The sequence below is a fragment of the Nitrobacter sp. genome, assembly GCF_051535215.1.
GTDB lineage: Bacteria > Pseudomonadota > Alphaproteobacteria > Rhizobiales > Xanthobacteraceae > Nitrobacter.
On record NZ_JBPPLY010000001.1, the window covers coordinates 1 to 56211 of the forward strand.

At 63.6% G+C, this 56211-nt stretch carries 50 protein-coding genes, 1 tRNA gene, 1 pseudogene and 2 riboswitches (1 of these 54 only partly in view); of the genes and pseudogenes, 34 read left to right on the forward strand and 18 right to left on the reverse strand.

Going from position 1 to position 56211, the window contains the following annotated elements:
• The 3 genes and pseudogenes from ACS3WB_RS00005 to ACS3WB_RS00015 form a co-directional block, all read left to right on the forward strand.
• Positions 1-476: pseudogene (locus ACS3WB_RS00005) on the forward strand (hypothetical protein); the annotation flags it as partial.
• A 194-nt stretch (positions 477-670) separates the two neighbouring features.
• Positions 671-1597: a sulfite exporter TauE/SafE family protein gene (locus tag ACS3WB_RS00010; RefSeq protein WP_438273578.1), complete on the forward strand. Its 927-nt coding sequence runs from the start codon at positions 671-673 to the stop codon at positions 1595-1597.
• Positions 1594-2385, forward strand: coding sequence for a TIGR02186 family protein (locus tag ACS3WB_RS00015; RefSeq protein WP_438273579.1), 792 nt, complete (start codon positions 1594-1596; stop codon positions 2383-2385). The genes ACS3WB_RS00010 and ACS3WB_RS00015 overlap by 4 nt, the downstream gene beginning before the upstream one ends.
• A gap of 18 nt (positions 2386-2403) precedes the next feature.
• On the opposite strand, the gene ACS3WB_RS00020 is transcribed toward ACS3WB_RS00015, so the two are convergent.
• Together ACS3WB_RS00020 and ACS3WB_RS00025 are read right to left on the reverse strand one after the other, a co-directional pair.
• Positions 2404-3744: an NRAMP family divalent metal transporter gene (locus ACS3WB_RS00020; protein WP_438273580.1), complete on the reverse strand. Its 1341-nt coding sequence runs from the start codon at positions 3742-3744 to the stop codon at positions 2404-2406.
• Between the two features lie 63 nt (positions 3745-3807).
• A complete protein-coding gene (locus tag ACS3WB_RS00025; RefSeq protein ID WP_438273581.1) occupies positions 3808-4743 on the reverse strand; it encodes a DMT family transporter in 936 nt (311 codons plus the stop codon).
• 97 nt (positions 4744-4840) lie between these two features.
• On the opposite strand from ACS3WB_RS00025, the gene ACS3WB_RS00030 reads away from it, so the two are divergent.
• Positions 4841-5701: a LysR family transcriptional regulator gene (locus ACS3WB_RS00030; RefSeq protein WP_438273582.1), complete on the forward strand. Its 861-nt coding sequence runs from the start codon at positions 4841-4843 to the stop codon at positions 5699-5701.
• Positions 5702-5815: 114 nt separating this feature from the next.
• Here the strand turns inward: ACS3WB_RS00030 and pdeM are convergent, their stop codons facing one another.
• Entirely contained in the window at positions 5816-6556 is a 741-nt protein-coding gene (gene pdeM, locus ACS3WB_RS00035) for a ligase-associated DNA damage response endonuclease PdeM (RefSeq protein ID WP_438273583.1), read from the reverse strand.
• Positions 6557-6619: 63 nt separating this feature from the next.
• Complete coding sequence (locus tag ACS3WB_RS00040) at positions 6620-9151, reverse strand: ligase-associated DNA damage response DEXH box helicase (protein WP_438274003.1); 2532 nt, start codon at positions 9149-9151, stop codon at positions 6620-6622.
• A gap of 271 nt (positions 9152-9422) precedes the next feature.
• Between ACS3WB_RS00040 and ACS3WB_RS00045 the strand changes: the two genes are divergently transcribed.
• The 6 genes from ACS3WB_RS00045 (at position 9423) to ACS3WB_RS00070 (ending at position 17518) form a co-directional block, all read left to right on the forward strand.
• Entirely contained in the window at positions 9423-10766 is a 1344-nt protein-coding gene (locus ACS3WB_RS00045; RefSeq protein WP_438273584.1) for an outer membrane protein, read from the forward strand.
• Positions 10767-10937: 171 nt separating this feature from the next.
• Complete coding sequence (locus ACS3WB_RS00050; protein WP_438273585.1) at positions 10938-11489, forward strand: N-acetyltransferase family protein; 552 nt, start codon at positions 10938-10940, stop codon at positions 11487-11489.
• A gap of 142 nt (positions 11490-11631) precedes the next feature.
• Entirely contained in the window at positions 11632-12567 is a 936-nt protein-coding gene (gene htpX / locus ACS3WB_RS00055; protein ID WP_438273586.1) for a zinc metalloprotease HtpX, read from the forward strand.
• A gap of 163 nt (positions 12568-12730) precedes the next feature.
• Positions 12731-13816 (forward strand): DUF4892 domain-containing protein, encoded by a 1086-nt coding sequence (locus ACS3WB_RS00060; RefSeq protein ID WP_438273587.1) that lies wholly within the window; start codon positions 12731-12733, stop codon positions 13814-13816.
• A gap of 271 nt (positions 13817-14087) precedes the next feature.
• Positions 14088-16913, forward strand: a complete 2826-nt coding sequence (locus ACS3WB_RS00065; protein WP_438273588.1) for a PAS domain-containing protein — start codon at positions 14088-14090, stop codon at positions 16911-16913.
• A 188-nt stretch (positions 16914-17101) separates the two neighbouring features.
• The gene (locus ACS3WB_RS00070) at positions 17102-17518 is read left to right on the forward strand and encodes a DUF1236 domain-containing protein (RefSeq protein WP_438273589.1); all 417 of its coding nucleotides are present in this window, start codon (positions 17102-17104) and stop codon (positions 17516-17518) included.
• 69 nt (positions 17519-17587) lie between these two features.
• On the opposite strand, the gene ACS3WB_RS00075 is transcribed toward ACS3WB_RS00070, so the two are convergent.
• Positions 17588-18268: an MBL fold metallo-hydrolase gene (locus ACS3WB_RS00075; protein WP_438273590.1), complete on the reverse strand. Its 681-nt coding sequence runs from the start codon at positions 18266-18268 to the stop codon at positions 17588-17590.
• Between the two features lie 221 nt (positions 18269-18489).
• Here ACS3WB_RS00075 and ACS3WB_RS00080 point away from each other — a divergent pair, with 221 nt between their 5' ends.
• A complete protein-coding gene (locus ACS3WB_RS00080) occupies positions 18490-18981 on the forward strand; it encodes an MmcB family DNA repair protein (RefSeq protein ID WP_438273591.1) in 492 nt (163 codons plus the stop codon).
• A 134-nt stretch (positions 18982-19115) separates the two neighbouring features.
• Here ACS3WB_RS00080 and ACS3WB_RS00085 read toward each other — a convergent pair whose 3' ends face one another.
• Both ACS3WB_RS00085 and ACS3WB_RS00090 read right to left on the reverse strand, forming a co-directional pair.
• A complete protein-coding gene (locus tag ACS3WB_RS00085) occupies positions 19116-19670 on the reverse strand; it encodes an ActR/PrrA/RegA family redox response regulator transcription factor (RefSeq protein ID WP_438274004.1) in 555 nt (184 codons plus the stop codon).
• A gap of 92 nt (positions 19671-19762) precedes the next feature.
• Positions 19763-21103, reverse strand: coding sequence for an ActS/PrrB/RegB family redox-sensitive histidine kinase (locus ACS3WB_RS00090; RefSeq protein ID WP_438273592.1), 1341 nt, complete (start codon positions 21101-21103; stop codon positions 19763-19765).
• 318 nt (positions 21104-21421) lie between these two features.
• Here ACS3WB_RS00090 and ACS3WB_RS00095 point away from each other — a divergent pair, with 318 nt between their 5' ends.
• Positions 21422-22756 carry a polyhydroxyalkanoate depolymerase gene (locus ACS3WB_RS00095; RefSeq protein WP_438273593.1) on the forward strand — a complete coding sequence of 445 codons (1335 nt, stop codon included), beginning with the start codon at positions 21422-21424 and terminating at the stop codon, positions 22754-22756.
• A 213-nt stretch (positions 22757-22969) separates the two neighbouring features.
• The gene (locus ACS3WB_RS00100) at positions 22970-23806 is read left to right on the forward strand and encodes a M48 family metallopeptidase (RefSeq protein WP_438273594.1); all 837 of its coding nucleotides are present in this window, start codon (positions 22970-22972) and stop codon (positions 23804-23806) included.
• Between the two features lie 263 nt (positions 23807-24069).
• On the opposite strand, the gene ACS3WB_RS00105 is transcribed toward ACS3WB_RS00100, so the two are convergent.
• The 3 genes from ACS3WB_RS00105 to ACS3WB_RS00115 form a co-directional block, all read right to left on the reverse strand.
• A complete protein-coding gene (locus ACS3WB_RS00105) occupies positions 24070-26262 on the reverse strand; it encodes a transglycosylase domain-containing protein (protein ID WP_438274005.1) in 2193 nt (730 codons plus the stop codon).
• Positions 26263-26471: 209 nt separating this feature from the next.
• Entirely contained in the window at positions 26472-27695 is a 1224-nt protein-coding gene (locus ACS3WB_RS00110) for an ABC transporter substrate-binding protein (protein ID WP_438273595.1), read from the reverse strand.
• A gap of 127 nt (positions 27696-27822) precedes the next feature.
• Positions 27823-30618, reverse strand: a complete 2796-nt coding sequence (locus tag ACS3WB_RS00115; protein WP_438273596.1) for a [protein-PII] uridylyltransferase — start codon at positions 30616-30618, stop codon at positions 27823-27825.
• A 224-nt stretch (positions 30619-30842) separates the two neighbouring features.
• Between ACS3WB_RS00115 and ACS3WB_RS00120 the strand changes: the two genes are divergently transcribed.
• The 5 genes from ACS3WB_RS00120 (at position 30843) to ACS3WB_RS00140 (ending at position 35330) form a co-directional block, all read left to right on the forward strand.
• On the forward strand, positions 30843-31817 hold the full coding sequence (locus ACS3WB_RS00120; RefSeq protein ID WP_438273597.1) for an aliphatic sulfonate ABC transporter substrate-binding protein: 975 nt from the start codon (positions 30843-30845) through the stop codon (positions 31815-31817).
• Between the two features lie 95 nt (positions 31818-31912).
• Positions 31913-32752 (forward strand): ABC transporter permease, encoded by an 840-nt coding sequence (locus ACS3WB_RS00125; protein ID WP_438274006.1) that lies wholly within the window; start codon positions 31913-31915, stop codon positions 32750-32752.
• Positions 32752-33537, forward strand: coding sequence for an ABC transporter ATP-binding protein (locus ACS3WB_RS00130; RefSeq protein ID WP_438273598.1), 786 nt, complete (start codon positions 32752-32754; stop codon positions 33535-33537). The genes ACS3WB_RS00125 and ACS3WB_RS00130 overlap by 1 nt, the downstream gene beginning before the upstream one ends.
• A gap of 58 nt (positions 33538-33595) precedes the next feature.
• Entirely contained in the window at positions 33596-34105 is a 510-nt protein-coding gene (locus ACS3WB_RS00135; protein ID WP_438273599.1) for an OsmC family protein, read from the forward strand.
• 220 nt (positions 34106-34325) lie between these two features.
• The gene (locus tag ACS3WB_RS00140) at positions 34326-35330 is read left to right on the forward strand and encodes an Hsp33 family molecular chaperone (RefSeq protein ID WP_438273600.1); all 1005 of its coding nucleotides are present in this window, start codon (positions 34326-34328) and stop codon (positions 35328-35330) included.
• A gap of 113 nt (positions 35331-35443) precedes the next feature.
• On the opposite strand, the gene apaG is transcribed toward ACS3WB_RS00140, so the two are convergent.
• Complete coding sequence (gene apaG / locus ACS3WB_RS00145) at positions 35444-35839, reverse strand: Co2+/Mg2+ efflux protein ApaG (protein ID WP_438273601.1); 396 nt, start codon at positions 35837-35839, stop codon at positions 35444-35446.
• A 384-nt stretch (positions 35840-36223) separates the two neighbouring features.
• Here apaG and ACS3WB_RS00150 point away from each other — a divergent pair, with 384 nt between their 5' ends.
• The 3 genes from ACS3WB_RS00150 to ACS3WB_RS00160 are packed head-to-tail and all read left to right on the forward strand — an operon-like array spanning position 36224 to position 39206.
• Positions 36224-37471 carry an OpgC family protein gene (locus ACS3WB_RS00150; protein ID WP_438273602.1) on the forward strand — a complete coding sequence of 416 codons (1248 nt, stop codon included), beginning with the start codon at positions 36224-36226 and terminating at the stop codon, positions 37469-37471.
• On the forward strand, positions 37468-38229 hold the full coding sequence (locus tag ACS3WB_RS00155; protein WP_438273603.1) for an SGNH/GDSL hydrolase family protein: 762 nt from the start codon (positions 37468-37470) through the stop codon (positions 38227-38229). Before ACS3WB_RS00150 ends, ACS3WB_RS00155 begins: the two co-directional genes overlap by 4 nt.
• On the forward strand, positions 38226-39206 hold the full coding sequence (locus ACS3WB_RS00160; RefSeq protein WP_438273604.1) for an SGNH/GDSL hydrolase family protein: 981 nt from the start codon (positions 38226-38228) through the stop codon (positions 39204-39206). Before ACS3WB_RS00155 ends, ACS3WB_RS00160 begins: the two co-directional genes overlap by 4 nt.
• Positions 39207-39356: 150 nt before the next feature.
• Here ACS3WB_RS00160 and ACS3WB_RS00165 read toward each other — a convergent pair whose 3' ends face one another.
• A complete protein-coding gene (locus tag ACS3WB_RS00165) occupies positions 39357-40550 on the reverse strand; it encodes an O-succinylhomoserine sulfhydrylase (RefSeq protein ID WP_438273605.1) in 1194 nt (397 codons plus the stop codon).
• Positions 40551-40620: 70 nt separating this feature from the next.
• A riboswitch (SAM riboswitch) is annotated at positions 40621-40700 on the reverse strand.
• A gap of 121 nt (positions 40701-40821) precedes the next feature.
• Here ACS3WB_RS00165 and ACS3WB_RS00170 point away from each other — a divergent pair.
• From ACS3WB_RS00170 to ACS3WB_RS00190, 5 genes are all read left to right on the forward strand, one after another.
• On the forward strand, positions 40822-41928 hold the full coding sequence (locus ACS3WB_RS00170) for a 2'-deoxycytidine 5'-triphosphate deaminase (protein WP_438273606.1): 1107 nt from the start codon (positions 40822-40824) through the stop codon (positions 41926-41928).
• A gap of 48 nt (positions 41929-41976) precedes the next feature.
• Positions 41977-42037, forward strand: a riboswitch (Fluoride riboswitch).
• Positions 42038-42093: 56 nt separating this feature from the next.
• A complete protein-coding gene (locus ACS3WB_RS00175; RefSeq protein WP_438273607.1) occupies positions 42094-42300 on the forward strand; it encodes a hypothetical protein in 207 nt (68 codons plus the stop codon).
• Positions 42301-42394: 94 nt separating this feature from the next.
• Positions 42395-42775 (forward strand): fluoride efflux transporter CrcB, encoded by a 381-nt coding sequence (crcB, locus tag ACS3WB_RS00180; protein WP_438273608.1) that lies wholly within the window; start codon positions 42395-42397, stop codon positions 42773-42775.
• Between the two features lie 99 nt (positions 42776-42874).
• Positions 42875-42948 (forward strand) — tRNA-Gly (locus tag ACS3WB_RS00185).
• Positions 42949-42988: 40 nt separating this feature from the next.
• Complete coding sequence (locus ACS3WB_RS00190) at positions 42989-43555, forward strand: hypothetical protein (RefSeq protein ID WP_438273609.1); 567 nt, start codon at positions 42989-42991, stop codon at positions 43553-43555.
• 26 nt (positions 43556-43581) lie between these two features.
• Here ACS3WB_RS00190 and ACS3WB_RS00195 read toward each other — a convergent pair whose 3' ends face one another.
• From ACS3WB_RS00195 to ACS3WB_RS00205, 3 genes are all read right to left on the reverse strand, one after another.
• A complete protein-coding gene (locus tag ACS3WB_RS00195) occupies positions 43582-43899 on the reverse strand; it encodes a cupredoxin domain-containing protein (RefSeq protein ID WP_438274007.1) in 318 nt (105 codons plus the stop codon).
• A gap of 34 nt (positions 43900-43933) precedes the next feature.
• A complete protein-coding gene (locus ACS3WB_RS00200; protein ID WP_438273610.1) occupies positions 43934-44455 on the reverse strand; it encodes a DUF4142 domain-containing protein in 522 nt (173 codons plus the stop codon).
• A gap of 91 nt (positions 44456-44546) precedes the next feature.
• Positions 44547-45239, reverse strand: a complete 693-nt coding sequence (locus tag ACS3WB_RS00205; protein WP_438273611.1) for an RNA polymerase sigma factor — start codon at positions 45237-45239, stop codon at positions 44547-44549.
• A gap of 327 nt (positions 45240-45566) precedes the next feature.
• Between ACS3WB_RS00205 and ACS3WB_RS00210 the strand changes: the two genes are divergently transcribed.
• The 3 genes from ACS3WB_RS00210 (at position 45567) to ACS3WB_RS00220 (ending at position 47077) form a co-directional block, all read left to right on the forward strand.
• Positions 45567-46025, forward strand: coding sequence for a hypothetical protein (locus ACS3WB_RS00210; RefSeq protein WP_438273612.1), 459 nt, complete (start codon positions 45567-45569; stop codon positions 46023-46025).
• Positions 46026-46177: 152 nt separating this feature from the next.
• Entirely contained in the window at positions 46178-46351 is a 174-nt protein-coding gene (locus ACS3WB_RS00215) for a hypothetical protein (RefSeq protein WP_438273613.1), read from the forward strand.
• Positions 46352-46465: 114 nt separating this feature from the next.
• Positions 46466-47077, forward strand: a complete 612-nt coding sequence (locus ACS3WB_RS00220; RefSeq protein WP_438273614.1) for an SCO family protein — start codon at positions 46466-46468, stop codon at positions 47075-47077.
• Here ACS3WB_RS00220 and ACS3WB_RS00225 read toward each other — a convergent pair.
• Positions 47068-49128, reverse strand: coding sequence for a glycosyltransferase family 2 protein (locus ACS3WB_RS00225; RefSeq protein ID WP_438273615.1), 2061 nt, complete (start codon positions 49126-49128; stop codon positions 47068-47070). The genes ACS3WB_RS00220 and ACS3WB_RS00225 overlap by 10 nt on opposite strands.
• 80 nt (positions 49129-49208) lie before the next feature.
• Between ACS3WB_RS00225 and ACS3WB_RS00230 the strand changes: the two genes are divergently transcribed.
• From ACS3WB_RS00230 to ACS3WB_RS00240, 3 genes are all read left to right on the forward strand, one after another.
• A complete protein-coding gene (locus ACS3WB_RS00230) occupies positions 49209-50144 on the forward strand; it encodes a transporter substrate-binding domain-containing protein (protein WP_438273616.1) in 936 nt (311 codons plus the stop codon).
• A 148-nt stretch (positions 50145-50292) separates the two neighbouring features.
• Positions 50293-51924, forward strand: coding sequence for a lysine--tRNA ligase (locus tag ACS3WB_RS00235; RefSeq protein ID WP_438274008.1), 1632 nt, complete (start codon positions 50293-50295; stop codon positions 51922-51924).
• A gap of 406 nt (positions 51925-52330) precedes the next feature.
• On the forward strand, positions 52331-52849 hold the full coding sequence (locus ACS3WB_RS00240; RefSeq protein WP_438273617.1) for a L,D-transpeptidase: 519 nt from the start codon (positions 52331-52333) through the stop codon (positions 52847-52849).
• 31 nt (positions 52850-52880) lie between these two features.
• Here the strand turns inward: ACS3WB_RS00240 and ACS3WB_RS00245 are convergent, their stop codons facing one another.
• Both ACS3WB_RS00245 and ACS3WB_RS00250 read right to left on the reverse strand, forming a co-directional pair.
• On the reverse strand, positions 52881-53465 hold the full coding sequence (locus tag ACS3WB_RS00245; protein ID WP_438273618.1) for a thermonuclease family protein: 585 nt from the start codon (positions 53463-53465) through the stop codon (positions 52881-52883).
• A 68-nt stretch (positions 53466-53533) separates the two neighbouring features.
• Positions 53534-53758 (reverse strand): DUF1674 domain-containing protein, encoded by a 225-nt coding sequence (locus ACS3WB_RS00250; protein WP_438274009.1) that lies wholly within the window; start codon positions 53756-53758, stop codon positions 53534-53536.
• Between the two features lie 212 nt (positions 53759-53970).
• On the opposite strand from ACS3WB_RS00250, the gene ACS3WB_RS00255 reads away from it, so the two are divergent.
• Together ACS3WB_RS00255 and ACS3WB_RS00260 are read left to right on the forward strand one after the other, a co-directional pair.
• Entirely contained in the window at positions 53971-55323 is a 1353-nt protein-coding gene (locus ACS3WB_RS00255) for an RsmB/NOP family class I SAM-dependent RNA methyltransferase (protein WP_438273619.1), read from the forward strand.
• A 136-nt stretch (positions 55324-55459) separates the two neighbouring features.
• On the forward strand, positions 55460-56211 hold the start of the coding sequence (locus tag ACS3WB_RS00260; protein WP_438273620.1) for a heparinase II/III family protein. It continues 1003 nt past the right edge of the window; the window shows 752 of its 1755 coding nt (coding positions 1-752); the start codon lies at positions 55460-55462; the stop codon falls past the right edge of the window.

A 56211-nucleotide genomic window follows, 5' to 3' on the forward strand; every position in this document is an offset into this window, starting at 1 on the left:
CCATGCACAATCTCGCGGTGCTCGACGCCGATGGCGGCGGCAAGGGCGCCAACTACACGAGCGCGGCGCAATGGTTCCGCAAGGCGGCCGAGCGCGGCGTCGCCGACAGCCAGTTCAACCTCGGCATCCTCTATGCCCGCGGCATCGGCATCGAACAAAATCTCGCCGAATCCTACAAGTGGTTCAGTCTCGCCGCCGCCCAGGGCGACGTTGATTCCGGGCGCAAGCGTGACGAGATCGCCAAGCGGCTCGATCCGCAGACGCTTGCCGCGGCCAAGCAGGCGGTTCAAACCTTCGTACCCAAGCCTCAGCCGGACGATGCGGTCGGTGTCGCGAGCCCCGCCGGCGGATGGGACGGCGCGGCCGCGCAGCCCGACGCAAAACCCTTCGCCACGACCAAGCCCCTGGCCAAAACCACGGCAGCCCGCTCCGCACCGGGCAAGCAATCGATGGCTACCAGACAGGCTACGCGTTAATCCCGTTAGTCACCGAACGCTGGGACCTGAGCGGGAGCCGGGCGAAAAAGCCGGGCCGTGCCGAATTCTTTAACCCCGGCCGCTGATGATTTCGGTTATGCAAGTGATGCGGCCTGCAACCTCGCCGCTCACCGAAGGTCCATGCTGCGGAAAGGCGCCGGCCGGTCCGCGGCCAAATCCGAAACCGAACGCGCGTGCAACTCTATCTCCCGATCGCCGATCTTCCGGTCAACGTATTCCTCATCCTGGCGATGGGCGCGGCGGTGGGTTTCGTATCGGGCATGTTCGGCATCGGCGGCGGCTTCCTGATGACGCCGCTGCTGATCTTTGTCGGCATCACGCCTGCGGTCGCGGTCGCGACGGTCGCGAGCCACATCGCGGCTTCCTCTTTCTCCGGCGCGCTGTCCTACTGGCGAAAACGCGCGATCGATCCGATGCTCGCGCTGATCCTGTTGGGCGGCGCTACGGCCGGAACCATGCTCGGCGTCTGGACCTTCACGCAGTTGCGCGCGCTGGGTCAGCTCGATCTTTTGATCGCACTGTCCTATGTGGTGCTGCTGTCCGGCGTCGGCGGAGCGATGTTCTGGGAGGGATTGCGCGCCATGCGGCGTGCCCGGCATGGTCAGGTCGTGCCGCCGCGGCGCTCCGGCGGTCACGGCTGGATCCACGGTCTGCCGCTGAAAGTCCGTTTCAAGCGTTCCAAAATCTATCTGTCTGCGATCCCGGTCGTCGCTATCGGACTTGCCATCGGCTTCATCGGCGCGATCATGGGCATCGGCGGCGGCTTCATCCTGGTGCCGACGCTGATCTACCTGCTGCGCATACCGACATCGACGGTGATCGGCACCTCCATGCTGCTCACCCTCGTCACCATGACGTTCGCCACCGTACTGCACGCCGCCACCAACCATCTTGTCGACGTCGTGCTCGCATTGATCCTAATGACCGGCGGCGTGACAGGCGCGCAATTCGGCGCACGCGCCGGCCAGCGCATCCGCGGCGAACACCTGCGCCTGCTGCTCGGGCTGTTGATCCTGGCGGTCGGAATCCGCTTTGCGGTCGAATTGGGTATTCGCCCCAACGACCTTTACACGGTCCGCGAAATAACGGGCGGCCCATGAGGAGGCGCGCAACATGCGCGGCGATGGGCCTGGCGCTGCTGCTCAGCGCTGCCTACGTTGCGGACGATGCGCGCGCCGAGCACCTGATCGTCTCGGTGTCGAACCATCGCGTTACCGTGACGTCGAACTATTCAGGCGAGGAGCTGGTGCTGTTCGGCTCCATCGAGCGCGACGGCAATGCGGCCGTTCCGCGCAGCGGCTACGATCTCGTCGTGACCGTCAGCGGCCCCCGCGCCGATATGGTCACGCGCCGCAAGGAGCGCCGGTTCGGCATCTGGGTAAATGCCGATTCCCGGGAATTTCTCCAGGTCCCATCCTATCTTGCGGCGTTCGCCAACCGGCCGCTAGACAAGATCGCCGCGCCGGACGTCCTGCGGCGGCAGCAGCTCGGATTGAACAACGTGCTGCTGAGGCAGCGCGTCGGCCCCGATTATGCAGACGTCGTCACGAGCGACCCGTTCCGCCGCGCCTTCATAAGGCTGCGCGCCGAACAGGGGCTGTATCGCGAGAACACATCGGCCGTGACCTTCCTGACGCCGACCTTGTTCCGCACCAGTATTCCGCTTCCGGCGGAAGTGCCGATCGGCACCTACACCGTCGGCATCAAGCTTCTCGCAGATGGTGCACTGATCACAAAGACCGACACGGCATTCGAAATCGTCAAGGTCGGTTTCGAACAGTTCGTCGCCACCGCCGCACGGCAGCACGGCCTCCTCTACGGCGTGGCGACGGCATGTATAGGGCTGATGGCGGGCTGGATGGCGTCGATCGTCTTCCGCAGAGACTGACGATCAATCCCTGGCGCGCTACAACGCCCATGCGACGCCCATCGCAACGACTCCGGCGGCCATCACGGCGGTGGCGAGCCAGCCCAGCCAATACAGCTTGCCGGTGACGACAAACCTGCCCATGACCTCGCGGCGACGCACCATCGCCATCAGCAGCACCATCACGGGCACCGCAAGCACGCCGTTGATGACCGCGCTCCAATACAACGCCTGAATGGGGTCGACGGGCGTGAAATTGAGAGCGATCCCGATCACCGCCGACAGCGCCAGCACAGCATAGAACGCGGCCGCCTCCTTCGGCTTGCGCGCCAGTCCCACCGGCCATCGCCGCCCCTCGCCAACGGCGTAGGCGGCCGAACCCGCCAGCACCGGAATCGCCAGCAACCCGGTGCCGACGATGCCGAGCGCGAAGATCACTTCCGCGAATCGGCCCGCAATCGGCCGCAACGCTTCCGCGGCTTGCGCCGACGTCTCGATGTCGGTCTTGCCGGCAGCATGAAACGTCGCGGCGGCGGTGAGGATGATCGCGATCGCGATCAGGCTGGAGAACGCCATCCCGACGATAGTGTCGGCGCGGATGCGGTTGAACTCCTGCCGCGCGCCATGATGCCGGTGGACCAGCGGCTGTTTCGCGGCATCGACACGCTGATCTTCGGCCTCCTGCGAAGCCTGCCAGAAGAACAGATAGGGCGAGATCGTCGTGCCCAAAATGGCGACGACGGTGGTGAGAAACGCCGCGTTGAATTCCACGCGCGGGATCAGCAGACCCGCGACCGCCTCGCCCCAGGACACATGCGCAACCGCCAGCGCGCCGACATAGGCGAACAGGCTCAGCGTCAGCCATTTCAGGACTGCGACATAGCGGGCGTAATCGAGAAAGATCTGCGCCACCACCGATGTGATGCCGAACAGCAGCACATAGGCAAAGGCAGGCCCGCCGAACAGCAGCTTGAACGCATCCGCCATGGCGCCGAGATCGGCGGCGACGTTGATGGTGTTGGCGATAAACAGAAGCGCGACGATGCCGTTCAGCAGGCCCGCGGGATAGTGTCGGCAGACATTGCCGGCGATGCCGTGCCCGGTGACACGCCCGACCCGCGCGGAAATTTCCTGGATCGCCGCCATCAGGGGAAACGTCAGCACCATGGTCCAGCTCGCGGCGTAGCCGAGCTGCGCGCCGGTCTGGCTGTAGGTGCCGATGCCGGAGGGATCGTCGTCGGCCGCGCCGGTGATGAGGCCCGGACCCAGTGTTTTGAAAATGGCACGCCACCGAAACGGCTCCCGACCCTCGCCTTTCAAAGACGGGTTGGATGTGCCCAGCGCCTCATTTTTTTCGCGTACCGCTTTTGAACGTTCCATTCCCGCTCCAGCCGCGCCAGACAACGCGGCCGGCCGGTGCCAGTTCCGGAAAACAGCGGCTTGCTAACGGGCAGGCCGTACCGAATCGGCAGCGGGACGGGTGACGAGATAGATGCCGAGCGCCACAGGCAAGATCCCGAGCAGGTCGCGGAGCGCGAGGTGCTCACCGAGCACCAGCCAGGCGAACAACATGGCGAGCGGCGGCATCAGGAAGTGATAGGCGCTTGCCGCGGTCGCGCCGCAGACCTTGAGCAGATGAAACCACAGCACATAGGCGAGGATCGAGCCGCACAACACGAGATAGGCAAACGCCGCCAGCAGTCGCCAGCTCGGCACGATGTCGCCGACATCAGACAGCGTTGAAGCGAACGGCAGCAGCGCGACGCCGCCAGCCAGATTCTGGATGCCGTTGCCGAGCCACAGATCGCCTTTCGGCGCAAAGACCTTGAACAAGATGGTGCCGGCCACGATCGAGGCCAGCGAAGCCAGCGTGAACGCAACGCCGTGCAGGCTGTCGGCGCCGACCGATATGCGATCCCAGACGATGAAGGCCACGCCGGCGATGCCAAGCATCAGGCCCGCGATCTTGCGCCAGGTCAGGCTTTCGCCAAGAAAGACAGCGGCCAGCACAGCGGTGAAAACCGGGTTGGCGCTGACGATCAGGCCGCCGAGACCGGCCGAGACGGTCTGCAGGCCGATATAGCCAAGACCGAGATACAGCGCATTGTTGGCGATGCCGAGCAGCGCAAAGATCGCGACGTCGCGGCGGGAGAGTGACCAGCCCTCGCCGCGCAGCATGGCGATCCCGAAGATCAGGACGCCCGCCAGCAGAAAACGCGCTGCCAGCAAAATCAGCGGCGGACAATCGGTGACGCCGATTTTGCCGGCAACGAAGGCGAAGCTCCACAGCAGGCAGAATGCGGCAATGGCGAGCGGCAGCGTATTAAAAGTGGATCGCGGTGCGGTGGGCGAGGCAAGGGTCGGGGACGTGAGGGACATGAGGAAGTCTCCTTTGCCCGTGATGTAGGCCGACGCCTTGTTATTTGGAAATTAAATGATACAATCATGATAAGTGGATTTTTGAATGGTATGAGCCATGCTGGATCTCGAGCTGTTGCGCAGTTTCGTATCCGTGGTTGACGCCGGGGGCTTCACCCGCGCCGGCGAGCGCGTCCACCGCACCCAGTCGACCGTCAGCCAGCAGATCAAGCGGCTGGAGGACGACTTCGGCCGTCCCCTCCTCAACCGCATCGGCAAGAAGGTCATACCCACCGAGGACGGCGAGCGACTCCTGGCCTATGCGCGGAGGTTGCTGGCGTTGGCGGAGGAAACCCGCGACGTGCTGGCGCGGCCGAAAGGCGACGGCGTGGTCCGGCTCGGCATTCCTGAGGATTTCGCCGCCTATCGCCTGACCGAATTGCTGGCGAGTTTCATGCGCTCGCGTCCCGGTCTGCGGCTCGACGTCCGCGCCGACCAGAGCACGTATCTGCGCCGCGACCTCGAGCGCAGCGAACTCGATCTGGCGCTGCTCAAGCGGCCCGCCGGCGAGAAAGGCGGCATCAGCGCCTGGCTCGAACAAGTCCATTGGGTGACCAGCAAGACCCATCCCGTCAATCTGCAGACGCAATCCGTTCCGCTGATCGGCTTTCCGCAGGGCTGCCTTTATCGGGCCGGCGCCATTCACGCCATCGAAAGCGCAGGCCGAGCCTGGCACATGGCCTATACCAGTTCGAGTCTCGCGGGCATCCAGGCCGCGGTGGCCGCCGGCCTCGGCTTGAGCATTCTCTCGGAGATCGCGATTCAGCCTGCGCATCGCGTTTTGACGGCGAAAGACGGTTTTGCGCCGATCGCCAAAACCGAGGTAGCGCTGGTCGCGGCGCCGGAGGCGGGCCCGGCCACGCTGCGCGTCGCCGATCTGCTGGCGGATTTCTGCAGTTCGATGCAGAAGGCGGCGTGAGAGGACGCGCTTAGAGCATTTTCGCTTTTGATTGAATCAGAAGCGAAGCCCCAGACTGTTGTTTTTGACGCGTTTTCTTCACGCGAACCGGTTTCCACTTCGCTCGAAAACGCTCTAGCAACAGCGCGTCGCCGCTATCGCATGCATCCGACGGTCTCCAAGCACATGCGCAACGAAATCGGCGGCAAAAATCCTGGCGAACGCCCTGTCGCGAATGTTGAGGCCGCCCGCATAGGCACCGAACGCCGGCATCACCGCGCGCTCGCCGTCACTTGCAAAGCAGCGCCGCTCCATGGAACGGCCACGCGTCGAGACCCGCGCCTTTGGATGCAGGTGACCCGCGATTTCTCCGACCTCACCTGTCGGCTCGTGGCGGAACACGATCCCGCCCAGCGCCACCTCGGTTGCAACCACGCCGCCGAGATCGGACGGCAGCGCCGGATCGTGATTGCCGGAAATCCAGATCCAGTCACGCGGCGCCTGCAGAGCCGATAGCGCATCGCGATCCGCCGCCGACAGCCGCTCGTGCGCATCGCGATCGTGAAAGCTGTCGCCGAGCGCAATCACGATGCGCGGATCATAATGCGCGATGACGGTCGCAAGCCGCGCAAGCGTCGCCTGGGTGTCATAGGGCGGCAGCAGCACGCCGCGGACGGCAAAACTCGAGCCTTTCTCCAGATGCAGGTCGGAGACGACGAGCAGCCGCTCCTGTTCCCAGAACAGCGCGCCCGACAGATCGGCAACAAACTCGACGGCTGCGACCAGCAGGGGGGAACCCGGAAGGGCGTCGTTGATGGCCAGCACGCTCAAGAGATGATCCGAATCGGAAAGAGGCTCGTCGTTTTCATAGATCATGCGAACGATCTTCCGAAAAGAGCCGAGACCAACGGAACCCGGCAAATATCGACGGCGATGGCATCACCGCTCCATCGCCTCCTTCACGAGATCCTCAGCGGCCTCCGCCAGCAACTCGTCCGACGCCTCGCCATAGACCGCCTCGCGGCCGATCTCCAGCATCACCGGCACCGCGAGCGGCGAAATATGGTCGAGCGGCTTGTGGGTGATGCGGCCCCTGATACGCGCCAGCATATCGCTCAGGCGGCGGATATCGAGCAGTCCGGTCGCGGCGTCCGCCCTCGCCGCGCGCAGCAGCACGTGATCCGGCTGGTGCTTGCGCAGCACGTCGTAGACCAGATCGGTCGAGAACAGAACCTGCCGCCGCGACTTCTCCTCGCCGGTGAAGCGCCGCGCAATCAGCCCGGAGATGATCGCGCAACTGCGGAAGGTGCGCTTCATCAGCGCAGATTCCGCAAGCCACGCCTCGAGATCGTCGCCCAGCATATCCGGGTCGAACAGCGCGTCGAGATCGAGCCGGCGTTGCCGGATCATGGTCGACGCGTCACCGAGCATCCAGATCGCCAGCGCGTATTCATTGGCGACGAAGCCGAGTGGACGCACGCGCATGCGCTCCAGCCGCCGCGTCAGCAGCATGCCGAGCGTCTGATGTGCGAGCCGTCCCTCGAAGGGATAGCAGACCAGATAGTGCTTGTCGGCGCGCGGAAAGGTCTCGACGATCATCTCGCGCGCATGAGGGACTCGTGAGAACGATGCCTGCAGCGACAGCCATTCCCGTACCTGATCGGGCAGGCCGCTCCATGCGCGCTTGTCGTCGAGCAGGTTGCGCACCCGTTCGGCGAGATAGGTCGAGAGCGGAAATTTGCCGCCCATATAAGAAGGCACCCTGGGATTTTCGTCATTGGCTCGCGAGACGTAGACCTGATCCTCGACCAGCGCCTCGTAGCGCACGATCTCACCGCCGAATACGAAGGTGTCGCCGGTGACGAGGCCCTCGATGAAATACTCCTCGATCTCGCCGAGCATCCGGCCGCCACGCGCGATCGTGCCTGTCGATCCGGAACCGCGGTGCCGCGAGCGCACCAGCTTCACCTTCAGCATCGCCTCCTCGACGATGGTGCCGACGTTGAGGCGATAGCTCTGCCGCACGCGCGGATTGGCGACGCGCCAGCGGCCTTCCTTGTCCTGCTTGATGCGGGCAAAGCGCTCATAGGTTTTCAATGCGTAGCCGCCTGTGGCGACGAAATCGATCACATCGTCGAAATCGGCGCGCGTGAGATTGGCGTAGGGCGCCGCGGTGCGCACCTCGTCATAGAGTTGATCGGCACGGAACGGCTCGCCGCAGGCGCAGCCGAGCACGTGCTGCGCCAGCACGTCGAGCGCGCCGGAGCGCAAGGGGGGCGTATCCTGCGCGTTCTCGTTCACCGCATCGATGGCGACGCGGCATTCCAGCACCTCGAAACGGTTGGCCGGCACCAGCACCGCACGCGAGGCCTCGTCGAGCCGATGATTGGCGCGACCGATCCGCTGCATCAGCCGCGACGAGCCTTTCGGCGCGCCGATATTGATGACGAGATCGACGTCGCCCCAGTCGACGCCGAGGTCGAGCGACGAGGTGCAGACCACGCCGCGCAGGCGGCCCGCCGTCATCGCCTGCTCGACCTTGCGGCGCTGCGCGACATCGAGCGAGCCGTGATGCATCGCGATGGCGAGACCGTCGTCATTGACGCGCCAGAGATCCTGAAACAGCATCTCGGCCTGGCTGCGGGTGTTGACGAACACCAGCGTGGTCTTGTTGCGCTTGATGAACTCATAGATTTCGCCCAGCGCATGGCGCGCCGAATGCCCTGCCCATGGCAGCCGCTCGCGGGTGTCGAGCATCTCCACAACGGGAGCGGCCGCGCCGCCGGCTGTGACGATGTCGGCGGCGTTTGCCTCGCCTCGCTGCGGCACCAGAAATCGCGCCAGCGACTCCGGCTCCGCCACCGTCGCCGACAGTCCGATCGTGCGCATCCGCGGCGCGAGCCGCCACAGCCGCGCCAGCGCGAGCGACAACAGGTCGCCGCGTTTTGAGGTCACCAGCGCATGCAGTTCGTCGAGCACCACGCGGCGCAACGACGAGAACAGAAACGGCGCATCATCCGACGCCAACAGCAGCGCCATCTGCTCGGGCGTCGTCAGCAGGATGTCCGGCGGATAGCGCCGCTGGCGCTGGCGCCGCGACACCGGCGTATCCCCGGTCCGGGTCTCGACCCTGATCGGCAGTTCCATCTCGGCGATCGGGGCTTCGAGGTTGCGGGCGATATCGACCGCCAGCGCCTTCAGCGGCGAGATGTAAAGCGTGTGGAGGCCTTGGCTCTTACTTACCTCTCCCCTCGCGGAAGAGGGCAAGCAAGAAAGCTCCACCAGCGTCGGCAGAAATCCCGCCAGCGTCTTGCCGGCGCCGGTCGGCGCGATCAGCAGCGTCGAACGTCCCTCGCGCGCCTTTCGCAACAATTCGAGTTGGTGCGCGCGCGGTGACCAACCCCGCGCCGCAAACCAGCGCAGGAAACCGTCGGGCAGCGGAAGCCGCGCTTCGCGATCATCGATGTCCACGCCCGAGAGGTAAGCGGTCCCGATTGCCCGGTCGAGGCCGGAATCCGCGCGCGCCGCTTCCAATGCGAATCGGCAGGCGCCCGAGCCGGCTTGAGAGGCTCGGATACCTCCGACGGAGCCGCCCACGCCCGGGAATCGCCGCGCGGAACGCTGATCTTGCAGCATTTTCCGTTTTGCACGGCATCATTACCGGCGAGTGTGGCCAGCGGACCACAGACAAATTTGCCGCCGAAGCGTACAATTTCCGGGTCATTTGCAGACGGGGACCATAATGAAAAAAATCCTGCTCGGTGTTTTGCTTGCCAGCACCGCGATGAGCGCCCAGGCGGCCGATCTCGCACCGCGGACATACACCAAGGCCCCGGTAATGGCTCCGGCCTACGACTGGACCGGATTTTATCTCGGCGTGAATGCGGGCTTCGGGCTTGGCCGCGACCGGGCCGTGCATGATCTCGGCGGCACGGGAATTTCAACGTATCTGCAGCCGCTCGGCGCGATCGGCGGCGGCCAGATCGGCTATAACTGGCAGACCAATTCGTTTCTCGGCCCACTCGTGTTCGGCGTCGAAGCCGACATTCAGGGCGCGGACATGACTGACAACCGGACAGACTTCATCGGTTTGATCCAGTATCGGCAGAAGCTCGACTGGTTCGGCACCGCGCGCGGCCGTATCGGTCTGGTCAACGGCCCGACCCTGACCTACCTGACCGGCGGCTACGCTTACGGAAACGTCAACACGACGATCACCGAAGCCGGAGTGCCGTTCGCATTTAGCGGCAACCGCGACGGCTGGACCTGGGGCAGCGGCGTCGAAGCCGCGCTCGGCGGAAACTGGACCGGCAAGATCGAATATCTTTATGTCGACCTCGGCAATCGCACCGACTCATTTGCCGGTCAAACGCTGCATTCCGAGCTGCGCGAGAATATCTTTCGCCTCGGGCTGAACTATCGCATCGGCGGCAACAGCACGTATGCGCCCGTGGCCACCGCCAACTGGAACGGTTTCTATCTCGGCGGCAATGCCGGCTCCGGCACCAGCCGCAACCATGCTACGGTAACCGACATCAACGCAGGTACCAGCGTGCTGTTCAATCTCGCACCCGATGGCCTCATCGGCGGCGGCCAGATGGGTTACAACTGGCAAGCCGGCAACATCGTCTACGGCCTCGAGACCGACTTCCAGGGCTCGACGATGGAAGACAACAAGACCTGCATCGGCTGCGCGCCGGGCGCCTCGCTCGATTTCAATTCGAAGCTGCAGTGGCTCGGCACCGTGCGCGGCCGCCTCGGCTACGCGGTGGGCCCCTCGCTGTTCTACGCGACCGGCGGTTTCGCCTATGGCAACGTCAAGACCGCGCTCAACGGTTTGAGCTTCTCGGATACCCGCACCGGCTGGACCGTCGGCGGCGGCATCGAGACGCCGTTCACCCTGCTCGGCCTGTTCGGCCCGAACTGGACCTCGACGACGGAATACCTTTACGTCGATCTCGGCCGCTCCAGCCACGGCTTCGACTTCGGTAACGCGCCGGGCGTGCTGACAACCGGTGCACAGGAACACATCTTCCGCACCGGCTTGAACTATCACTTCAACACGCCGGTGAGCGCGAGATACTGATCGCAACAGCGCGGGGCTTCGCAACCCGGCGTCGATGATTTGGGGAGTGGGCAAGAAGGCCGCATCGGATGACGATGCGGCCTTTTTTTATGAGTGGAATTCGACGTGTGGCCGCGGCAACGCCCGCGAAAGCGGTGACTCTTTTACGGAACTCGGCCTAATCTCTGCGCCATGTCCGATCTCGTGATCCGAGCGGCCGATGAGGCCGACCTCCCAGCCGTCACCGAAATTTATGAGCACGCCGTCCGTTTCGGGACCGCGACTTTCGAGCTTGTCCCGCCCGATCTCGCGGAAATGACGCGGCGCTTCGGCGCGCTGCGGGATGGCGGCTTTCCTTATCTGGTAGCGGAACTCGCAAGCGCCGTGGTCGGCTACGCCTATGCCGGCCCCTACCGGCCACGACCGGCCTATCGCTTCACCGTGGAGGACTCGATCTATCTGGCGTCCGCCGTCCATCGCCGCGGCATCGGCATACAGTTGCTGCGCCGCCTGATTGCCGAATCCGAGGCGCGCGGCTATCGCCAGATGATCGCAGTCATCGGCGATTCCGCCAATGCAGGCTCGATAGGGGTACACGCACGCGCGGGCTTTGCGATGATCGGCACCCATCCCACGGTCGGTCTCAAGTTCGGCCGCTGGCTCGACACGGTGATGATGCAACTCCCGCTCGGCCCCGGCAGCACGACAGTCCCCGAAATCTCGCCGACAGCTATTCCGCTCTGAGCACCCACCAAAGCCCGTCCCTTCGCTGCGCCGGAGCCGTTCCGCGGGTCTCCGCGACGGGCCGCCGCACTTGCGGCTGCCGATCCGCAATTCCCATGTTCTGTGGTGCCGTCCCTATTCCGGGGGCGATCCGAGGAGCTCGATGAACTATTTTCGTACCGCGATCCTGCTGGCAGGCCTCACCGGCCTGTTCATGGCTGTGGGCTATCTGATCGGCGGCGCCAGCGGCGCGGCGATCGCGCTCGTCGTCGCGGCCGCAACCAATATCTTCGCCTACTGGAACTCCGACCGCATGGTGCTGTCGATGTACGGCGCCCATGAGGTCGAGGCCGGCACGGCACCGGACCTGCACCGGCTGGTGGCCGAACTCGCCGCGCGTGCCGGGCTGCCGATGCCTCGGGTGTTCCTGATGGACAATCCGCAGCCCAACGCCTTCGCGACCGGCCGCAATCCGGAGAACGCCGCCGTGGCGGTGACGACCGGACTGGTGCAGTCCTTGCGCCGCGAGGAACTGGCCGGCGTGATCGCGCATGAACTCGCGCACATCAAGAATCACGACACGCTGCTGATGACCATCACCGCAACCATCGCCGGCGCGATCTCGATGCTGGCTCAGTTCGGCATGTTCTTTGGCGGCGGCAACCGCGACAACAACGGGCCCGGCATCATCGGCTCGCTGGCGATGATGATCCTGGCGCCGCTCGGCGCCATGCTGGTGCAGATGGCGATCAGCCGGACTCGCGAATACGCCGCCGACGAGATGGGCGCGCGCATCTGCGGCCAGCCGATGTGGCTCGCCTCGGCGCTGGCGAAGATCGACAACGCCGCGCATCAGGTGCCAAACATGGAGGCGGAGCGCGCGCCTGCCACCGCGCACATGTTCATCATCAATCCGCTGTCGGGGCGCGGCATGGACAATTTGTTCGCCACCCATCCTTCGACCGAAAACCGTATCGCGGCGTTGCAGCGGCTGACCTCCCAATTCGGCGGCGCTTCCACGCCGTCCGCACCGCCTCGTGACGGCTCAGGCGGTCCATGGGGTGGACAGGGGCCTTCGCGCCGCGGCCCCTGGGGTTAGCTAAAACCTACATCGCAAGGCAAACCACTTTTGTCGCTTGAGAATCGTCTCCGGTTCATGGCAGGCGAGCGAACCGGCTGCGGCCAATCGCCCGCAGTCCATCGCTTGCCCGCCACTTCGGAATCGGTTTCGTGTGACGCTTTGGCATGGAGATTCCATAGAAATGCTCAAGCGGATTGCGATGCTGACTGTTGCGATGGGTTTGTTCGGCGCGATGGCTGCTGCCAGCGCCGACGCCATCATTCCCACCAGGGATATTGCCGGCGCCAGGGACAACGCGCTGCTGAAGCGTTACGACGGCTCGTTCATCGTGAGCTATGAGCGCCTCGCCTTCACCGATTTCAAGGTGCCGCTGTCGAGGCTCGAAAAGGCGGGCGACGATCAGCACGATCGCATGAACAACCGGGTGTTCAAACCGAAAGAGGAAATCGAGGTCGAGGGCGCGCGCACGCGGATTGCTTATCTGCTGCCCGCCGGGCGCTCGCCGCTGGAGGTGTTGCGCAACTATCAGGACGTCGTGAAAGAGGCCGGCGGCGAAGTGCTCTACACTTGCAAGAAGGAAGAATGCGGCGGCGACCCCGAGCGCGCCAGCGACGGCGGCGGCGGCGAAATGAGCCTGATGATGTATTTCGTTTACGCAAGCCAGCTCAAGGATGCGGATTTTTCCAACGGCAAATGCGCGCTGGCGTCTCATATCGACGACCAGCGGTTCTTCGCCGCGAAAATTCCGCAAGATGGCGGCGACGCCTACGTCACCGTGCAGACTTTCCAGGTCAAGGACGATCTCTACTGCAAGGCGTTCAACGAACGGACCGTGGCGCTGGTGCATATCGTCGAGCCGAAGCCGCGCGAGCAGAAGATGGTCGTTGTGAAGGCCGAGGAGATGGCGCGAAGCATCGGTTCGACCGGCCGTGTCGCGCTCTATGGCATTTTCTTCGACACCGACAGGGCCGATCTCAAACCCGAATCCGGTCCGACGCTGGCCGAGATCGCAGGCCTGCTCAAGGCCGACCCGAGGCTCGCTGTGCTGATCGTCGGTCACACCGACAATCAGGGGGCGTTCGACCATAACCTCGACTTGTCGCGCCGACGCGCCGAGGCGGTGGTAAAGGCGCTGGCGGCGAATTACAGGATCGATCCTAGGCGCCTGCGCGCAGCCGGCGTCGGCATGATGGCGCCGGCCGCCTCGAATGACGCCGAAGACGGCCGCGCCAGGAATCGCCGGGTCGAAGTAGTCAAGCTGAACTGACGGCGCGCTCCAACGACGCAAATTCGTCACCTCAAAAGCGGCGGCGGCGACTCCGCCCCGCCGCTTGAGGCCACTTGTTCGCGGTCGGTGAAGTCAACGTTCGGCTGGCCTTTCGCGACGGTTCTCGCCGTGCCCTTCCGGCCACCTCCCGTCCTCAAAAAAAATTGGAACCGAACAGCGGGATGAGGCGTTCCATCCGGATGTGATTTGGTATGCGGCGTATTTGGGGATACCCCCTGCAGACCGGCCTACCCAACGACCTGTCCGTTCGATGCTGGAAAAGGCAAGTATCAACCCTAGGGCTTACCTCGCTGGCGGCGAGGAAATGGGAAGTTTAACGCGCCGGTTCAATTGGGCCGTCACATCGGTCGGCGCTCCCGAGGCGTGGCCCCAGAGCCTGCGCACGGCCGTCCGCATCATGCTCAACACCAACCATCCGATGTTCATCTGGTGGGGGCCGGATCTGATCCAGTTCTATAATGACGCCTACCGCCAAACCCTGGGATCAGAACGGCATCCCAGCGCGCTCGGTCAGAAGGGCAAAGAGTGCTGGGCCGAGATTTGGGACATCATCGGTCCGCAGATCGAGCACGTCATGGCCGGGCGCGGCGCGACCTGGCATGAGGATCAGCTCGTTCCGGTGACGCGGGACGGCAAGCTGGAGCAGGTCTACTGGACCTACGGCTTCAGCCCGATCGATGAAGATCAAGGCGTCGGCGGGGTGCTCGTGGTGTGCCGCGACGTCACCCGCGATCATTTTGCCAAGCTCGCCTTGCAGGAGCGGGAGGCCGAGCTTGCGCGTGTGCAGATGATCGGCCGGATCGGCGGTCTCGAGGTCGACCTGCGCACCGGCCATCGCAGCCGCAAGTCGCCGGAGTATCTGAAGATACACGGCCTCCCCCCCGAAGCCGTCCACGAAAGCCACGAGGACTGGCTCCGCCGTGTCCATCCCGATGACCGCGCGGTGGCCGAAGGGCAGTTCATCGATGCGGTGCGCGGCAGTGATCGCGAATATGCAGTGCGCTACCGGATCATCCGGCCAAGCGACGGCGAGACACGCTGGATTTCGGCGCGATCGGTGATCGAGCGCGATGCCGACGGCAGGGCTGTGCGGCTGTTCGGCGCGCACATCGACATCACCGACCAGGTCGAAGCGGAGCGCGCCATCCGCCAGCGCGAGGAGGAATTCCGCACGCTTGCGGAGGCGCTGCCGCATCACGTCTGGACCGCGACACCCGATGGAACCTTCAACTGGTTCAATCCGCGCGTCTACGACTATGTCGGCGTGAAGCCGGGCGAACTCAGCAGCAAGATCTGGAGCAAGATGGTCCACCCGGACGATGCGGCTGCCTCCGTCGCGGCCTGGACCCGTGCAGTGACCAGCGGCCGGTTTTTCGAGATCGAATTTCGGATGCGCGGCGCCGACGGCAGCTATCGCTGGTTTCTGGCTCGCGCCGTGCCGGCGCGCGATGAAGACGGTCGCATCACCCGCTGGATCGGTACCAATACCGACGTCCACGATCAAAAACGGATCGCCGGCAAGCTCGCCGAACTGAACGCCACGCTCGCCGAGCGAGTCGAGGAGAAAACCCGCGAGCGCGACCGGATCTGGAATGTGTCGCAGGACTTGCTGCTGGTCACCGACCATGACGGCGTCTGGCGCTCCGTCAATCCCGCCTGGACGAGGACGCTCGGCTGGAGCGAGGCCGAACTGCTGGAACGCACCGTCGACTGGATCGAACACCCCGAAGACACCGGCAAGACCCGGGCGGAAATTCGCCGCCTTGCGCTCGGCGAGGCCAGGTTGCGATTCGAAAACCGGCTCCGTCACAAGGACGGCTCATACCGTTGGCTGTCCTGGACCGCAGTCCCGGATCAAAACCTCATCTATGCGGTGGCCCGAGACGTCACCGCGGAGAAGGCCGCGGCCGAACGATTGAGAGCGGCCGAGGAAGCGTTGCGTCAATCGCAGAAAATGGAAGCCGTCGGCCAGTTGACCGGCGGCATCGCCCACGACTTCAACAATCTGCTCACCGGCATCGTGGGCTCGCTGGACCTGATGCAGACCCGTCTCAATCAGGGCCGGACCGATCGCGCCGGCCGCTACATCGAGGCCGCGATGGCGTCGGCCAATCGTGCCGCGGCGCTGACGCATCGGCTGCTGGCGTTCGCCCGCAGGCAGCCCCTGGTGCCGAAGTCGGTCGATGCCAATCAGCTTATCCTTTCACTTGAAGACTTGCTGCGCAGGACCATCGGCGAGGCCATCGAACTGGAGATCGCGCCGTCCGAACGGCTGTGGCAGACGCTGTGCGATCCGAACCAGCTCGAAAGCGCGCTGCTCAATCTCGCCATCAATGCACGGGACGCCATGCCCGGCGGCGGCAAGCTCACGATCGCCACGACGAACACGACCGTCGGCGCAGCCGATGACGGCTCCTCCGCCATGCAGCCGGGCGATTATATCTGCATCACCGTCACCGATACCGGAACGGGCATGACACCCGACGTGGCGGCGCGCGCCTTCGATCCCTTCTTCACCACCAAGCCGATCGGTCAGGGGACCGGACTGGGGCTGTCGATGATTTACGGATTCGCCCGGCAATCCAACGGCCACATCGCCCTCGACACCGCGCCGGGACAGGGCACCTCGATCAGGCTTTGTCTGCCGCGCCATGACGGCGTTCCCGAGACCGACCAGGCTCCGCATATCAGCAGCGACAGGATCCCGGCCACCGGCGAAACCGTGCTTGTCGTCGAGGATGAACCGGTCGTGCGCGGCGTCATCATCGAGATGCTGCGCGATCAAGGCTACCTGACATGCGAAGCCGCGGACGGAGCGGCGGGCTTGCGGATTCTGCAACTGGACAAACCCGTCGATCTTCTGCTGACAGACATAGGATTACCGGGCATGAACGGACGCCAGCTTGCGGATCAGGCGCGGGAGCTGCGGCCGAATCTGAAAATCCTCTTCATGACCGGCTATGCCGAGAACGCCGCGAACGCCGAAGGCTTTCTGCAACCCGGCATGGACATGATCACCAAACCGTTCGATCTCGACCATCTGTCGCAGCGTGTGCGTGACATCATCTCAAGTTGACGTATCAACATCTCAAGTTGACGCACCAAACGCATTCGAACGTCGTCATCGTGAACGCGGGAAAATCCCGATACGACCGGAGTGATATTGTTCCCCGCCTAGACGCATTTTGCCGGTAAAAACTCGCGGAACGAATGCACAAGCCCGGACTTTCCTCCTCCGCAACATTCACGATCGGAGGAAATTTTATGATCCGTCGCATTATCGGAACTACCGCAGTTGCCATCGCATTGGTGCTTCCAGCTTCTGCCATCGCGCAGGGCGTCCCGGGCGGCATCGAGCGGGGAGCCCGCGAAGGTGAGCGGGCCGCGGGGCCGGTGGGTGCAGTCGTCGGCGGTACCATTGGCGGAGTTGTAGGCGGCGTCGCCGGCGTGCTCGGCGTCGACCAGCGTCCGCGCTTCCGCCACTATGTGGTCGAGCAACATCGTCCGTCCTACCGCTATCGTGAGGAAGTCCGCGTCGGTGCCGTCCTGCCGGAAGCCGGGGTGACCTACTATGAGGTTCCGGCCGAATACGGCGCACCGCAATATCGCTATACGGTGGTGAACGATCGGACCGTCCTGGTTGATCCCAGGACCCACCGGATCGTCGACGTCATCGAATAGCGCTGTCTTAATAATGCAGTTTATGAGGCCGCCGTCGCAGGCGGCCTCTATGCGTTCAGGGACGCGGCATTACACGCAGCCGATCAGGAACGGGTTGCTTGTTCGCTCATGGCCGATACTCGATCCCGGGCCGTGTCCGCAGATGAACGCGACGTCGTCGCCGAGCGGCAGCAGCTTGTCGGTAATGGATTTGATCAACGTGGCATGATGGCCGCCGGGCAGGTCGGTGCGGCCGATCGAGCCGTTGAACAAAACGTCGCCGACATGCGCGAAGCCCATTTCCCTGTTGAAAAAAACCACGCTGCCCGGCGAATGGCCGGGGCAATGAAGGATGTCGAATTCGAGTTCGCCGATCTTGACGCGGTCGCCCTCTTCGAGCCAGCGATCCGGCGCGAAGTTGCGCATCCCGGTCATGCCGTAATTGCGCCCGCTCTCGACCACCAGATCGAGCAGGAATTCGTCCGCGATATGCGGCCCCTCGATCGGGACCTTCAGTGCGTCACGCAATTCCGCCGCACCGCCCACATGATCGATGTGACCATGCGTGAGCCAGATTTGCCTGACCCTCACGCCTGCTTTTTCGATGGTGCGCCTGATGAGCGGAACATCGCCGCCGGGATCGATGACAACGGCATCCCTGGTGGCTTCGCACCACAACAGCGCGCAATTCTGCCGGAACGGTGTCACCGGAATGATCGTAACGCCGGCTTTCGCGCCGGTCTGGTTGTCGGTCGGCTTTTCCCGGGTCATGCGCGAGCAGTTCCGATTTTTGTGGCGTCCAGCAGTTTGAAACCCATGGGCCGTTATACACTCCCTCGAGCCTTTCCGCTTCTGATGAAATCAGACGCGGGGCTTCATTATTTTGATTTGACGCGTTTTCCTGACGCGAACCGGTATCCACTTCGCGCGAAAACGCTACAGGTCAAAAAACACCGGCGTGGCCGCCCTCGTTTTTGCTATGGTCGCGTCCCATGGAATCAAACGCGACCCACATCGCCCTCGTGCCTCCGCCAGACCGTCGCCAGTCGGAGACGGCGCTCGCGATTGCGCGCGGAACAGGAAGGCTTTTGCGATCGCTGGGATTTTCTTGCGTTAGCGAATTGCCGCTGCCATCAGGACGGCGCGCCGATCTCGTGGCGCTGAACGCGAGCGGCGAGATCTGGATCGTCGAAATCAAGTCGTCTGTCGAGGATTTGCGCGCCGATCGAAAGTGGCGGGATTATCGCGCGCATTGCGACCGCCTGTTCTTCGCCTTCACGCGCGATCTGCCGTGCGGGATTTTCCCCACCGACACCGGCCTGATCGTCGCCGATGCCTATGGCGCCCACCTGCATTGCGAGGCGCCGGAACACCGCCTGACGGCGCCGACGCGCAAGGTGATGATGCTGCGCTTCGCATTGGCGGCGGCCCAGCGGCTCAATCGTCTGATCGATCCGCAAGGTTATGCCGAGGGAGGGTTTTAGCTTTTTCGCGGAAGAAGGTCGTTTGTTTAAAGCCTTTCGCTCCCGATGGAATCAGAAGCGAGTTCCGTGATTTTGTTGACGCGAACCGGTATTCATGGGGTTCGTTCAAAACGCTATCATTCACGAGGATAAAATCACCGCGGCGCGCGTTTCGCCAAAATACGTTGCAGCGTACGCCGATGCATGTTGAGCCGCCGGGCCGTCTCCGACACGTTGCGATTGCACATCTCGTAAATGCGCTGGATATGTTCCCATCGCACGCGATCCGCCGACATCGGATTCTGCGGCAGTTCCGACTTCTCCGAGTTGCTGGAGAGCAGCGCCGCGACCACATCGTCGGCGTCGGCGGGCTTCGACAGATAATCGACGGCACCCATTTTCACCGCGGTCACTGCGGTTGCGATATTGCCATAGCCGGTCAGCACGATCGCGCGAGCATCGGGACGCTCACGCTTCAGGGCCGACACCACGTCGAGACCGTTGCCGTCGCCGAGCCGCAAGTCCACTACGGCAAAGGCCGGCGCCGATTTTCCGATATGTGCAAGGCCGTCGGAGACGCTGTCGCAGGACGTCACCTCGAAGCCGCGGGTCTCCATGGCGCGCGACAGGCGCTCGAGAAACGGCTTGTCATCCTCGACGATCAGCAGCGAGCGGTCGGCTTGCGGGAAAACGTCGGGAGTAGCGTTCACGATGATACCTCGCACTTGGTTATCTCTGGAACATATGGGCGCTGAAAGCGGCGCCGCAAGCGATGGCGGATCACGATCATTGGCGTTGAAAGCTAAGCCGTTGTCTCCGCAATCGTTTTCGACGTTTCAAAACGGACGCGCGGCCAGACGATCTGCACCACCGCGCCATGCTCCGGAAATGTCCGGTTGCTGAAGGAGACCCTCGCGCCGGTGCGCTCGAGCAAGGTGCGGGCGATGAAAATCCCGAGACCGAGGCCGCTGCGTCCGCCTTGCGCATCGCCAAGGTTGCGGCGGCGCGACAGGTAAGGTTCGCCGATCCGCTTGAGAATGTCCGGAACAATTCCCGGGCCGTCATCCGAGATCACGATCCCGACGGTATCGCTGTTCCACCAGGCATTGACGTCGACGGCGCTACGGGCGAAGTCGACGGCGTTTTCCAGAATGTTGCCGACGCCGTAGAGGATCGCGGGATTGCGCATGCCGACCGGTTCGTGATCGCCGGTGGCCGCGATCGTGGTCTTGATGTCGATGCCGAAATCGCGATGAGGCGCGACGGTTTCCTCGATCAGAGTCGACAGCGGCATCCGGTCGAACGGCGCGCCCGACGACGACAGTTGCGCGATCTTGGCGAGAATGTCGCGGCACCGCTGCGCTTGCTCCCGCACGATGCCGAGATCGCCGGCGAGCCGCTGGGGATCCTGCGCGCCGTTCTCCTGCAATGCTTTTTCCAGTTCGCGCGAAACCAGGAAGATGGTCGACAGCGGCGTTCCAAGCTCATGAGCGGCGGCGGCGGCGAGGCCATCGATCTGGGTCAGATGCTGTTCGCGGGTCAGGACCAGTTCGGTTGCCGCGAGCGCGTCGGAGAGTTTGCGCGCCTGCTCCGTCACCTGGAACGTGTAGAGGCTGGTGACGCCGATCGCGAGCACGATTGAGAACCAGACGCCGGCGAGATAGATCGGCGGCAGGATCAGCGGGTCATCGGCATCCCACGGCAGCGGCAGATGCGTGAAGCCCAGGACTGTCGCGCAAGCAATCGCGAACCCGCCGAGCGCCATGGTCAACCGTGTCGGCAACGCCGTGGCCGAGATCAGCACGGGCGCGAGAAACAGGTACGAGAAGGGATTTTGCAGACCCCCGGTGAAAAATAGCAGGGCCGCGAGTTCGGTGATGTTCAGCGCAAGCAGCGCCGCGGCATGACGCGGTTCGAGCCGTTGCATCGGATCGAAGATCACCTGCAAAGCCAGATTGAGCAGCGAGGACAGCCCGACGATCGTCACGCAGGGAATAATGGGCAGATCGAATTCCAGCCCCTGCGCGACGATGAAGATCGCCGCGAGTTGTCCGAGCGCCGCGAGCCAGCGCAGCCGCAGGATGGTGTCCAGCCGGACGTAGCGGCGCGGATGGTTCAAGTCGGAGGCGGCGACGTCGGTCATGTCGGGCAAGCTTATAGCGTTTTCGAGCGATTCTCGCGACGCGGAAGGCGGCGACGCTCGCAAGACGCGGCGACACATGACCTTGATCCGCGCAATCGAGGCGCCGCGTTTGTGAAGCGCATGGGGAAGCCTGATCCCTGTGAAGCGCCGCTCGCCGCGTTCGTTCCAAGGAACTTGCGTAGCGAGAAATGTTTTCGCCACATCCGGGCTCGCGGAAAGCATTATCATACTATATGTAGATCTCTATAGACCGGGGGCGGATTGACGCAGTGCTTCGCAGCGGCCACTATTTTGCAATGCCAAAGGGGATCGAGCAGAATGCCTATCGGTGAATTTGGACGCCCGCCGGAGCTGCCGGCGGAAGTCAGTCCGACGATGACGACGCCGATGTACTGGATGTACGAGATGGCGCAGGCGTCACTCAATCCGGCTCGCGCCGTCACCGACGCGACACGAATACTGTTCCAGAACCCGCTCAATCCGTGGTCGGGCACCGAGTTCGGCAAAAGCATCGCCGCCGGCTGCGAATTGTTCGAGCGCACCACCCGCCGCTACGGCAAACCAGAATGGGGCCTGCACGAGACCGAGGTCAACGGCGTACGCACGCCGATCGAGATTCGCTCGGTCTGGGAAAAGCCGTTCTGCCGTCTGCTCTACTTCGACCGCAAGCATGTGCGTCCGCTGAGACGGCCGCAGCCGCGCGTGCTGCTGGTGGCGCCGATGTCGGGTCATTACGCGACGCTGCTCCGCGGAACCGTCGAGGCGTTTCTGCCGACGCATGACGTCTATATCACCGACTGGTCCGACGCCCGGATGGTTCCGATCTCCGAGGGGCGTTTCGATCTCGATGACTATGTCGATTACCTGATCGAGATGCTGCATGTGCTGGGTGGCAACGTCCATGTCATCGCGGTCTGCCAGCCTTCGGTGCCGGTGCTGGCGGCGGTGTCGGTGATGGAGGCCGAGGGCGATCCATGTGTGCCGCTATCGATGACGCTGATGGGCGGACCGATCGATACCCGCAACCATCCCACTGCGGTCAACAACCTCGCCGCCGAGAAGGGTACGGACTGGTTCCGCAACCATGTCATCACCAAGGTGCCGTTTCCGCATCCCGGTGTGATGCGGGACGTCTATCCCGGTTTCCTGCAGCTCAACGGCTTCATCAGCATGAACCTCGACCGTCACATGGCGGCGCACAAGAGTCTGTTCAAGAATCTCGTCAAGGGCGACGGCGATCTCGTCGACAAGCACCGCGATTTCTATGACGAGTATCTCGCCGTCATGGACCTGACGGCGGAGTACTATCTGCAGACCGTCGATCTGGTGTTCGTCAAGCACGCGCTGCCGGAAGGAAAAATGACCCATCGCGGACGGGCCGTCGATCCTTCGAAGATCATGCGTGTGGCGCTGATGACGGTGGAAGGCGAAAACGACGACATTTCGGGGCTCGGGCAGACCGAAGCGGCGCACGCGCTATGCACGTCGATTTCCGATAATCGGCGGATTCACTACGTGCAGAAAGGCGTCGGCCATTACGGCGTGTTCAACGGCTCGCGTTTCAAGTCGGAGATCGTGCCGCGCATCAACGATTTCATGCAATCCGTCACCACAACACCAATGCGTACGTCACTCCGTGTGGCGGCGGAGTGAATCTGAATAACACTCAATCTATTCTCTGGTGAGGAATGGATCCGGCGAAGCTCGGCTGGCCGCGGGAATTTCAACCGAGTTTCAGTGCTGTAAAATAATGAATTCATATTCACACCTAGAACAGCCGAATTACGTGGAATGAACGTCAAATATTTTGTTCCGAGGCCCATTCCATAGGGGGTCCCATTAGAAAACCCGCTGTATATTGGGCAAATGATTTGTTTTTGCGCCGAGCGATTTGACTGGCGTCGGTTATGGCAAAGTCCGGCCGCTACCCCCGCCCCCGGATTTGCTGAAATGGCCCGCGCACTCCTCTATCGACGCCCCGCTGAACCGTCCCGGCTTCTCGTCAAGCACGGCTCCCAGATTTATTCAGTGCGCTTACGCCGCCATCGCCGCGCTCGCCGCTATACGTTGCGAATCCATCCGAGCGATCGCGAAGCGATCCTTACCATGCCGCCGCGGGGAACACTCGCGGAGGCCAAGGACTTTGCGCAGCGCCATGGCGGATGGATCGCGGCGCGCCTCGGGCGGCTGCCGAAGGCGGCGCCGTTCCACCACGGCGCGATCATTCCGCTGCGCGGCGTCGCTCACCGGATCGTGCATCGCGCCGGCGAGCGTGGCACGGTGTGGACCGAAACGCGCGACAGCGGCGAAAGGATTCTTTGCGTGGCCGGCGGGTTCGAACATCTCGACCGGCGCGTGCACGATTTTCTCAAACGCGAAGCGCGGCGCGACCTGCAAAAGGCCGCGCAACGCTATGCCGACATGCTGGACGTCAAGGTGAAGCGGCTTTCGATCCGCGATCAGTCGAGCCGCTGGGGATCCTGCACATCATCGGGATCGCTGTCGTTCTCATGGCGCCTCATCCTGGCGCCGCCGTTCGTGCTGGACTATCTCGCCGCTCACGAAGTCGCCCATCTCGTTGAGATGAATCATTCGCCGCGGTTCTGGAAGGTGGTGGCCCGCATCTGCAATCATGTCGAGCGGGCCAAACGGTGGCTCGACGCCGAAGGCAACGATCTCCATCGCTACGGCATTCAGGACTAGAGCATTTTCGGTTCCGATTGAATCGGAAGCGAAGCTCTAGATTGTTGTTTGACGCGTTTTCTTCCCGCGAACGGGTATCCGCTTCGCTAAAACGCTATAGCGGGCTCGTCGCAGTCCGCTCACCTTCCTTTTTGTTTCCTTTTTGTCATTCCGAGACGTCGCCTGAAGGCGTCGAACCTGGACTCCATAACCACAATGGAGACTGACTGTGGTTTCCGGATCGTCGCCAACGCGGTATCCGGAGGACAGCGGCAGTTATTGATTTACCGCCCGCCGAAAAGCCGGTCGACGAGCCAGCCGTCGAGTCCGCTTGCAGCTTCCGGCCGGACATCGGAACGCATCGGCTGAGGTCGGTTGCCGACCGGCACCGGAGCCGCAGCGGGGACAGGCGTCGGCGGCGCGACGACCTGCCGGCCAAGCTGCGCGATGTCCGGAAGCAGGCCGCGCTGCGTGCCGGGGATCGGCTCAGGCCGCAAACCCTGATGCGCGGCGCGCATGAAGCGCGTCCAGATCTCCACCGGCAAGCCGCCGCCGGTAGCCTTGCGGGTCGGCGTGTTGTCGTCGTTGCCGAGCCAGACCCCAGTCACGAGCTTCGCCGTGTAGCCGACGAACCACGCATCGCGAAAATCCTGGCTGGTGCCGGTCTTGCCGGCGGCGGTCCATCCGGGAATCTCGGCCTTGCGCGCGGTGCCGCTGATGATCGTCTGCTCCATCATGGTGTTCATCATGGCGACCGCGCGCGGATCGACCACACGATCCGGCGCGTCCTGCGAGCGCGCGTAGAGCAGCTTGTTTCCCTCGACGGTGCGGATGCGATCGACGATGTGGGCGTTGGCCGCATAGCCCCCGTTGGCGAACGGCGCATAGGCGCCGACCAGTTCCAGCGGCGAAACCTCGGAGGTGCCGAGCGCGATCGAGGCGTTGGATTCCAGTTTCGAGGTGATGCCGAGCCGGTGCGCTGTTCGGACCACATTCGCGGCCCCGACCTCCAGTCCGAGCCGGACCGCAACGGTGTTCAGCGACATCGCAAGCGCCTGTGTCAGCGTCACCGCGCCGAAATATTCGTGACTGTAATTCTCCGGGCGCCATCCCTTGACGTCGAGCGGCGCGTCCTGCCGGATCGTCTCGGGCGTCAGTCCGGCCTCGATCGCGGTGAGATAGACGAACGGCTTGAACGCGGAACCGGGCTGGCGCTTCGCCGTCACCGCGCGATTGAACTGGCTGTCGGCGTAGTTGCGGCCGCCGACCATGGCGCGCACCGCCCCGTCGGGCGTCATCGCCACCAAGGCGCCCTGACTGACATTGAACTTGACGCTTTTCGCGGCCAGTTCGTCGATCACGGCGGCTTCCGCCGCGCTCTGCAGTTTCGGATCGATGGTGGTTTCGACCACGATGCTCTGGTCGACCTGGCCGACAAGATCGTCGAGCACCTCGCCGACCCAGTCGGCGACATAATTGATCGTGCCGGCGCTGGCCGGTTTCACGGCATAGGACGGACGGGTTCCGGCGGCCTGCGCCTGCTGCGCGGTGATGAAATGGGCGTCCGCCATCGCCGCGAGCACGACCTTTGCGCGAGCCTCGGCGCCTTCCGGATTGCGGTCGGGTGCGAGCCGCGACGGCGACTTGACCAGACCGGCCAGCATGGCGGCCTCGGCGAGCGTGACGTCCTTCGCCGGCTTGCCGAAATATTTCTGCGCAGCCGCCTCGACGCCATAAGCACCGGAGCCGAAGTAGACGCGGTTGAGATAAAGTTCGAGGATCTGCGCCTTGGTGTGCTTGCGCTCCAGCCAGAGCGCGAGTTCGACCTCCTGAAGCTTTCGCTCGAGCGTGCGTTCCTGGGTCAGGAACAGGTTTTTCGCAAGTTGCTGGGTCAAGGTCGAACCGCCCTGCGACACGCCCCGATGCATGACGTTGGCAACAGCCGCGCGCAGGATGCCGAGCGGATCGACCCCGTAATGCGAATAGAACCGGCGGTCTTCGATCGCGATGAAGGCGTTGGGCAGATAGGGCGGCAGGTCCTTGAGCGAAACGTTGCTGCCGGCCATTTCCCCGCGCGTCGCCAGCACGCTGCCGTCCGCGCCGACGATCTGGATGGTCGGCGGGCGTTTCGGAATTTCAAGCGACTGGATCGGCGGCAGATGGGCGCCGACATAAACCACCACGCCGACCATGGCGATGGCCGCCCATAAAGAAAGCACGGCGCCCCAATAGAACACGCGGGACAGACGAACGCGCCGGCGCTTCTTCGTCCGGTCTTTGCCGCTCCGATCAGGCGACGGCTTGTGTGACCCGCTGCCACCCTGCCCCGCCTTGCGCGGCGTCGCGCGTTTGGCCGGCGCGTCGTCGGCAACCGTGATGCGATCGAGCGGATTGAGGCGCAACTCCGCAAGCGAAGCGGCAAATCCGCTGAAGACCGGCTCCTTGCGTCCGCCGCGCTTTTTTCGTCCCCATCCCATACGCAACAACGCCCATGCCTTTTCCGCGGCACGCTAGCGGTCGGGGTTTAAGGGGCGGTTACCGTAAAGTTAACGTAAGATTAGAGAAGGGAACGGCGCAAGTCCGCCTTACGGCGCGAGAGCGGGATGAGGTTCGATTGACGCCCTGCCATGACGCGTTGAAAAGTTTCATTATCCGAAAACCGGTTGCCCCTTTTCGGAATCATGCGCTAACCGCTCGCATCGTCGGAAATGACAGGTCCAAACAGTTCCCAGCGCTGGCCGTTGAAGCGCATCATCTGCATCTGCTTGTTGACGCGATAGTCGTCCGGCGCCGTGTTGATCCTGATGTCGGGCAGCAACAGGTCGAGGCTGACGTCCTTCAGGTTGGCGGCCTGATTCATGACATTCGCGCGCGTGAGATCGTCACCGCACTGCTTCAGCACCCGCACCAGCAGTTGCGCCGTGCTGTAACCATAGGAATTGAAGTTCGAGTTCTCGTCGCCCTCCGGATAGTACTTCGCCATGAAGGCGAAGTACTTCTTCATGCCCGGGTCGTCCTTCCACTGCGGATCGAGCGGGTCCTTGCCGTAGTTGGTGCTGATGATGCCTTTTGAAGCCTCCAGGCCCGCCGGCTGCAACACCGCACCCACCGAGGTTGCGTTGATGTCGAGGATATGCACCGGCTTCCAGCCGATCTCGAAGGTCTTCCTGATCGCCTGGGCCGCCTGCTTCGGCGTCGCGGCGCTGAACAGAAGCGTGGCGCCGGCAGACCGCAGCTTGAGGATCTGCGAATCGACGGTGGGATCGGACACCTCATAGGCCGCTTCGGCGACGATCATCTTCGAGGCCTTGGCGCCCAGCCCCGATTTCAGCCCCTTGAGATAGTCCTTGCCGACATCGTCGTTCTGGTAGAGTACGCCGATCCTGGCATCCGGATGATCCTTCAGGATGTACTGGCCGTAGATCCGTCCTTCGACGAAGTAACTGGGGTTGAAGCCGATGGTCCATGGATATTTCTTCGGATCGCTGAAGCGCGTGGCTCCCGTGGCGGCGAAGAGCTGCGGCACTTTCTTCACGTTCAGATATTTCTGAACGGCGGCATTGGGCGGCGTTCCGATGAGTTGAAAGGTCAGCAGCACCTCGTCGCTCTCGACCAGCTTGCGGACCTGTTCGACGGTCTTCGGTGGGCTGTAGGCATCGTCATACTGGATCAGCCTGATCTTGCGTCCGTTAACGCCGCCTTCGTCGTTAACCATCCTCATATAGGCGGCCTGCACCTTGCCGATGGTGGCATAAGCCGAGATCGGCCCACTGAACGGAACGGTCTGACCGATCTTGATTTCGGTGTCGGTGACGCCGGGACCGTATTTTTTCTGAGCGGAGGCCTGCGAGGCCGAGAGCGCGACAGCCATGGCTGCCGTCGCGACCCAACTCACCACACGGTTTTTCATTGCATTGCTTATGATCGTGCTCACCAGATGCATGATCGTGTCCATGGTCCGGTCGAATCAAGCGTCGGCTCAAACCTGAATGAAGGTCAAGCGCATTGCAAGGCGGGCCTGCGGGAAGCGTGGAACCTCAGGCGGCGGACGGGTCCGCCGCATTGCCGGAGGCGAGCAGATGAATCAGAGCCCGCTTGATCGCGGCCTGTCGCGTCGGGGCGGTGATCCGGGCCCCGAGAAGATCGGTGACATAGAACACGTCGCGGGCGCGCTCGCCGAATGTCGCCACGTGGGCGGACGCGATGTTGAGGTCGAGCTTCGAAATCGCCGTAGTAAGATGGAACAGCAGACCGGGACGGTCCAGTCCGGAAACCTCGATCATCGTATGACGATCCGACCACTGGTTGTTGACCGTGACAGCCGGCTCGACCACGAACGGCCGCAACTTGGCCTTTCCGGCGACGCGGCGTGCAACCACGTCTGGCAGGCGCAGCCGGCCTTCGAGTACCTGCTCGATGATCTCGCCGATCCGGGCGGCGCGGCGTCCCTCGTCCTCGTCGCGGTCGTATTCGCGGGAGATCGCGATGGTGTCGAGCGCTCGCCCATCGGTGGTCGTATAGATCTGCGCATCGACGATGTTGGCGCCGGCGGACGCGCACGCTCCGGCGATGATCGACAACAGCCAGGGATGGTCATTGGCAAGGATCGTGAGTTCGGTGACGCCCCGCGCTTCATCAAAGCCGACATTTATGTTCAGCTTCCGCCCGGTCTGCTCGCTGGCGCGCAGGAAACGCGCATGCTTGATCTTGTGCGCGAGATCGACCTTCAGCCAGTAGGCCGGATAGTGCCGCGCGATATAAGCGTTGAGCTCCTGCTCGGACCATTCGGTGAAGGCGGCGCGAAACTCCGCCTGAGCCGCCGCGATACGCTGGACGCGATTGACCTCGGAAAAGCCGCCGGTCAGCACCGGCTCCGTCTCATAATAAAGTGTACGCAACAGTTGCGCCTTCCAGCCGTTCCAGACGCCCGGACCAACGCCGCGGATGTCCGCGGTGGTCAGGATCGTCAGGAGCTTCATCTGCTCGACCGACTGCACCACGGCGGCGAAATTCTCGATGGTCTTGCGGTCGGACAGATCGCGTGACTGGGCCACTTTGGACATAGTCAGATGCTGCTCGATCAGCCAGGCGACAAGTTCCGTGTCGGCAGCGTTGAAACCGAGGCGGGGGCACAACCGGCGCGCCACCCTGGCGCCCGCGATCGAATGATCCTCGGGCCGGCCTTTTGCGACGTCGTGAAGCAGGGTTGCGATGTAGATGACGGGCCGGTGTTCCGGACGGATCTTGCGCATCAATTCGCTGGCGAGGGCGACTTCGTCATTGCCGCCGCGCTCGATGTCCTGAAGGATGCCGATGCAGCGGATCAGATGCTCGTCCACCGTGTAGTGGTGGTACATGTTGAACTGCATCATCGAGACGATTCTGCCGAAAGCGCGGATAAAATGACCGAGCACGCCGGTCTCGTTCATCCGGCGCAGCACGGTCTCCGCATCGTTCGACGTCAGGATGTCGATGAACAGCCGGTTGGCTTCCGGGTTCTCGCGAAGCTGCGCATTTATCAGCCGTCTTGACCGCGTGACCGTTCGCAAGGCGTCCGGATGAAACGCCAGGTTGTTCTTCTGCGCGAGACGGAACATGCGGATCAGGTTGACGGGATCGCGCTTGAAGACGTCCGGCGCGGCGAGATTGATACGGTTGTTGTCGATGATGAAGTCATCGTCGTCCGGCACCCGGCGCAGTTCCGTGCCGGGTTTCCGTCCCGACAATATGCGGCCGAGAACCGGCGCCGGCTTGGCCTGCTGGTCCTCGAGCTTCGCGCAAAGGATGGCGGTGAGGTCGCCGACATCCTTGGCGGTCAGGAAGTAGTGCTTCATGAAGCGCTCGACATCCTGCATCCCGGGATGAGAGGTGTATCCAAGCCGCACCGCGATTTCGCGTTGCAGGTCGAACGACAGCCGTTCCTCGGCCCTGCCGGTGGCGAAGTGCAGGTTGCAGCGCACCGACCATAAGAAGTCGGCGCAGCGGCGGAAGGTCCGGTACTCGCGGACATCGAACACGCCGCACTCCAGCAATTCGTGGCTTTCGTGGACCCGGTAGACATACTTCGCGATCCAGAACAGCGTGTGCAGGTCGCGCAGTCCCCCCTTGCCGTCCTTGACGTTGGGCTCGACCAGATAGCGCGACTGGCCGGCGCGGCGATGACGCTCCTCGCGCTCGGCGAGTTTGGCGGTGACGAATTCCGCCGCCGTTCCCTGCACCACTTCCTTGTCGAAACGGGTGACCAGTTCGTCGTAAAGCGCCCGGTCGCCGGCGAGGAACCGGGTCTCCAAGATGCCGGTGCGAATGGTCATGTCACCCCGCGCCTGCCGGATCGATTCACTCACCGATCGCGTCGCGTGACCGACGTTCAGCCCCATGTCCCACAGGCAATACAGGATCGCCTCTGCGACCTGTTCCCCCCACGCGGTCTGCTTGTAAGGAAGAATGAACAGCAGATCGAGATCGGACTCTGGCGCCATCAGGCCGCGACCGTATCCGCCGGTCGCAACCACGGCCATGCGCTCGCCGTCGGAAGGGATCGGGGAATGATAGAGGTGGCGCGTCGCGGCCGAAAACGCGAGGCGAATGATTTCATCCTGGACGAAGCAAAGCCGTTCGGCGCAGCGCCGCCCGTGACGATCACGCAAAAGCTTCGCCTGCGCCGCATCGAGCACCCTAGCGAATTCCGCCTTCAACAACCTGGATACCGCGGAGCGGATGGCATCCTCGTGTCCGGCATGCTTCTCGGCCAGCGCGTCGATGTCGCCGGTGATCCTGGCGGTATCGAAGCCGTCGGCGGCTCCCGCCGCCTCATTTGTCGTCACGATGTCCATCGCCTACCCGGATAACGGACGCCACGCGGGCTGTCACCGGAGATTGTCGGCCGCACACGGTGGGTCCATGCTTCGCACTCCCGGCTTTGAGCAATGATCTGCTCCGGCCAAAGCATCCGAAAAATCTATTTTCTCGTTGACTGAGGTTTACAACTATTTGACATAAGATGGCTTTTTCGCCCGGCCGAACGGCTCGCAGTTTCAACCTCCCAGGAGACATTATCATGTTCAAGCCCGCACGACGCGCCGTGCTCGCCGCCATCGCCGCAGCCGCGCTTTTGCCCGCGGCGGCGTTCGCCGCTGACGCGCCGAAAGAAATTCATATCGACTGGGCGACTTACAATCCGGTGTCGATGCTGATGAAGGACAAGGGCCTGGTTGAAAAGGAATTCGCCAAGGACGGCATCGCCGTGCGCTGGGTCCAGACCCTCGGTTCCAACAAGGCGCTCGAATTTCTGAACGCCGGCTCGATCGATTTCGGCTCCACCGCCGGCTCTGCGGCGCTGGTGGCAAGGATCAACGGCAATCCGCTCAAATCCATCTATGTCTATTCGAAACCGGAATGGACGGCGCTCGTCACCCGCAAGGACACGGCGATCAAGACGGTGACCGACCTCAAGGGCAAGCGCGTCGCGGTCACGCGCGGCACCGATCCGCATATCTTCCTCGTGCGGGCGCTGCAGAAGTTCGGCATGTCCGAAAAGGACATCGTGCCGGTGCTGTTGCAGCATCCGGACGGCAAGACCGCGTTGATCCGCGGCGACGTCGAAGCCTGGGCCGGACTCGATCCGATGATGGCGCAGGCGGAGCTGCAGGACGGCGCGCGGCTGTTCTACCGCGATGCCGACGCCAACACCTACGGTATCCTCAACGTGCGGGAAGAGTTCCTGAAGAAGTATCCCGAAATCACCCAGCGCGTGCTGGCCGTCTATGAGACCGCGCGCAAATATGCGGTGGCCCATCCGGAGGAACTGGAAGCGAGCTTCATCGCCGCCACCAAGCTGCCGAAAGACGTGGTCGAGAAGCAGTTGCGCGAGCGCACCGACATCTCGAACGGCAAGATCGGCAAGGCCCAACGCGACAGCATTCTCGCCGCCGGCCTGGCGCTTCAGCAGGCTGGAGTCCTCGACGCCAAGGTCGACGTCAAAGCTGCACTCGACAATCTGATCGACGATCAGATCCCGCTGCCGGCCAACTGACCGGTCGGCTCGTCCGGAGCGGCGAGAACCGGCCTGCCGGGCCTCGCCGTTTTTCGGTCTTGCAATCAGCGGCCGGACAGGGTTTGGCAATGACGATGATGCTGGACACCCCCGTCGAGAGTACACAGTCGCTCGCGCCGCCGTCGGCGGCGCGGTGGCGGCGCTGGACTCGGCCGGCGCTCGGTCTGCTGCTGCCACTTACCGCAGCCGTCGCGTGGGAATGGGCGGTGGCCGCCGGCTGGTCCAACGGACGACTGGTGCCGCCGCCGTCGACGGTGATTTCAACCATCGACGAACTCGCCCGCAGCGGCGAACTGTTCCGCCACATGGCGACCACGCTCGAGCGCGTCGGCGCCGGATTCGCGCTCGGCGTTGCGGCCGGCACCGTGCTGGGCGCGATCTCTGGCTATTGGGGGTTGGCCCGACAACTGCTCGATCCGACCATCCAGGCGCTGCGCGCCATTCCCTCGATCGCCTGGGTGCCGCTGTTCATCCTGTGGCTCGGCATTTTCGAACTGTCCAAGGTCGCCCTGATCGCCGTCGGCGTGTTTTTCCCGATCTATCTGGGCGTCATGGGCGCAATTCTGTCCGTCGACCGCAAGATCGTCGAGGTCGGCCGCACCTTTCGTCTCAGCGGGCCGGCGATGATCCGGCGCATTCTGCTGCCTGCGGTGCTGCCGGCCTATGTGGTGTCGTTGCGCGTCGGCCTCGGTCTCGGCTGGATGTTCGTGGTGGCGGCGGAATTCATGGGTGCGTCCGAAGGGCTCGGCTATCTCCTGATCGACGGCCAGCAGCTCGGCAAGCCGGCGCAGATACTCGCCGCCATCGTGATCTTCGCGATCCTCGGCAAGACTACCGACTGGCTGATCGAGATCGCGGCGATGCCGTTCCTGCGCTGGCAGGACGCGTTCGCGCCGAGCCGCGGGGCGTTCTGATGCTGGTGCTCGACCGCGTCGGCAAGACTTATCCCAACGGCGTCAACGCGCTTGAGCGGTTTTCGATCGAGATCAGGCTCGGCGAGATCGTCGCCGTGATCGGCGGCTCCGGCTGCGGAAAATCGACGCTGCTGCGCGCCGTCGCCGGCCTCGACCGCGCCAGCTACGGCACCATCACCCTCGACGGCGAAGCCCTCACCGCGCCGCATCCGAAGGTCGGCATCATCTTCCAGGAGCCGCGGCTGCTGCCGTGGTTGAGCGTCGCCGACAATATCGGCTTCGGTCTCTCCGACGTGCCATCGTCCGAGCGCCGCGACCGCGTCACCGCCGCGCTCGCCAAGGTCGGCCTGTCCGACAAGGCTAAGGCGTGGCCTCGCGAACTGTCGGGCGGACAGGCACAGCGCGTCGCGATCGCGCGGGCGCTGGTAGTGCGGCCCGAAGTGCTTCTGCTCGATGAGCCGTTCTCAGCGCTCGACGCCTTTACGCGGCGCGATCTACAGGATCACCTGCTCGATCTCTGGTCGGAGACGCGCCCGACTTTGGTGCTCGTGACCCACGATGTTGACGAGGCGGTGGTGCTGGCTGACCGGGTGGTGGTGATGCGGCCGCGGCCGGGGCGGCTGTTCGAACAGACCGAGATCAGCCTGGCGCGTCCACGCGACCGCAATTCGGAACTGTTCGAGACCACCAAGCGGCGCATCCTAACCGCACTCGATCGCTCGCTCGACCAGGCCGCGCCCGATCCGACGGCGGCTGCCGAGACCGGCGATGCACTGTGGTGGTGAACCCGGCACGCCGTGGCTACAATTGCCCTGAATGAGTTGAGGAAAAGGAGAGAGGTTGATGGACGCCGCCGAGCTTCGCGCCACGCAGGCCCCGATCAAGGAGCGATACAAGAGCGACCCGAAGTCAGCGCTGATCACGCTGAAGGCCAAAGGTTCGATCGAGAACGAAGGCATCGCCTGCAAGGTGGAGACAGGGCGCGCGCTTGCGGTCGCGGGGCTTCATCCGGCCACCGGCGGCTCCGGCCTCGAACTATGCTCCGGCGACATGCTGCTGGAGGCGCTGGTCGCCTGCGCCGGCGTCACGCTGAAGTCGGTCGCGACCGCGATCGAAGTGCCGTTGAAATCCGGCCACGTCAGCGCCGAGGGCGATCTCGATTTTCGCGGCACGCTCGGCGTCGACAAGGAAACGCCCGTCGGCTTCGAATCGATCCGCCTGCGGTTCGATGTCGAGACCGATGCACCGCAGGACAAGCTCGATCTCCTTCTCAAGCTGACCGAGCGCTATTGCGTCGTCTATCAGACCATCAAAAATGGACCGAAAGTGTCTGTCGAGATGAAAAGGATGTGAAGCGCCCCCTGCGCGGGTTCTGGAGCGTTGTGGCTTCTGAGGAAATCAGAAGCGGGGCTCTATGATTTTGATTCGACGCGTTTTCTTCACGCGGACCGGTTTCCACTCCCTCGAGAACAATATTAGAGATTCGATACCGGAGTGGAATGCGGGCGCAGCATGCCGAAACCGGCTTTTCGAGGGGTTTCGATCCTGCACCGCCGACCCCAGATAAAGCGGCATGACCTCACAACCATCCGCCTCCGCCATTTCGCCTGAAACCCCGGTGCGCGCGCCCTCCGCCGTTCCGGTCGACGATGCCGTGATTCCGTTCGAGGTGAGCGCTCTCGACCTGCGCGGACGGCTGACGCGGCTCGGACCAGCGCTCGACGAGTTGCTGGCCCGTCACGACTACCCCGCGCCGGTCGCCAAGCTGCTCGGCGAGGCGATCGTGCTGACGACGCTGCTCGGCTCCTCGCTCAAGTTCGAGGGCCGCTTCATCCTGCAGACCCAGACCGACGGACCGGTATCGTTCCTGATCGTCGACTTCCGGGCGCCGGCGCGGCTGCGGGCCTATGCCCGTTTCGATAAAACACGGCTTGGCGACGCGGTAGATTCAGGCGCGCTGCTGGGGCGCGGTCATCTCGCCATGACCATCGATCAGGGGCCGGACATGAGCCGCTATCAGGGCTTGGTGGCGCTGGAAGGCGGCAGCCTCGAAGATGCCGCGCATGAATATTTCCTGCGCTCGGAACAGATACCGACGCGGGTCCGCCTCGCGGTCGGCGAGGAGTGGCGCAGGGACGGCAATGGTCCGAAACGCGGCTGGCGCGGCGGCGGCATGCTGCTGCAATTCCTGCCCAAGGCGCCGGAGCGCGCGCGTCAGGCCGATCTCGATCCCGGCGACGCCCCTGAAGGCAGCGCGGTGCATACCGTGGCGGAGGACGATGCCTGGGTCGAGGGCCAGTCGCTGATCGCAACCGTCGAAGATATCGAACTGATCGATCCTGATTTATCGGGCGAACGCCTGCTGTACCGGCTGTTTCATGAGCGCGGGGTCAGGGTGTTTCCTTCGCAGGCACTGCACGCGCAATGTTCCTGCTCGCGCGACGCCGTGGCGGCGATGCTGAAGAGCTTCGCGCCGCAGGACCGCTCCGGGATGGTGCAGGACGGCAAGGTCGCGGTGACCTGCGAGTTCTGCAGTTCGGTATATGAATTCACGCCTGAGGAAGCCGGCGTGGAATAGAGGCTCCCGGCTCAGAGGCTTTCCGCTTCTGGTGGAATCAGAACCGGACTCTATGATTTTGATTGGACGCGTTTTCTTCACGCGAACCGGCATCCACTTCGCTCGAAACCGCTCTAATTCAGCACGCGCTTGCTGTCGGGGCTGTCGAGCGAAAAGGTGGGGACATCGATTTCGAACGGCTCGCCGCTCCGGATCGAGATCATCTGATAGCGGCCGCTCATGAAGCCGTTGGCGGTCGGCAGCGGAACACCGCTGGTGTATTCGAAGCGCTCGCCCGGCGCGAGCACCGGCTGCTCGCCGACCACACCCTCGCCGCGGACTTCCTGCTTCCGCCCGGAGGCATCGGTGATGATCCAGTGCCGCGTGCGCAACTGGACCGTATCCGACCCGGCATTGGTGATGACCACGGTGTAGGACCAGAAAAAATGGCCTCGCTCAGCCGACGATCGCTCCGGCATGAAGTTCGGCTCCACGGTGACTTCGATCTGGCGGGTAACTGCGCGGTACATCTCGACTCTCTCTAGAGCATTTTCCGGCTAAGTGAAATCCGGCTGGCGGGAAGAAAATGCCCTCAACTTATAACTTGCGCGTATTCCGATCGCAAAACCGGCATCCACCTTTGCGGAATACGCGCAAGCGCGTCTTCGCATTAAGAAAATGCATCAAACCAAACACATAGCGGCCTGCTTCGTCGGAAGCGGAAGGCTCAAGGCGTCCGGAGCGATCATAGCGAAAACAGGCCCAGGAACCAGCCCCCACTTAGTTGTGAAACCGTGCAGTTCCGGGCCAGAATTCCGGCCGCAATATTGCTTTTTTGTCACCGTTAGCGTGAAGCTGTCGTCCCGTAAATCAGTCTCGGTCGGGAGCGATCGAGACGTTTCGAAACAGTGCGCATGCCGTCGGTTGCCGATCAGGTTGTCGGAGCCCGCGCCAAGGTGGCGGCCGATGGCGCCAGGCGCGAAGCACCGGCCATTTCGAGTCCGACCGCGCCCGCCGAACGCGAGCTGCGGCTCGATCTGTTCCGCGGGCTGGCGCTCTGGCTGATCTTCATCGACCATCTGCCGCAGAACCTTCTGACCTGGCTCACCATCCGCAATTACGGCTTCAGCGACGCCACCGAGATTTTCATCTTCATCTCGGGTTATACGGCGGCGTTCGTCTACGGGCGCGTCATGCTGCAGCGTGGCTTCGTCGTCGCCGCCGCGCGCATTCTCAAGCGCGTCTGGCAGATCTATGTGGCGCATATCTTCCTGTTCACGATCTTTCTCGCGGAAATTTCCTATGTCGCGAGCCGCTTCGAGAACCCGCTTTACACGGAGGAAATGGGCATTCTCGATTTCCTCAAGCAGCCCGACGTCACGATCGTGCAGGCGATGCTGCTGAAGTTCAGGCCCGTCAACATGGACGTGCTGCCGCTCTATATCGCGCTGATGCTTTTCTTCCCGCCGATGCTGGCGCTGATGCAGCGCAAGGCAGACCTGGCGCTGGCGCTGTCGGTGGGCCTTTATGCGCTCACTTGGTGGTTCGATCTGGCCCTGCCGGCGTATCCCAACGGGGTCTGGTTCTTCAATCCCTTCGCCTGGCAACTGCTGTTCGTGTTCGGGGCGTGGTGCGCGCTCGGAGGCGCGAAGCGGACGTCGCGCATCATCCGCTGGCCGGTCACGCTGTGGGTTTGCGTCGCCTATCTGCTGTTCGCCTTCTACACCACGCTGACCTGGCATGTGCCACAGCTCAACTATTTCATGCCGCGCATCGTCGAGCAGTGGATGTATCCCATCGACAAGACCAACCTCGACGTGCTTCGCATCGCCCATTTCCTGGCGCTCGCCGCGCTTACCGTCCGCTTCCTGCCGAGGGATTGGCCGGGGCTGACCTCGCCATGGCTGCGGCCGATGATCCTGTGCGGTCAGCACTCGCTGGAGATTTTCTGCATCGGCGTCTTCCTGGCATTCGCCGGACAGTTCATTCTCGCGGAGTTGTCCGGCGGTGCCGGAATGCACTTCATTATCAGTGTTTGCGGAATCCTGATCATGTCCGCAGCCGCATGGGTATTTTCGTGGTACAAAAAGGTAGCCGGCAAGAGCGGGAGCCGTACCAGGACCGCTGACGGCGACGCTGATCTGGCGGGAGGAGGAGCATGAGGGCCGGCTGGATGTCGGTCTTGTTCGTGGTGGCCGGTTTGTCGGCCACTGCTCTCGCGCGTGCCGATGACCCGCCAAAAAGTTGCAGCGTCGCGGCCTATCTGCTGACCAGCGAAAGCACGCTGTCGCGGGTCGCTTCGGCGGTCAAGACCGGCGGTCCGCTCGATATTCTGGTTGTGGGCAGCCGTTCCTCAACCATTTCCGGAGCGGAAAACGACGCCTATCCCGCCAAGCTGCAGGCTGCGCTCCGCGAGAAATTACCCGGAATCGTCGTATCCGTTTCCGTGGAACTGTCGCCCCGGAAAACCGCCGAAGATGTCGTCCCCGGCCTTGGCAAGCTGGTACAGACAAAAAAGCCGACCTTGGTGGTATGGCAGACCGGCACGGTCGATGCTATCCGATCTGTCGATGTCGACAGTTTTCACGATGCCATCGACCAGGGCGTTACTGCGTTGCAAAATGCGGGGGCCGACGTTGTGCTGATGAATATGCAATACAGCCCGCGTACCGAAACCATGGTTTCGCCGACCTCCTACATCGACAATATGCGGGTGGTGGCGCAGCAGCACGACGTTCCGCTGTTCGACCGGTTCGCGATCATGAACCAATGGAACGAGACCGGCAAATTCGATCTGTTCAGCCCGGTGCGCGGCGTCGACCAGGCCAAGCGTGTTCACGATTGCCTCGGCCGCGCCTTGTCGACATTCATCATCAATACGGCCCATATCGACGCCGCCGAACGCGGGACCCGCCAATGACGAGCCGCGGTCGCTTCTCCAGCAACGCTGGTGCGGCCATGCTGGCGATCATGTTGATAGGCGTATCGACCTCGGGCGTGGTTGCGCAAACTGCACCGGCGAATGCGGCGGCATTGCCGATGGGCAGCGCCGGCCTTTCCCCACCGCCGTCGAGCGGCGCTGGGGCGGCCTCCGGCGCGCCGACGCAGACCCTGACCGAAACCCCGATCGACAAGGCAAAGGCGGTTGCCGCCCGCGTCCGCGACATCTTCAACCGCGTCCCCTGCCTGCCGCCGAAGGGCGTCTCGCAATCGATGGGGTCGCTGCCGCATGTCGCGGCCAAGCTTGCCGCCAACAAGCCGGTCGTCATCGTCGCCTTCGGCTCGTCGTCGACGCAGGGCTTTGGTGCGACCTCGCCCGAATTCAATTACCCGAATCGGCTGGCGGCCCAGTTGCATCGCAAATATCCGGCGGCAGCCATCACCGTGATCAATCGCGGCAAGGGCGGCGAGGACGCTCCCGAGATGATAAAGCGGCTGCGATCGGAAGTGATCGACGCCAAGCCGGACATGGTGATCTGGCAGGTCGGCACCAACGCGGTGCTGCGCAATCTCGATCCCGCAAGCACGGTGAAAACCGTCGAAGACGGTGTCGCGACCATTCAGGCCTCCGGTGCCGATCTTGTTCTGGTTGATCCGCAATACGCCCCCGCCGTCAATGCGAGGGGCGAGAATGCCGGCAGGATAGTCAGTCTGCTGAGCAAGGTCGCGCACGTCAGGCACGTCGGGATTTTCCCGCGCTTCGAGGTCATGCGCGACTGGCACGACCGGCAGTCGCTGCCATTCGACGCCTTCGTGAACAAGGACGGCCTGCACATGAACGACTGGGGCTATGCCTGTTTCGCCCAGTTGCTCGGCGACGACATCATCAGGTCGGTGGACCAGATGCAGGCCGGCGTCAGGCTGCCAGCGGCCACGGCGGTCAATCGGCCGTTGTGAGATTGCACCGCAGGTTCTGAGGATTTGGCCGAGAATCGGCGTTCGTCCTTGGCCGGGACGAGCGGCCTGTGCTCGGGCCGGCGAAGCCGGACCCGAGTGCCGGACATGACGAGCCGAGCGAAAGTAGCCGTATCCGAACGACCTCAGGATTCACACGGTCTCCAGCGCGGCGACGAGGTCCTCGATCAGGTCGTCCTTGTGTTCGAGACCGACTGAATAGCGGATGAAGCCTTCGCCGATGCCCAGGCTGGCGCGGACCTCGGGCGCCAGCCGCTGGTGGGTGGTGGTCGCCGGATGGGTCACAAGACTCTTGGCGTCGCCGAGATTGTTCGAGATGCGCGCGAGCTTCAGCGCGTTGAGGCAGCGGAAGGCGCCCGCCTTGCCGCCCTTGACCTCGAAGCCGATCAGCGTCGATCCGGCGCGCATCTGCTTCTTCACCAGCGCCGCCTGCGGATGGTCGGGCCGGCCGGGATAGATGAGGCGGGACACTTTGGGGTGCGACGCCAGCGCATCCGCGATCGCCGCCGCGCTTTCGGTCTGCTGGCGCACGCGGACGCCCAGCGTTTCAAGCCCTTTCAGTAACACCCAGGCGTTGAACGGCGAGATCGACGGTCCGGTCTGGCGGATGAAGGTCTGCAGGTGATCCTGAACGAAGGCGTTCGACGCCAGGATGACGCCGCCGAGCGTGCGTCCCTGACCGTCGATGTGCTTGGTCGCCGAATACACCACGACGTCGGCGCCGAGCGCCAGCGGGCTTTGCCAGATAGGCGTCGCGAACACGTTGTCCACGACCAGCCGCGCGCCGGCCTGATGCGCGATGTCGGCGATGCCGCCGATGTCGAGCACGTCGAGCGTCGGGTTGGTGGGGCTTTCGATGAAGCAGCTTTTGGTGTTTGGCCGCATCGCCTTGCGCCACTGATCGAGATCGAGGCCATCGACCAGCGTCGACTCGATGCCGTAGCGCGGCAGCAGGTCCTCGACCACGTAGCGGCAGGAGCCGAACAGCGCCTTGGCCGCGACGACGTGGTCGCCTGCCTTCAGCGGGGCGAGCATCGCGGTCGTCACCGCCGCCATGCCCGTGGCGGTGGCGCGCGCGGCCTCCGCGCCTTCAAGCTCGGCCATGCGCTGCTCGAACATGGCGACGGTCGGATTGGAGTAGCGCGAGTAGATGAAGCCGGGGTCGTCGCCCTTGAACCGCGCCTCGCACTGCTCGGCGGTGTCGTAGACATAGCCCTGCGTCAGAAACAGCGCCTCGGACGTCTCGGCAAACTGCGAGCGCAATGTCCCGGAATGAACCAGCCGGGTCTCTGGGCGATATCGGGCGGTGGGTGAAGACTGCGACATGTGACCTCCTGCGCGGCCGCCATGAAAAACGGCCACAAAAAACCGGCCTGGAAAAAATCCACAGGCCGGGATCACATTGTCCCCGGCCTGTTTAGCGACTTATTTAACGTGGCTGCAAGCCGGCCGGCTCAAATCACCACGGAACGCCTCATGCCTAGTCCGGCACGTCCTGTCCGTCAAGCCAACGAATTGACATTCGCGTTGCGCCCGTCGGATAACGGATCAAAGCCTGCTCCCGGGTCGATATCGCCCACGCCGCAAGGACGACATCGTGTCATTCACGCTCCCGCCGGACGCCAACGGCATCCTGCCCGACCGCATGATCGCGGCGATGGCGGATGCAGGGCTGATCCTTCCCGAGTATCCCTTCGTCGAAAGCCAGATCCAGCCGGCTAGTCTGGACCTTCGGCTCGGCGCCACCGCCTACCGGGTGCGCGCCAGCTTTCTGCCGGGACCGGATGCGACCGTCGCCGAACGCATCGACGAATTGAAGCTGCACGAAATCGATCTCTCCGATGGCGCGGTGCTGGAGACCAACTGCGTCTACATCGTGCCGCTGCTTGAAAGCCTTGCCCTGCCGCCGGAGATCATCGCTTCGGCCAATCCGAAAAGTTCGACCGGACGGCTCGACGTGTTCACGCGCGTGATCGCCGACGGCACACGGCGCTTCGACATGATCGGCGCCGGCTATCACGGCCCTCTCTATGCGGAGATCAGCCCCAAGACGTTTCCTGTGCTGCTGCGTGAAGGCTCACGGCTGTCTCAGGTCCGCTTCCGCACCGGCGACGCCATTCTCGAGGCCGACGAACTCGACGCCTTGCATGCGAGCGAACGGCTGGTCGATGTCGAGCATGCCGACTGCGCCAACGGGGTCGCGCTCAGTGTCGATCTCTCGGGCGAGAACGGCGGCGGTTTTGTCGGCTATCGCGCCAAGCGCCATACCGGCGTGGTCGATATCGATCGCCGCGGCGGCTATGCGGTTGGCGAATTCTGGGAGCCGATCGCGGCGCGGCCGGATCGCAGTCTCATCCTCGATCCCGGCGAGTTCTACATTCTCGCATCAAAGGAAGCGGTGCAGGTACCGCCCGATTACGCCGCCGAAATGGTTCCGTTCGATCCGCTGGTCGGCGAGTTCCGTGTGCATTACGCCGGCTTTTTCGATCCCGGATTCGGTTATGCGGGCGCGGGCGGCCAGGGCTCGCGCGCGGTGCTGGAGGTGCGCTCGCGCGAGGTGCCGTTCATTCTCGAGCATGGCCAGATCGTCGGCCGTCTGGTTTATGAAAAAATGCTGGCGCGGCCCGACGCGATGTACGGCCAGCGCATCGGCTCCAACTATCAGGCCCAGGGCCTCAAGCTGTCGAAGCATTTCCGCGTATGACAATGGACCTTCGGACTTGACCGGCTCGCCGATCCGGCTAGCATGGCTGAGATCGATGGGGATGGAGTCCCCCGATAACCGCCGCAAGGCTGATGACTCCTACCGGGCGCTTGCGCGTCGGTAGGAGCTGTTTCCTTCCCCCGCAGCGCCCGAGAAAGGGCGCTTATGACCAGACTGCCGAATTCGCTGTCAGTCTCGTTATGGGGCATCGGCGTCTGCTGGATTGCGGTCGCGATCGCATACCTGACGGATTCCGACATGGTCCCGATAGATTCTCTGCTGGTATCGCTGGCGGTGCTCCTGCTGGTGCCGCTGGCGGTGATCGGCGCTCTCGGCCGCATGATCCAATCGCCGCCGGAGCACCGCTTGTGATGAAGTCAGAAGCAAGCCTTGATTTTGATTCGACGCGTTTTCTTCACGCGAACCGCTATTCGCCTCGCTCGAAAACGCCCCATGGAGGCCGACATTGAACTGGACGTCTATTCTGGCCGTCGCGGCCGGCGGGTCGCTTGGATCGGTGGCCCGCTATCTCGTCAGCATCGGCTTCGGGCGGCTGCTGGGTCCAAAGTTTCCGTGGGGCACCCTATTCATCAATATCACCGGATCGCTCCTGATCGGCCTGTTCGCCGGCCTGTTCGCGACGCGATGGAATCTGCCCCCGGCGGTGCGCATCTTCCTCACGGTCGGTATTTGCGGCGGCTACACCACTTTCTCCACGTTCTCGCTCGATTTCTTCTATTTGTTCGAGCGCGGCGAGTGGGCGGCGGCCAGCGCTTACATGATCGGCTCCGTCGTACTCTCCATCAGCGCGCTGATCGCAGGCATCCAGATCGTGCGGCTGCTTTAAAATATTACCGCCGTCTCCCCGCCGCCATGTTCACGGGCTGGACTAACCGTCTTGGCGGACCGCTCCGTCTCGGCTACATCAGAGGACGAGAAGCAATAGGCGGGCGTAGTTCAATGGTAGAACGGCAGCTTCCCAAGCTGCATACGAGGGTTCGATTCCCTTCGCCCGCTCCATCATCGCTCTTTGAGGTGGATCAGGAGGGCTCTTGACGGGATGGCCGCGCCGCATGACCGCAGCCGTGACGGACTCCTGAAGACCGGCGCCGCGGGCGCCGGAACAGGGATACTGACGCCGCTGATTCAACCGATGATCGACCACATCAACGGCGCGCCGGCAGACCTGCGAATAGCGCTTCTGGCCGTACCCTTCGCGATCCTCGTCCTCGTTCTGATCCAGATCGGCTCGGACAATCCACGGTGGGCGGCGCTGGCAGGGGGCGTGGTGGCTGTGATCGCCTTCGTCTGGGCAGTCGGCGTTGCGGTCTGGATCGACGGGCGGATTTCGGTTTCCGAAAGCGCCGTAAGAAATGTGTTGTCCGGTCTCGCCGGGGGTTTCGTCGGCTCCGGCACTCTGGCGCTCGGCGTCAGCTTGCTGCCGGCCAGCCCGCGCGATCCGCTGGCGTGGCTGCCGATGCTGGTGACCGGCACCAGCGCCGGCGCGCTACTCGCGCTCGACAACGCGCTCAGCCTCGACCTGGTGTCGACGCTCTATCCGGTGTGGCAGGCCGGCGTCGCCATCTGCCTTGCGATGGCGTTGCGACGGCGCACGCAATCGACCTGAGCACGCACGTCCGGGCGTGAACCGCGCTATGGCGAGATCGTCAGCCTGGCCTTCATGTTGGGGTGAAAGCGGCAATAATAGTCTATCGTTCCCGGCTTTTTCAGCACCAGCCTCACGGTCTTGTTCGGCGGCAGCTCAACGTCCCAGTCGCCGTTCCGCGCCGTCGCGCTGTGCACGAAAATATCATCATTGACCCACTCGATGGTGTCGCCGACTTTGGCATTCGCCGCGGCGGGCGCGATCTCGAGGTCGCGCATTGTGATTTGAACGGTCGCCGCATGGGCCGGGACGGACAATTCCAAGATTGCGACGCCTGAGAGCGCGAATCCCGCGGCTGCAACCATCAGAAAATGTCCGCCCGGCTTCATGGGGCGCTCCTTATTTCAGTTCGGCCGCGACGTGTTCGGCATGCTGCTCGTGGCCCTGGAAGATCTTGAGCCCTGTCTGCAGCAGGCTCTTCAGCTCGGCATTGCTGGCGGACGGAATGAGCAGGGTCTCGAGCGCGCTGTCGACCGCCTTGTGATAGGCGACCTCGTTGTCGACGTAGGCCTTGTCGAACGCGGCCCCCTTCAGCGCCGACAATTCCTTGAGCTTGGCGGCGGCATTCTTGGAGAGCGTGCGGCTGGTATCGTTGTCTTCCGGAGTGACCTTCAGCTTCTTGACCAGTGCGAGCGCCTTCTTGTTCACCGCCTCATGATCCCGCACCATGTCGGCGGCGAACGCCTTCACTTTTTTGTTCTCGGATTTCTCCAGCGCCTGCTTCGCCGCGGTGACATCGATGACGCCGGCGGTATAGGCAATATGCGCGATCTGCGGGTCGGTGGGCTTCGCATCCTGCGCGAAGGCGCCGCCGCTCAGCAGCACTGCTGCGGCGATCGCCGCGCTCAATCGGACAAGCATCTTTGATACTCCTGTGACGCCGCGACCGGATCGCCGTGGCGTTTGGTTGAGACACAGGGTTGGATGCAGCGGGGCGGAACAGGTTCCTGGATTATTTCGTCAGGCCCAGCCGACCGAGAACCGCATCGGTCAGGCGCGCGCAACGTCTGCCGGCAAAGGGAAACGCCTCCATCACCACCGGACCGATTTTCTTCTCGACGTTCTTGCGCAGCATCGCGCGGGCGCGATGAAGCCTCGTTTTCACGGTTTCCGGCTTCAGGTCCAGAATCTCGGCGGTTTCCTCCACGTTCATTCCCTCGATCACGCGGGTGATGAAGACGATACGGAAAGCTTCAGGCAGTTCGTCGACCGCCTGCTCGACGATGTGCTGCATTTCGCGCTGAGCCATGGTTTTTTCCGGATCATCTGACGTGGCGGAGCCGGGAAACTGGATGATACGGGCGTCCGACGCGACAGGCTCCAGCGTGGTCCAGTCGACACTCGGACGCTGGCGACGCAGCCGGCCGAGCGCCTCGTTCATGGCGATGCGCGCGAGCCAGGTCGCCAGACGAGCATCGCCCCGAAAACTTTCCAGATGCGTGAAGGCGCGAACGTAGGTTTCCTGCACGACGTCCTCCGCCTCGCTGTCGTTGCGAAGGATGCCGCGGGCGATCCGGTAGAGCTTGCGGTTGTTCGCCTGCATGATGGCACGGATAGCGCCCTCGTCACGCGCGCGAGCGCGGCGAACCAAGTCCAGATCGTCGTCAACGGTCTCCGCGGCCAGCCGGGACTGAATCTGTTGCATGCGCTCCTCCCGTTTTCAGGATAGCTCTGTCGTTGAAGACATGGATGCGGCAAAACCGCCGAGGTTCCCGGTCGGTTCGGATTAACCATATCTGCGGCGGTTCCACGATTCACCTGCTGCGCATGCCGCGATAGCGGACGTGACCGCGATCAGAGACCAATCCTGATCGCGGGTCGCGGAAAGTGCAGCGCGTCAGCAACACTGGATTTGAATTTGATGAAAGAGAGCGCAGTCATCTGGACAAAGCGCCGATCTCGCCGGAGGCTGCCGAGGTTGGGAATCGCACGACGGTCCCCGACGGATTCGGGGTCAACATCGGGGCGAACGATGAAGGTCGTGACAGGATTGCTCGCAGCGGTTCTGGTGATGGGACATGTTGCGGCGAGTCACGCCGTTGTCCGGATCGGTGAAGACCGGGGCGGCCGTATCGGCACCTACGTCGATAAATATCAAAACCTTCGCAACTCGGGGCAGTCCGTCATTATTGACGGGCTGTGCGCATCGGCCTGCACCATTGTTCTCGGCGCGGTTCCCCACGACAAGATCTGCGTGACGTCGCACGCCGCGCTCGGATTTCATGCCGCCTGGGACATCGGATCCGACGGTCAGGCCGTGACCAATCCCGAAGCGACCCACATGCTCTATCTGATGTACCCTTCCGCGGTACGGCGCTGGATTCAACAGCGCGGCGGCTTGACGCGGCGCATGATCTTCCTGCGCGGCCGCCAGCTCGCCGACATGTACCGTCCGTGCTATCTCGATGCTCAGGCCTCGTCGGCGCACTGACGCTGCCGCCACTTCATCACGACGTGATCGTCGGCGGTTACGCTTGCCTTGAGGGCGCGACTGGCCTTATCTGAAGCTTCAACGGATCGCATGGGCGGCGGCGCGTCTGCCGAGTGGCGAGGGTTGATTCTTCACGGGAATTGCGAAAAATCATGCAGCGCCCGGCGCAACTGGCAACCTCGCAAAGAGGTATCGCCTCCACGATCGTAGCATGCAGCGCAGCCGCCGGCGCCGTGCTGCTGCTCGGAGCGCTGGCGCTGTGGGCGCACTACGGCACCGCCGTGTTCTTCGAGATGCTGGCCTCCGGCATTGCCGCCTGCTTTTAGCGCGGATTCCTCCAAAGTGGATACCGGTTTCGTGATCAGGACAGGCATAATCGCGAGCGTTTTGTTACGGTTATCCGAATTCCACACAGCCGGAAAATGCTCTAAGGACATCTAATGGCAAATCGAGCTACCCGCCCGCTGACCGTGTTCGCGGCCTTCATCGGCAGCCTGGCAATCGGCCTCACGGCGGTGCTTTGGCTGGCCGGCGGCGGCCCCTTTGGTAACAACCTGCTCGGCAAGACCCAGCCGGCGAAGATCGGCGGTCCGTTCCAGCTGACCGACCAGACCGGCCGGAGCGTCACCGAAAAGGATCTGATCGGCCGGCCGACGCTGATCTTCTTCGGCTATACCCATTGCCCCGACGTCTGTCCGACCTCGCTATTCGAAATGTCGGAAGTGCTGCGGGCGATGGGCAAGGACGCCGACCGCGTCAACGCCTATTTCGTCACTGTCGATCCGGAGCGCGACACCCAGGCCGCGATGAAGGAATATCTGTCCAGCTTCGATCCGCACCTGAAAGGCCTGACCGGCGATGCGGCCGCGGTCGGGAAGATCGTGTCCGCATATCGGGTCTTCGCCAAAAAGGTTCCGTTGAAAGACGGCGAATACTCGATGGATCATACGGCACTGATCTATCTGATGGATCGCGACGGCAACTTTGTCTCGCCGTTCAATCTCAACCGCTCGCCTGACGCGGCCGCCGCCGATCTCAAGCGTTATCTGTAGCGCCGCTGGCGCTGTAGGGCCACGGCGCGGGAGCCGAGCGTCTGAGAGGTGTCATTCGGTCGGGTTCGCTGGGAAAGGCCGTGCTCTGTCTTCTCCCATCGATATGGTTCTCTCAGCAGTTGATACAGCGCGCGCCACGCCGCGATCGAGAGGCAGGCCCAATAGAGCGGCGTCAGCGCCAGGATCCAGCCCTGCCGCAACTGCCCGCGCCGCGCCAGCCCCATCAAGCCGACCACGATGGTCGAGGCGAACCCCGCGACGATCGCGATCAGATAGAGCGGCATGAGCGGGCTCGCGGCGAACCATCCGGGACCGCCGCCGGAACGCGCCAGCACGTCGACCGCCATGTCGGCGGCAAGTAACGGAAAGGCCAACGCCGACAATACATTGCCGCCGACGACGGCGTTCAGCGTGAAAAACCCCTTGGCGCCCGCTTCCCTCCACAGTCGTCCGGGGCGGCGCATGTGGACGCTCCAGGTCTGCATCCATCCTTTCATCCAGCGCGAGCGCTGGCGCAACCATCCGCCGAAACGCGCCGGCGCCTCTTCGAGAGTCGTCGAGGCGAAGGTGGTCGAGCGGTAGCCAAAGCGCGCCAGCCGGAAACCGAGATCAGCGTCCTCGGTGACGTTGTAGGCATCCCAGCCGCCCACTCTGCGAAGGATGGCGGTGCGGAAGTGGTTCGACGACCCGCCGAGCGGCAGCGGCGCGCCGAACGACGCAAGTCCCGGAAGGAAGACGTCGAACTGCCCGGCATATTCAGCGGCGAACATGCGGGAGAGCCAGCTATCGGATTGATTTTCGATGCAGAGGCTGGCCTGAGCGCAGGCGACCTCGTGGCCTCCAATGCGAAAGGCGTCGAGCGCGGCGCGGAGCTGGCCCGGATCGGGGCGATCCTCGGCATCGAACACGGCAGTGAAGATGCCGCGCGCGAACGGCAGCGCGCAGTTCAGGGCTTTCGGCTTGGTGCGGGGTCCCAGCGGCGGGGCGAGCAGGACCTGGACATGCGGTATCGGACCGAGCCTGGCGAGGGCGGCGCGGGTTTCGAGATCGTCGAGCTCGATAACGATAATGACGTCGAGTTTTTCGCGCGGGTAGTCCAGTTCGCCGATGGCCTGCATCAGCGGCGCGACCGACGCCGCCTCGCGATACAGCGCCGCGATCACGGTGTAGACCGGCAGACGGCCATCGGGGATGCGCGGCAGCCGCGCCTGCGGACGCGTCGGTCGCAAGCTGGCCGCGAGCCGCAGGCCGATGAATGCGAGAAACCATACCGCCAGCATGCTGTTCAGCATATCCAGGACGGAGGCGGACATCAGCGTCATCATGACGGTCAGGATGCCGGTCTGCGCGACACGCCGCAGGACCCGACGCCTGCTGCCAGGGCCTTCCGCAACCGGCGCGGCGGACAGGTCCGGGAATTGCCCGCCGAGCGCGTCGGCTGCGGATCGGCCGAGCGCCTCCCCCGCCTCGTGCCGCAGCAGAAACTGACTGAGATCCCGCGTCGATGTCAGACGGACCCGATCTCGCAGCGATGGATATGCGGCGGCGAGACGAGAGAGTCTTCGCGCGGCGAAGCCGCGCGGAGCGACCACCCAGATCAACTGCCCATGCCGGCGCAACGGAAGCAGCCCGTGTTCGGCGGCTCGGAGCAGATGATGATCGGGCAGCGGGCAATCGGCACGCGATATTTCCGCGAATGTTTCGATCGCAAGGCCCGTGTGAAGGGACAACACTTGCAGATAGGCATCCTCATCGATGACGCCCAACCGGATCAGCACCTGATCCGCACCGATCCCGAGCTCCCGGCAGCGTGCTTCGGCCGCGCTTAACAGCGACGGAGCGAGCACGGACCGCAGGCAATCCAGTTCGCCCGCCGGACCCGGCTCCGGATCGCACAGCCAGTTGTCGTTGCTGGATTGCGGAGTGGGGACGACGCCGGCAGGAAGGCCCGGCAACGGAAACGGCCAACCTTCCGCCACGGCAAGGCGGGGCGCGACAACCCGTCCGCCATCCTCGACACGATCCCGTCCCGCCAAGTAACGTCCCGCCAAGTGCCGCCCCCGCGCAACAAACGATACTCGCGTCGCGCTCCGGATGGTCTATAAGACCTCCGTCCAAAAAGCCCCGCTCAATGCAACCACAGATTACCGCCTCCGCCAACGAAAGATTGAAGCGCAGCCCCGCGACGACGCTGGGTTGCCTGCTGGTCGCTTGCGGGCTGCTGGTTTGTAGCGCGGCGACCGACGACGCGCGCGCGCAAGCGGCGCCAACGACCGCCGCGGCGAAGACCTCGGCCGTCGCGCCGCAGGCGGTGCCGGGCTTCTGGGATCCGCGTCGCCGCCCGGACCGGCCCGAACTGTCCCGCCTGAGCGTGATCCGCTTTCTGACCGAGACAGACTATCCGCCCTTCAACTTCACCGGTCCGGACGGCAATCCGGCCGGTTTCAATGTCGATCTGGCGCGCGCCCTGTGCGACGAGATCAAGGTCACCTGCACGATCCAGATGCGGCGCTTCGAGACGCTGGTGGACGCACTTACCAGCAACCGCGGCGATGCCATCATCGCATCGCTGGCGGTGACGCCGGAGTTGCGCAAACGGGTGGACTTCACCGATCCGTACTATCGGCCGCCGGCGCGATTCGTATCGCGGCGCGACGCCGTGATACCAGAGGTGCGCCCGGAATATCTCGAGGGCAAGAAGGTCGGCGTCATCGCGGGCTCCGCGCACGAGGCCTATCTCAAGGCTTTCTTCACCGACGCCGAACTGCACACCTATCCGAACGACGAGGCGCTGCGGCAGGCGCTGCGGCGGGGCGATGTCGACTTCATCTTCGGCGATGCCATCGGGCTGGCGTTCTGGATCAATGGCACCGATTCGGAAGGCTGCTGCGCGTTCAGCGGTGGCCCGTTTGTCGAAAGCCGCTATTTCGGCGAAGGTGTCGGCATCGCGGTGAAGAAGGGCAACGACGTGCTGCGCCAGGCGCTGAACTGGGCGTTGTTCCGGATCTGGGAAAAGGGCCGCTACACCGACCTGTGGCTGCGGTATTTTTCCGTCAGTCCCTTTTGAGAGCATGACCCCGTTGAGAGCATGACCCCGGCGCGAAGCGCCGCGCGCGTAAAGCGGGACCGGTTTTCGGATAGGATCATGCTCAATCAAAAATTGGTGCGGCGGAACGGAAGACACCGCGCGCGCCATGGAGAGTGAAGTGAGTGAAATGTCAGACCCGATGTCAGCGAGCGATCTGCGCAGCCTCGCCGAGCAATCCAATGCGTGGCCGTTCGAGCAGGCGAAGCAGATCGTCGCGCGCCTCAAGAAGAAACCGAAGGACGAGGTGCTGTTCGAGACAGGCTACGGTCCGTCCGGGCTGCCGCATATCGGCACTTTCGGCGAGGTCGCGCGCACCACGATGGTTCGTCACGCCTTCCGCGTGCTGACCGAGGACAAGATCAAGACCCGGTTGCTGGCGTTTTCCGACGACATGGACGGCCTGCGCAAGGTGCCGGACAATGTGCCGAACAAAGACCTGCTGACGCAGGATCTCGGCAAGCCGCTGACGCAGGTGCGCGATCCATTCGGTACGCATCCGAGTTTCGGCGAGCACAACAACGCCCGCCTGCGCGCCTTTCTCGACACCTTCGGTTTCGACTACGAGTTCGCCAGTTCGACCGCCTACTATACCTCGGGCCGCTTCGACGCCACCCTTCTGAAGGTGCTCGAAAACATCGACAGGGTGATGGCGATCATGCTGCCCAGCTTGCGCGAGGAACGCGCCGCGAGCTATTCGCCTTTCCTCCCGATCTGCCCCCGCACCGGCGTGGTGCTGCAGGTGCCGATCGTCGCTCACGACGCGAAAGCCGGCACGGTCTCCTATGACGATCCCGAAACCAACGAGCGCGTCACGGTCCCCGTCACCGGCGGACATTGCAAATTGCAGTGGAAGCCGGACTGGGCGATGCGCTGGACCGCGCTCGGCGTCGATTATGAAATGGCGGGCAAGGACCTGATCGATTCGGTGAAGCTGTCGGGCAAGATCTGTTCCGCGCTCGGCGGCACGCCGCCGGAAGGCTTCAACTACGAACTGTTCCTCGACGACAAGGGCCAGAAGATTTCCAAGTCGAAGGGAAACGGCCTGACCATCGACGAATGGCTGCGCTATGCCTCGCCGGAATCGCTGTCGCTCTTCATGTACCGCGAACCGAAGGCGGCGAAGCGGCTGCATTTCGACGTGATTCCGCGCAACGTCGACGACTACCAGCAGTTCCTCGAAGGCTACCCGCGTCAGGACGCAAGGGAGCGGCTCGCCAACCCCGTCTGGCACATTCATGCCGGCCGGCCGCCCGAGGCCGACATGCCGGTCACGTTCCAGTTGCTGCTGACGCTGGTATCGTCATCGAACGCGGAGAATGCCGAAACACTATGGGGCTTCATCGGCCGCTATCGTCCCGGCGTCACGCCGCAGACCCATCCGAAGCTCGACGCGCTGGTCGGCTACGCCATCAACTATTACCGCGACTTCGTGGCGCCGGCGAAAAAATTCCGCGAGCCGACGGGGAGCGAGCGCGCCGCGTTGCAGGACCTGCGCGACGCGCTGTCGCAATTCCCGGCAGACGCGTCGGCCGAAGACATTCAGAACGTGGTGTATGAGATCGGCCGACGCGAGCCTTTTCTGAACCATAAGAAGCTGGCCAAGGACGGCCGCCCCGGCGTCTCGCTGGACTGGTTCAACATGCTCTATCAGGTGCTGCTCGGACAGGAGAAGGGGCCGCGCTTCGGTTCGTTCGTCGCGGTCTACGGATTGCAGAACGCCATCGCAATGATCGACGGCGCGCTCGCGCGGGCGGGATGACGGTCTTCGCAGCTCCTGACGGGGGTACCGCCGGGCGGACCGGGAAGCGGAAAAACTTTTCCCTCCGACTGGCGGGTTTTTTTGTATCGTCCGGAACGCCCTGTCGTCCGTCCACATTAACCGGACGGACTTTCCCCAGAGGTTCCCCGTCCACTCCCGGCCCGCCGGTGACTGCCCCCCACTTCACCGGCGGTTCGCGCTCTGCGCTTCCGAACGAATGACCGCTGCACTTGCGCCGGCTGCGCTTGCGTCCCATTCGGGCAGCGGTTCGTTTTCCGGTCATTTACTTTGTTCAGGCAATTTTATTTGAATGCCGAGACTGCGCATCGAATCGCGCGTGACGGCGCGCCGTGCGATTTCGAAGTTGGTGGCGGCTGCGGCTACGATGCAGTTTTGGAGCAAAGGAATGTCGACGAGGGCTGCGGCGGCGTTGGCCGCCACGATCGGAGCCAGCCTGCTGGTTATCGCACCGGCCGAAGCGCGGCCGGATGTGGTGAGCTACCGCGGTGATTATGCGCCGGGCACCATCGTGGTGAAGACCAATGAGCGCAGGCTCTACCTGATCGTCGATTCCGATCGCGCGATCCGCTATCCCGTCGGCGTCGGCAAGGCCGGCAAGCAATGGACCGGCACCGCGCAGATCGAAGGCAAATATCGCGACCCGGCATGGGCGCCGCCGGCGGACGTGAAGCGCGATCACCCGAATATTCCGGACGTCATTGCGGGAGGCTCGCCGTCGAATCCCATGGGCGTCGCGGCGATGACGCTGTCCGGCGGCGGGCAATATGCCATTCACGGCACCAACCGTCCGCAGTCGGTCGGTCATTTCGTGTCATACGGCTGCATTCGCATGTACAACGACGACATCGACGACCTCTATCGGCGCGTTTCGATCGGAACGCCGGTTGTGGTGACGCAACGCTGACTGAGAGAGGCGGTAAGCGCCAACCGTAAAGCTACCGCCTCGCGCCGTCGCACCAGTTTCCGCGATGACCGCCGTGATAGGCGCGGGCGTAACCCCCAGCCAGCATCGCCGCCGAGACGTCGGGCGTTCGTGCCGTGGCTGCATCGGCAAGGACGCGCCCGTTATATTTGTCGGGTCCGATATTGGCGATCGTGACACCGCCCTCGCCGAGCAGATCGCGCAGCCGGGCGCTCGCGGCCTGCGCCAGCCGCAGTTCCTCGGCGCAGGCGGCCTTCATCTCCGCGGCGTCGATGCCGCGCAGCCGCACCCGCGTCGTCATGTCGAGACCGGGCCACAGATGAACCAGCGCCTCGAAGGTATCGCCGTCGATCGTCCTGACGACCTCGACCTGGTGCCGCGCTCCCGAATCGGCGGCGCGCGCCCAGATCGCGCGCGTGTCGGTCGGGGACGGCAGCGACATCTGGTTAAGGGCCGCCGGCGGCCAATGCACCCAGTTCCGGATCGGCAGCATGGTGCCAGCCACCACGCCCAAAGTGAAAATCCAGGGCAGAACCGGCGATAGACGGCCACGCCAACGCGACGCCGGCGATGTATTTATTCTGGTATATGGGTACATATTCCTAATATAGCCGATTTTTACCCAACTGCAAGCTGAAAAGGCATCGATGGCGGAAAATGATCCGCTTAGAAGTCCGATGCGATTCCGTTTCGCTCCCAATCGCCAAACCGCGTCGGCTCGGGGCCTTTCGGCCCCTGAATTTCTTTCGGGTTCTCTTTTGGTCCGGCAGCTGCTTGAGAAACGGCACGGCGCGCCTCCGCCTCGGCGAGCGCGCGCTGTGCTGCCGGGGTCAACGGCTTTCGCGCATCGGCCGGATCGTTGTGCGGCAAGATCGAAGGCTCGTCCGCCATGTCATAACTCCCGTGGCGATTTTCCGGCGGGCGGAAGCGAATCATCGTCGCCAGAAAGCCGTCTTCCACCACAAATCATGTTCCGAATGCGTGAACATGATGGCGATTCTTATATTTGGCATATTCACGTGTCACGAATCTGATCCCGCCGTGACGGACGTTGAGCAGATGCGTATCCGTCATCCCTCACTTTCAAGCGATTTGCCTGCCTCATGCCGTCAACCAGATTCGCACCGCCCACCGAGGTCCCCGGCCTCGCAGCCCGGCGCATCGCAGCGGATATTCTCGACGGCGTCCTGCACAAGCGTCGCACGCTCGACGAACAGCTCGAAGGCGCGGCCGCGCATCCCGGCCTGAAGGCGCTCGCCGATCGAGATCGCGCCTTGATGCGGCGCCTGGTGGCGACGATCCTGCGCCGGCTTGGAACACTCGGCCATCTGCTGTCGCGGCTGCTCGATCGCGGCGTCCCGACCGACGCACCGCGCGCCCAGAGCGCGCTTCTGATCGGCGCGGCGCAGATTCTCTGGATGGACGTGCCGGATCACGCCGCCGTCGATTTGTCGGTGCGCCTCGTGCAATCGGACCGCCGGGCGGCGAAATATGCGGGGCTGGTCAACGCCGTGCTGCGCCGCTGCGCCCGCGAGGGTCAGTGCCTGATCGATGAGGTCCGCTCGGAGGCGCTCGATATCCCGCCGTGGCTGATGGCGCGATGGACCGCTCATTACGGCGAGAGCGCCGCGAAAGCCATTGTCGCGGCAATCAGCCACGAACCGCCGCTCGATCTCACCGTCAAGACCGACGCGGCGCAGTGGGCGGCGCGGCTGCATGGCGAGGTTTTGCCGACCGGAACCGTTCGCACAGCATTGCAGGGCCCCATCGCGATGCTGCCCGGATTTCCGGAAGGGCGATGGTGGGTGCAGGACGCCGCCGCCGCGCTGCCGGCGCGGCTGTTCGGCGATCTCAAAGGACGACGTATCGTCGACCTCTGCGCCGCGCCCGGCGGCAAGACCGCACAACTCGCGCAGGCGGGTGCGGACGTGACGGCCATCGACCGTTCCCCAAATCGGGTGGCGCGGCTGCGCGAGAATCTCGGCCGGCTGTCGCTGGACGCGCGGGCGCTCGTCGCCGACGCCGTCGAATGGCAGGATGATGCGGCAGTCGGCGGCTTCGACGGCGTGCTGATCGACGCGCCCTGCTCCGCGACCGGAACCATCCGCCGTCATCCGGACGTGGCCTGGCTCAAGCAGGAGGCGGATATCGCGGCGCTGACCACGCTGCAAAACCGGCTGCTGCAAAAAGCGCTCGCGCTGCTCAAGCCAGGCGGAACACTGGTCTATTGCACCTGCTCGCTGGAACCCGAGGAAGGCGAGCGGACCGTCGCCGCGCTGCTCGCGTCGGAGGCAGGCGTACGGCGCGCGCCGATCAGCGCCGCGGAAGTTGCCGGACTGGACGGTATCGTGACGCCGGCGGGTGACTTGCGCACCCTGCCCTGCCATCTGCCGCGCGACGATCCGAAGTTGGGCGGCCTCGACGGTTTCTACGCGGCGCGATTGACCAAGTGCTGATATCCAAAGCCGGATCAAACAGATTCGTGGCATTTCAAGATAGTGCGTTGCCGGCCTTTCCGGATTAAAAAGATTCGCGAAAGAGTCCCCATCAACTGAAAGGGATTCGCGGGAATCCTCACACTGAAGGCGCAGCGTGTCGGTCGCTCATCGCAGACGCATTTCAACGCTGTTGCTCCGCCGCTTCGCACGACGGACGCTCGCACGCGCTGGCGACGGCCCGGCGGCGTTGTCGCGTCTCTGGCCCGGCCGCGCCGACCGGCTGACGATCGCGCCGCACGACCTGCGCACGGCCGACGCCACCCGCGCCGCCGAGATCTATGCCGGCCGCTTCGTGTTCGCGGGCAAGATCGTCACCTGCCGTTCCCGCTCGATCTTCGACCTCGAACCACCATCCGAGGACTGGGAAGCTACGCTGCTGGGTTTCGGCTGGCTGCGGCACCTGCGCGCCGCCGATACCGCGATCACCCGTGCCAATGCGCGATCGCTGGTGGACGACTGGATGTCGAATCCGGCGCGCCGGCGGCCGCTCGGACGCCGTGCCGACGTCATGGCGCGCCGCGTCATCTCGCTGTTGTGCCATGCGCCGCTCGTGCTCAGCGATACCGATGGAAAATTCTATCGCCGCTATCTCCGCGCGCTGGCCCGCGACATCCGCCTGCTGCGTTTCGGCCTGCACGACGCGCCCGACGGCGTGCCGCGGCTCCAGGTGCTGATCGCGCTGTGCTACGCTTCGCTGTGCCTTGCCAATCAGGCCCGCACTATCCGCACCGCGACGCGCAAGCTGTCCGACGAATTGCGGCGTCAGATCCTGCCCGATGGCGGCCATGTCTCGCGCAATCCGGGCGCATTGATCGAACTGCTGATCGACCTGCTGCCGCTCCGGCA

Excerpts from the sequence above, each read along its gene's own strand:
- ACS3WB_RS00015 (WP_438273579.1), top strand. The coding sequence starts at position 1,594 with ATGAGGAGGCGCGCAACATGCGCGGCGATGGGCCTGGCGCTGCTGCTC.
- ACS3WB_RS00020 (WP_438273580.1), bottom strand. The coding sequence starts at position 3,744 with ATGGAACGTTCAAAAGCGGTACGCGAAAAAAATGAGGCGCTGGGCACA.
- ACS3WB_RS00025 (WP_438273581.1), bottom strand. The coding sequence starts at position 4,743 with ATGTCCCTCACGTCCCCGACCCTTGCCTCGCCCACCGCACCGCGATCC.
- ACS3WB_RS00030 (WP_438273582.1), top strand. The coding sequence starts at position 4,841 with ATGCTGGATCTCGAGCTGTTGCGCAGTTTCGTATCCGTGGTTGACGCC.
- pdeM (WP_438273583.1), bottom strand. The coding sequence starts at position 6,556 with ATGATCTATGAAAACGACGAGCCTCTTTCCGATTCGGATCATCTCTTG.
- ACS3WB_RS00045 (WP_438273584.1), top strand. The coding sequence starts at position 9,423 with ATGAAAAAAATCCTGCTCGGTGTTTTGCTTGCCAGCACCGCGATGAGC.
- ACS3WB_RS00050 (WP_438273585.1), top strand. The coding sequence starts at position 10,938 with ATGTCCGATCTCGTGATCCGAGCGGCCGATGAGGCCGACCTCCCAGCC.
- htpX (WP_438273586.1), top strand. The coding sequence starts at position 11,632 with ATGAACTATTTTCGTACCGCGATCCTGCTGGCAGGCCTCACCGGCCTG.
- ACS3WB_RS00060 (WP_438273587.1), top strand. The coding sequence starts at position 12,731 with ATGCTCAAGCGGATTGCGATGCTGACTGTTGCGATGGGTTTGTTCGGC.
- ACS3WB_RS00065 (WP_438273588.1), top strand. The coding sequence starts at position 14,088 with ATGCTGGAAAAGGCAAGTATCAACCCTAGGGCTTACCTCGCTGGCGGC.
- ACS3WB_RS00070 (WP_438273589.1), top strand. The coding sequence starts at position 17,102 with ATGATCCGTCGCATTATCGGAACTACCGCAGTTGCCATCGCATTGGTG.
- ACS3WB_RS00075 (WP_438273590.1), bottom strand. The coding sequence starts at position 18,268 with ATGACCCGGGAAAAGCCGACCGACAACCAGACCGGCGCGAAAGCCGGC.
- ACS3WB_RS00080 (WP_438273591.1), top strand. The coding sequence starts at position 18,490 with ATGGAATCAAACGCGACCCACATCGCCCTCGTGCCTCCGCCAGACCGT.
- ACS3WB_RS00090 (WP_438273592.1), bottom strand. The coding sequence starts at position 21,103 with ATGACCGACGTCGCCGCCTCCGACTTGAACCATCCGCGCCGCTACGTC.
- ACS3WB_RS00095 (WP_438273593.1), top strand. The coding sequence starts at position 21,422 with ATGCCTATCGGTGAATTTGGACGCCCGCCGGAGCTGCCGGCGGAAGTC.
- ACS3WB_RS00100 (WP_438273594.1), top strand. The coding sequence starts at position 22,970 with ATGATTTGTTTTTGCGCCGAGCGATTTGACTGGCGTCGGTTATGGCAA.
- ACS3WB_RS00105 (WP_438274005.1), bottom strand. The coding sequence starts at position 26,262 with ATGGGATGGGGACGAAAAAAGCGCGGCGGACGCAAGGAGCCGGTCTTC.
- ACS3WB_RS00110 (WP_438273595.1), bottom strand. The coding sequence starts at position 27,695 with ATGAAAAACCGTGTGGTGAGTTGGGTCGCGACGGCAGCCATGGCTGTC.
- ACS3WB_RS00115 (WP_438273596.1), bottom strand. The coding sequence starts at position 30,618 with ATGGACATCGTGACGACAAATGAGGCGGCGGGAGCCGCCGACGGCTTC.
- ACS3WB_RS00120 (WP_438273597.1), top strand. The coding sequence starts at position 30,843 with ATGTTCAAGCCCGCACGACGCGCCGTGCTCGCCGCCATCGCCGCAGCC.
- ACS3WB_RS00125 (WP_438274006.1), top strand. The coding sequence starts at position 31,913 with ATGATGCTGGACACCCCCGTCGAGAGTACACAGTCGCTCGCGCCGCCG.
- ACS3WB_RS00130 (WP_438273598.1), top strand. The coding sequence starts at position 32,752 with ATGCTGGTGCTCGACCGCGTCGGCAAGACTTATCCCAACGGCGTCAAC.
- ACS3WB_RS00135 (WP_438273599.1), top strand. The coding sequence starts at position 33,596 with ATGGACGCCGCCGAGCTTCGCGCCACGCAGGCCCCGATCAAGGAGCGA.
- ACS3WB_RS00140 (WP_438273600.1), top strand. The coding sequence starts at position 34,326 with ATGACCTCACAACCATCCGCCTCCGCCATTTCGCCTGAAACCCCGGTG.
- apaG (WP_438273601.1), bottom strand. The coding sequence starts at position 35,839 with ATGTACCGCGCAGTTACCCGCCAGATCGAAGTCACCGTGGAGCCGAAC.
- ACS3WB_RS00150 (WP_438273602.1), top strand. The coding sequence starts at position 36,224 with ATGCCGTCGGTTGCCGATCAGGTTGTCGGAGCCCGCGCCAAGGTGGCG.
- ACS3WB_RS00155 (WP_438273603.1), top strand. The coding sequence starts at position 37,468 with ATGAGGGCCGGCTGGATGTCGGTCTTGTTCGTGGTGGCCGGTTTGTCG.
- ACS3WB_RS00160 (WP_438273604.1), top strand. The coding sequence starts at position 38,226 with ATGACGAGCCGCGGTCGCTTCTCCAGCAACGCTGGTGCGGCCATGCTG.
- ACS3WB_RS00165 (WP_438273605.1), bottom strand. The coding sequence starts at position 40,550 with ATGTCGCAGTCTTCACCCACCGCCCGATATCGCCCAGAGACCCGGCTG.
- ACS3WB_RS00175 (WP_438273607.1), top strand. The coding sequence starts at position 42,094 with ATGACCAGACTGCCGAATTCGCTGTCAGTCTCGTTATGGGGCATCGGC.
- ACS3WB_RS00190 (WP_438273609.1), top strand. The coding sequence starts at position 42,989 with ATGGCCGCGCCGCATGACCGCAGCCGTGACGGACTCCTGAAGACCGGC.
- ACS3WB_RS00195 (WP_438274007.1), bottom strand. The coding sequence starts at position 43,899 with ATGGTTGCAGCCGCGGGATTCGCGCTCTCAGGCGTCGCAATCTTGGAA.
- ACS3WB_RS00200 (WP_438273610.1), bottom strand. The coding sequence starts at position 44,455 with ATGCTTGTCCGATTGAGCGCGGCGATCGCCGCAGCAGTGCTGCTGAGC.
- ACS3WB_RS00205 (WP_438273611.1), bottom strand. The coding sequence starts at position 45,239 with ATGCAACAGATTCAGTCCCGGCTGGCCGCGGAGACCGTTGACGACGAT.
- ACS3WB_RS00210 (WP_438273612.1), top strand. The coding sequence starts at position 45,567 with ATGAAGGTCGTGACAGGATTGCTCGCAGCGGTTCTGGTGATGGGACAT.
- ACS3WB_RS00215 (WP_438273613.1), top strand. The coding sequence starts at position 46,178 with ATGCAGCGCCCGGCGCAACTGGCAACCTCGCAAAGAGGTATCGCCTCC.
- ACS3WB_RS00220 (WP_438273614.1), top strand. The coding sequence starts at position 46,466 with ATGGCAAATCGAGCTACCCGCCCGCTGACCGTGTTCGCGGCCTTCATC.
- ACS3WB_RS00230 (WP_438273616.1), top strand. The coding sequence starts at position 49,209 with ATGCAACCACAGATTACCGCCTCCGCCAACGAAAGATTGAAGCGCAGC.
- ACS3WB_RS00235 (WP_438274008.1), top strand. The coding sequence starts at position 50,293 with ATGTCAGACCCGATGTCAGCGAGCGATCTGCGCAGCCTCGCCGAGCAA.
- ACS3WB_RS00240 (WP_438273617.1), top strand. The coding sequence starts at position 52,331 with ATGTCGACGAGGGCTGCGGCGGCGTTGGCCGCCACGATCGGAGCCAGC.
- ACS3WB_RS00245 (WP_438273618.1), bottom strand. The coding sequence starts at position 53,465 with ATGTACCCATATACCAGAATAAATACATCGCCGGCGTCGCGTTGGCGT.
- ACS3WB_RS00250 (WP_438274009.1), bottom strand. The coding sequence starts at position 53,758 with ATGGCGGACGAGCCTTCGATCTTGCCGCACAACGATCCGGCCGATGCG.
- ACS3WB_RS00255 (WP_438273619.1), top strand. The coding sequence starts at position 53,971 with ATGCCGTCAACCAGATTCGCACCGCCCACCGAGGTCCCCGGCCTCGCA.